The organism is Cytobacillus purgationiresistens, assembly GCF_030813235.1.
Classification (GTDB): Bacteria; Bacillota; Bacilli; order Bacillales; family Cytobacillaceae; genus Cytobacillus; species Cytobacillus purgationiresistens.
This window is the reverse complement of sequence record NZ_JAUSUB010000025.1, coordinates 1-57,671: the sequence shown is the minus strand read 5'-3', so window position 1 is coordinate 57,671 and position 57,671 is coordinate 1. Positions and strand designations below refer to the sequence as shown.

The window sequence follows — 57,671 nt, the reverse complement described above, 5'->3', positions numbered from 1 at the left end:
GTCCAAGTTTCATAATACGAGTGTATCCACCTTGGCGTTCTTCATAACGAGAAGCGATATCGCTGAACAACTTTTGAACTGCGTCTTGGTTTGTTTCAGCATTAGCAACCTCATTACGGATGAAAGCAGCAGCTTGACGGCGAGCATGTAGATCTCCGCGTTTGCCAAGTGTAATCATTTTTTCAACTACTGAACGAAGTTCTTTTGCACGAGCTTCAGTTGTTTCAATACGCTCACTGATAATTAAATCTGTTGCTAAATCACGCAACATAGCTTTACGCTGAGCGCTAGTGCGTCCTAACTTTCTGTATCCCATGAAAGTTTCCCTCCTTTGTTGAAGTTATCTCAAGCTTGATTATCCTTTACAAAGACATCAGTCGTCTTTACGTAAACCTAATCCAAGCTCTTCTAATTTATGCTTTACTTCCTCAAGAGACTTTCTACCTAAGTTACGTACTTTCATCATGTCCTCTTCAGTTTTGTTAGCCAATTCCTGAACAGTGTTAATACCAGCACGTTTTAAGCAGTTATATGAACGAACAGATAAATCTAGTTCTTCAATTGTCATCTCAAGTACTTTTTCTTTTTGATCTTCTTCTTTTTCAACCATAATTTCAGCATTTTGTGCTTCGTCAGTTAAACCAACAAAGATATTCAAATGCTCGGTTAAGATTTTCGCTCCAAGTGCAACAGCATCTTGAGGACCTGTACTTCCATCAGTCCAAACATCAAAAGTCAACTTATCAAAGTTGCTTAATTGACCTACACGTGTATTCTCCACTTGATAAGAAACGCGAGATACTGGTGTAAAGATAGAATCAATTGGAATCACACCAATCGGCTGATCCTCTCTTTTGTTTTGGACAGCTCGTGTATAACCACGTCCACGTCTAGCAGTTAGGCGCATGTGTAAATGACCGTTAGAGCCAAGCGTAGCAATATGAAGATCTGGATTCAGAATTTCAACATCACTGTCGTGGGTAACATCCGCTGCTTTAACAACGCCTTCACCTTGTACATCAATTTCTAAAGTCTTTTCTTCATCAGAGTAGATCTTAAGTGCGAGTTTCTTAATGTTTAAAATGATAGATGTTACATCTTCTACGACGCCTTCAATTGTTGAGAACTCATGAAGTACCCCATCAATTTGGATCGAAGTGACAGCGGCACCTGGGAGTGAGGATAATAGGATACGACGTAAGGAGTTACCCAAAGTTGTACCAAAACCACGCTCAAGTGGTTCTACGACGAACTTGCCATATTTAGCATCATCGCTGATCTCAACCGTTTCGATTTTTGGTTTTTCTATTTCGATCATCAAAATATACCCTCCTTCAAAACGTCGAAACCCCGGTTAATGGTTATAACCGAAATTCCCCCATGTATACGTTCCCGTTTTGTGCACAACAACTGGAATAATTAAATCTGTATAAAAACCATAACTTGTATCATAACCCATTATAGACAACGATACAAAAGTCTATACAGAAAAATTATACACGGCGGCGTTTTGGTGGACGACATCCGTTATGTGGTACTGGAGTAACGTCTCTGATAGCAGTAACTTCTAGACCAGCAGCTTGTAGGGCACGAATAGCAGCTTCACGACCTGCACCAGGTCCTTTAACTGTAACTTCTAAAGTTTTCATTCCGTGTTCGATAGAAGTCTTCGCAGCTGTTTCAGCAGCCATTTGCGCAGCGAAAGGAGTAGATTTACGAGAACCTCTAAATCCTAAAGCACCGGCACTTGACCAAGAAAGAGCATTTCCATGAGCATCAGTGATTGTTACAATTGTATTGTTGAATGTTGAACGAATGTGTGCAATACCTGTTTCAATATTCTTTTTCACACGACGTTTACGTGTATTAGTTTTACGAGCCATTTTAAAAACCCTCCTTTACCGATTATTTCTTCTTGTTCGCTACAGTCTTACGAGGACCTTTACGTGTACGAGCATTGTTTTTAGTATTTTGTCCGCGAACTGGTAAACCACGACGATGACGTAGACCGCGATAACTTCCAATTTCCATTAGACGTTTGATGTTAAGTGAAACTTCACGACGAAGGTCACCTTCAACTTTTAGCTTGTCAATTGATTCACGAATTTTGTTTAGTTCGTCTTCTGTAAGATCGCGAACACGTGTGTTTTCAGACACACCAGCTTCTGCTAGAACTTTCTCAGCAGTTGCTTTACCGATACCAAAGATATAAGTTAATGAGATAACTACACGTTTCTCACGTGGAACATCTACACCTGCAATACGTGCCACTATATGCGCACCTCCTTAGATTTAACCTTGTTTTTGTTTATGTTTAGGGTTTTCACAGATAACCATTACTTTTCCACGTCTGCGGATAACTTTGCACTTTTCGCAGATTGGTTTAACTGATGGTCTTACTTTCATTATCCTAACCTCCTTAATAGTACGGAGTGCAATGATTATTTAAAACGATAAGTGATTCTTCCGCGAGTTAAATCATATGGAGATAGCTCAACCGTTACTTTATCTCCAGGTAAAATACGGATGAAGTGCATGCGGATCTTACCAGAAACATGAGCCAGCACTGTATGACCATTTTCTAATTCTACCTTAAACATTGCATTCGGCAAAGTATCTATTACCGTGCCTTCAATTTCAATTACATCATCTTTCGCCATTAAACATTACTCCCTTCTATCTATCATATACGAATCCAATAAAATGCTTTTAAAAGCATGACCATTTCGATAAAGTTTACGGTTGGTTACTCCGAACATGCCAGAACCTACCGATATACATAATCTAATCATTGTTAAGTTACTTACAGAATGATGCCTTTGATAGACATTGATCAAACTGCAAACTCAACAACCTTATAATTATAACACACTGAGGAGTATTTCGTCCTCCTATAATCAAAAGAAATTGATTAAGATACGGAGCTAGATACGAATGGACTCATCTAAAACACTAAATTTTAGTGAGTATTTCATAACCTGTTTCTGTAATCGCTACTGTATGCTCGAAGTGCGCACACATTTTCCCGTCAACTGTTACAACAGTCCAGTTGTCGGTTAACGTATTTACATAGCGGCTCCCTGCATTCACCATCGGTTCAATAGCAAGCACCATACCTGGCTTTAATCGTGGTCCTTTATTCGGGGGACCATAATGTGGAATTTGAGGTTCCTCATGTAAGTCTTGCCCTACCCCATGTCCATCATACTCGCGTACAATGGAAAAGCCATTTGTTTCCGCATATGTTTGTATAGCATGAGAGATGTTCGATAAGCGTTCACCTGGTTTTGCTTCTTTAAGACCAATATATAATGATTGCTCCGTTACATCAAGAAGACGCTTCGTTTCCTCATCAATATCGCCCACTGCATATGTCCAGGCAGAATCACCATGATAACCGTTATATTTAGCGCCAATATCTATACTGATAATATCGCCATCATTTAACACTCTATCACCGGGAATACCATGAACAAGTTCATTATTCACAGAAGCACATATACTTCCAGAAAATCCATTATAACCTTTAAAGGATGGAAATGCATCATGTTTAGCAATAAACTTTTCAGCAATTAAATCCAATTCCTTTGTTGTTATCCCAGGAACAATATGTTTTTCTAGTTCCTGATGAGTCAGTGCAACAATTTTACCAGCCTCACGCATAATATCGATTTCACGCTGAGTTTTGCTTATGATCATTATTGCAAACCTCTAAGCAAGCTATCTAAATCAGTAAAAACTTTACCGATTTCTTGTTGGCCATTAATATTGCGTAAATAGCCTTTCCCTTCATAAAAATCAAGCAACGGTTTCGTTTGCTTAATATTTACATCCAGTCTATTCTTAACTGTTCCTTCGTTATCATCCGCACGTTGGTATAATTCACCGCCGCAGCGATCGCATTCTCCCTCTTTTGCAGGAGGATTGAATACTAGATGATACGTTGCACCACAGTTTTTACAAATCCTGCGGCCAGTCAAACGCTCCATTAATATATCTTGATCCACATCGATGTTGATAACGAAATTGATACTTTTTTCTAAATCAGAAAGAATATTTTCAAGCGCATCAGCCTGAGCAACTGTTCGAGGAAATCCATCAAGCAAGAAACCTTTCTCACAATCCGGTTTACCTAAACGATCACGAACGATGCCTATCGTTACTTCATCTGGAACAAGTTCACCTTTGTCCATAAAGGATTTAGCTTGTAATCCTAGCTCCGTTTCACCTTTGATGGCAGCACGGAACATATCCCCAGTAGAGATATGAGGGATGCCGTATTTTTCAACAATTTGTTCTGCTTGTGTACCTTTGCCGGCACCAGGGAGCCCCATTAATACTAAGTTCAAGTGAATTCCCCCTAATAATGTCAAACGGTTTGAGGGAACATAAGTCCCCTTAAACCCTTCTATTTTATGAAGCCTTTATAATGACGTTTAACAAGTTGTGACTCAAGCTGCTTCATTGTGTCAAGTGCAACACCGACAACAATCAATAAGCTTGTTCCTCCGATTTGAGCGGATTCAGGCAACCCTGCAACGTTTATAAAGAACATCGGCACGATGGCAATCGCTGTAAGGAAGAGTGCACCAACAAATGTTAAACGGTATAGAACACGTGTCAAATATTCCTGAGTGTTTTTCCCTGGTCTAATACCTGGGACATAGCCACCCTGCTTCTTCAGATTCTCAGATAATTGCTCTGGATTCACCTGAATGAAAGCATAGAAATAAGTAAATGCAATAATCAATGCACTATAAATGACCATACCCATTGGCGTTGTATAGTCAAATATTCTTTGGATCATACTCGTTACATCATTTTGCTCAAAGAATCCAGCGATGGTTCTCGGCGTAATGATGAACGAAATGGCAAAAATAACTGGTATAACACCAGCTGCATTTACTTTTAACGGTAAATGCGTATTTTGTACGCCAACTGGAGTTTTACCTGCTGATACACGTTTTGCATATTGAACAGGAATCTTTCTTAACGCCTGTTGGATAAAGATAGTGCCTACAATAATTGCAATGACTGCAATTACGATAAGAACTAAAGTCACAATACGAAGGAATAGTTGATCTCCAGCACCTTCAATTTGCTGCGCATAAATCTGGTTTGCAATGGAAGGAATACCGGCAACGATTCCAGCGAAGATAATGATTGAAATACCATTACCAACACCTTTTTCTGTAATCTGTTCCCCTAGCCACATTAAGAATGCAGTTCCTGCAGTTAAGACTGTAGCGATTAATAGATAAGAGCCGATACCCGGATTTTCAATTAACATGCCACCAGCAAGATTATTAAACCCATAAGACATACCAAGAGCCTGGATAAATCCAAGCACGATAGTAAAGTAGCGCGTAAACTGAGCTAGTTTACGGCGACCTGCCTCACCTTGCTTAGACCATTCCGTAAATTTCGGCACCACATCCATCTGTAATAGCTGGACGATAATGGATGCTGTAATATACGGCATGATACCCATCGCAAGGATTGAGAAGTTAAGAAGCGCACCGCCGCCAAATGTATTTAGAACCCCAAATACACTCATTTCGTCTTGAGCCTGTAACAGCTCTGCATTTACCCCAGGGACTGGAATAAATGTACCGATGCGGAAAATCACTAACATTAAAAGGGTGAAAATAATCTTTTTTCTTATGTCACCCACGCGCATAAAATTGGAGATTGTCTGGAGCATTAGATCACCTCGGCTTTACCGCCGGCAGCTTCGATAGCTTCCTTAGCAGCGGCAGAGAATTTGTGAGCTTTTACTGTAAGCTTTTTCTCTACGTTGCCTTTTGCAAGAATTTTGATTCCTGCTTTTTCGTTACTTACAACACCCGTTTCAATAAGAAGCTCTGGAGAGATTTCCGCTCCATCTTCAAAACGATTAAGTGCATCAAGGTTTACTACCGCAAATTCTTTACGGTGAATATTTGTGAATCCGCGTTTAGGTAAACGTTGGAATAAAGGTGTTTGACCACCTTCAAAACCAAGGCGTACTCCACCGCCTGAACGAGCATTTTGACCTTTATGCCCTTTTCCAGCAGTTTTACCATTACCAGAACCAATACCGCGTCCTTTACGTTTACGTTCTTGACGGGAACCTTCTGCAGGTTTTAATTCATGAAGTTTCATTTTGGCACCTCCTTATTTTGTAGAAGAGTAGGAATTATATTTCTTTTACCGTAACAAGGTGAGCAACTTTAGTGATCATTCCGCGAATAGCGGCATTGTCCTGATGCTCAACTGTTTGGTGCATTTTACGTAATCCAAGAGCTTTAACTGTTTGGCGTTGGTCGTCAGGGCGACCAATCACACTGCGAGTGAGGGTAACTTCTAGTTTATTCGCCATTTGATTTCCCTCCTTATCCTAACAGTTCTTCTACTGATTTACCACGTAGCTTAGCTACGTCCTCAGCACGTTTTAATTGTTGTAGACCGTCCAAAGTAGCACGGACCATGTTAATTGGTGTGTTTGTACCCAATGATTTAGAAAGGATATCGCCAACACCAGCCAACTCTAGAACCGCACGAACAGGTCCACCAGCGATAACTCCAGTACCTTCATATGCAGGTTTCATGAAAATTTCGCCAGCTCCGAAGTTACCGATTACTTGGTGAGGAATTGTAGTTCCAACCATTGGTACTTCGATTAAGTTTTTCTTCGCATCTTCAATTGCTTTGCGGATAGCTTCTGGTACCTCTTGAGCTTTACCTGTTCCAAAGCCAACGTGACCGTTTTTATCTCCAACTACTACAAGAGCAGTGAATCTGAAACGACGTCCACCTTTAACAACTTTAGCTACACGATTTACCGTTACTACGCGCTCTTCAAGTTCAAGTTTGTTTGGATCAATACGACGCATGTTTGTATGTCCCTCCTTTGACTATTAAAATTCTAACCCGTTTTCGCGAGCAGCATCTGCTAATGCTTTTACGCGACCATGATAGAGGTATCCTCCACGGTCAAATACAATTGTTGATAATCCTTTTTCTACGCCACGTTTTGCAATTAATTCACCAATCTTAACTGCTGCATCAGTGTTTCCAGTAGAATCAAGACTAGCATCTTTTTCCATTGTAGAAGCGCTTGCTAGCGTTACTCCATTAACATCGTCAATTAATTGTGCATAAATGTGTTTGTTTGAACGATACACATTTAAACGAGGACGAGCCGCAGTGCCAGAAAGTTTAGATCTTACACGAGCATGTCTTTTCTTACGCACTGCATTTTTGTCAGCCTTCGTAATCATTTCGGTCACTCCTTTCGTTTAGCGATTGCGGCATTACTTACCTGTTTTACCTTCTTTACGACGAACGAATTCTCCTTCATACCTTATACCTTTTCCTTTATAAGGTTCTGGAGGACGAACGTCACGAATGTTAGCAGCTAAAGCTCCTACACGTTCTTTGTTAGTACCTTTTACTATAATTTTAGTATTAGTTGGTACTTCGACTTCGACGCCTTCTTCAGGTTCGATTTCAACAGGATGAGAATAACCAACGTTCAAAACAAGCTTTTTGCCTTGTTTTTGAGCACGGTAACCGACACCGATCAATTCAAGACCTCTTTCGAAGCCTTTAGATACACCCTCAACCATATTAGAAAGCAAAGCGCGAGTTGTTCCGTGTAAAGCACGGTGCTCTTTGCTATCAGTTGGACGAGAAACGTTGATTACGTTATCTTCAACTTTAATTTCCATATCTTTGTTAAATGAACGAGAAAGTTCACCTTTAGGTCCCTTTACTGTCACTACATTGCTATCCATAGTAATTGTAATACCAGCTGGGATTTCAATTGGTTTTTTACCTATACGAGACATTTATTGCACCTCCATTCATTGAGAAACTCTATTACCAAACGTATGCTAATACTTCTCCGCCAACTTGTTTAGCGCGAGCTTCTTTATCTGTAAGAACTCCTTGAGAAGTAGAAACTAGTGCGATTCCAAGGCCGTTAAGTACACGTGGCACCTCATCAGCTTTTGCGTATACACGAAGACCAGGTTTACTAATGCGTTTAAGACCTGTGATTACACGCTCATTGTTTGCACCGTATTTTAAGAAAATGCGAATGATGCCTTGTTTATTATCTTCGATAAACTCAACATCACGTACGAATCCTTCACGTTTAAGGATTTCAGCAACCTCTTTTTTGATATTAGAAGCAGGAACTTCTAATTTTTCGTGACGAACCATGTTCGCATTACGGATGCGAGTAAGCAAATCTGCAATTGGATCTGTCATGACCATTGTTTTTACCTCCTTCCCTAACTATAGGTTTACCAGCTAGCTTTCTTAACGCCAGGAATTTGTCCTTTATATGCTAATTCACGGAAACAAATACGGCATAGCTTAAATTTACGGTATACAGAATGTGGACGGCCGCAACGTTCGCAGCGAGTGTATTCTTGTACTTTGTATTTAGGCGTGCGTTTTTGTTTCGCAATCATTGACTTTTTAGCCACGTTTTCGCCTCCCTTTATTTAACGATTACTTTTGGAATGGCATTCCAAATTGAGTTAAAAGTTCACGAGCTTCTTCATCAGTATTGGCAGTGGTTACGATAACGATATCCATACCACGAACTTTGCTTACTTTATCGTAATCAATTTCAGGGAAGATTAGTTGTTCTTTCACACCAAGTGTATAATTGCCGCGACCATCAAAAGACTTTTTAGAAATACCGCGGAAATCACGCACACGTGGAAGAGATACAGATACTAATTTATCAAAGAATTCGTACATACGCTCTCCACGAAGTGTTACCTTCGCACCGATTGGCATACCTTCACGAAGACGGAAGCCAGCAATTGATTTTTTCGCACGAGTGATCACTGGTTTTTGACCTGTGATTTGTGTTAATTCCTCAACTGCATTATCTAATACTTTTGAGTTTTGAACAGCATCACCGATACCCATGTTAATTACGATTTTATCAAGCTTAGGAACTTGCATTACTGATTTATAGTTAAACTTGCTCACAAGAGCAGGAGTAATTTCTTTTACTTGTTTTTCTTTTAGGCGGTTCATCGATTGTACCTCCCTTCTTCTATGAACTATTTATCTAGAACTTCACCGGATTTTGTTGCTACACGTACTTTCTTGCCATCAACCGTTTGATAGCCTACACGAGTTGGTTCACCTGACTTAGGGTCAACCGGCATAACGTTTGATACATGAACAGGTGCCTCTTGGCTCATGATTCCGCCTTGCGGATTCATTTGGGAAGGCTTAGCGTGTTTCTTAACAATGTTCACGCCTTCAACAAGTACTCTGTCTTGTTTTGGGAACGCAGCAAGAATAACGCCAGTTTTGCCTTTATCCTTACCAGAGATGACCATTACTTTATCACCTTTTTTTACATGCATCTGTGTGCACCTCCTTAAAGGCATATTGTTGTTTTGTTTTATAATACTTCTGGAGCTAATGATACAATTTTCATGAAGTTGTTTTCACGAAGTTCACGTGCAACTGGTCCGAAGATACGTGTTCCACGTGGACCTTTATCATCACGAATAATTACACATGCGTTTTCATCAAAACGGATGTACGTACCGTCTTTACGGCGAACGCCGCTTTTTGTACGTACAACTACTGCTTTTACTACTTCACCTTTTTTAACAACGCCACCTGGTGTTGCTTGTTTCACTGTACATACGATAACATCACCGATGTTAGCAGTTTTGCGGCCTGAACCACCAAGAACTTTAATTGTAAGTACTTCACGAGCACCAGAATTGTCAGCAACTTTTAAACGTGATTCTTGTTGAATCATGTGTGTAACCTCCCTTCGGGATCAAGCATTATTCCGTTCAATTAGATTATAACTGCTTTCTCAACTACTTCTACTAGACGGAAGCGTTTAGTCGCAGATAGTGGACGAGTTTCCATAATACGAACGATATCGCCGATTTTTGCTTCGTTTTGCTCATCATGAGCCTTAAACTTTTTAGAGTACTTAACGCGTTTACCGTATAACGGATGCTTTTTGTAAGTTTCGACTAAAACAGTTACTGTTTTATCCATTTTGTCGGAAACAACGCGCCCTGTGTAAACTTTGCGTTGGTTACGTTCACTCATTGTGCGAACCTCCTCTCAATATCACTTGCTAAAACCAATTTCTCTTTCACGGATTACAGTTTTCATACGAGCAATTGCTTTGCGCACTTCACGGATACGAGCTGTGTTTTCAAGTTGTCCAGTCGCCAATTGAAAGCGAAGGTTGAAAAGCTCTTCCTTTAATGATTTAACTTTTTGTTCAATTTCGGCAGTGGTAAGGTCACGAATTTCATTAGCTTTCATTTGATTCACCACCAATTTCTTGTCGTTTTACAAACTTACATTTTAGTGGAAGTTTGTGTGATGCAAGACGCAATGCTTCACGAGCTGTTTCTTCAGAAACACCTGCGATTTCAAACATGATTTTACCAGGCTTAACAACTGCAACCCATCCTTCAGGAGCACCTTTACCAGAACCCATTCGGACTTCTAGAGGCTTAGCAGTGTAAGGTTTGTGCGGGAATATTTTAATCCAAACTTTACCGCCACGTTTCATGTAACGAGTCATTGCAATACGGGCAGATTCAATTTGACGGTTTGTAATCCAAGAAGCTTCAGTAGCTTGCAGGCCATATTCACCGAATGAAACCTCAGTGCCGCCTTTTGCTTGACCGCGCATTTTCCCACGGTGTACACGACGATATTTAACGCGTTTTGGCATTAACATATTATTTGCCTCCTTCCCCAGTGTTCTTCTTTGTAGGAAGCACCTCTCCACGATAGATCCATACTTTTACGCCTAATTTTCCGTAAGTAGTATCTGCTTCTGCTGTAGCATAATCGATATCAGCACGAAGTGTATGAAGTGGAACTGTTCCTTCGCTATAAGACTCAGAACGAGCAATATCAGCACCGCCAAGACGTCCAGATACCATTGTTTTGATACCTTTCGCACCAGCGCGCATTGCACGTTGAAGTGTTTGTTTTTGAGCACGACGGAATGATACGCGGTTTTCTAATTGACGAGCAATATTTTCCGCAACCAATTTCGCATCGATGTCAGCTTTTTTAATTTCAAGAATATTGATGTGAACACGTTTGCTTGTAAGTGCATTAAGTGACTTACGAAGAGCTTCAACTTCAGTACCACCCTTACCGATAACCATACCTGGTTTAGCAGTGTGGATTGTGATGTTTAGGCGGTTTGCAGCACGCTCGATTTCAACTTTAGAAACAGAAGCATCGCTCAAACGCTTCGCAATGTACTCACGAACTTTAAGGTCTTCGTGTAAAAGATCAGCATAGTCTTTGCCCGCGTACCATTTTGACTCCCAATCACGGATGACTCCGATACGCAAACCGACTGGATTTACTTTTTGACCCACAGCTTATCCCTCCTTCTTTTCTGATAGTACGATTGTAATATGACATGTACGTTTGTTGATTTGGCTTGCACGGCCTTGTGCACGAGGACGGAAACGTTTTAAAGTTGGTCCTTCGTCAACAAATGCTTGAGAAACTACTAAATTATTTACGTCCATTTCGTAGTTATGCTCAGCGTTTGCTAGTGCAGATTTTAAAACCTTATCTACGACTGGAGAAGCAGCTTTTGGAGTTAGATTTAAAATCGCTACCGCTTCACCAACTTGCTTACCTCGAATTAAATCTACGACTAAACGAACTTTACGAGGAGCAATACGAACTGTTCTTGCAACAGCTTTAGCTTGCATTAGAATGCCCTCCTCTCATTAACGTCTTGTTTTCTTATCATCATTGCCATGGCCTTTGTATGCACGAGTTGGAGCAAATTCTCCAAGCTTGTGGCCTACCATGTCTTCGGTAACATATACAGGCACATGTTTACGACCATCGTAAACTGCAACAGTATGTCCGATGAATTGTGGGAAGATCGTAGAACGGCGAGACCAAGTTTTTACCACTTGTTTGCCTTCAGTTTCATTTAACTTTTCGATCTTTGTCATTAAATGTTCGTCAACAAAAGGTCCTTTTTTTAAGCTGCGACCCATGATTGAACCTCCCTTCGTGATCGTTCTACGGCCCGTTTTTGGTACCGTAGCTCAATCCCGTTATTTTTTACGACGACGTACGATAAATTTATCTGAATTGTTGTTTTTCTTACGAGTTTTGAATCCAAGAGTTGGTTTACCCCATGGAGACATTGGAGACTTACGTCCGATTGGAGCTTTACCTTCACCACCACCGTGTGGGTGATCGTTAGGGTTCATTACAGAACCACGAACTGTTGGGCGTTTGCCTAACCAACGTGAACGTCCTGCTTTACCAATGTTAATAAGTTCATGTTGCTCGTTACCAACTTGACCGATAGTAGCGCGGCATGTTGATAGAATCATACGAACTTCACCAGAGTTTAAGCGAACTAATACGTATTTGCCTTCTTTACCAAGCACTTGTGCTGATGTTCCGGCAGAACGTACTAATTGACCACCTTTACCAGGCTTCAATTCGATGTTGTGGATAACTGAACCCACAGGGATGTTGATAAGTGGAAGAGCGTTCCCCACTTTAATATCAGCTTCAGGACCAGACATTACTTCCATGCCCACTTGAATGTTCTTAGGAGCTAGGATGTAACGCTTTTCTCCATCCACATAGTTAATTAATGCAATGTTTGCAGAACGGTTAGGATCATACTCAACTGTAGCAACGCGTCCTGGAATGCCATCTTTGTTACGTTTAAAATCGATGATACGATATTGACGTTTATGACCGCCGCCTTGATGACGAACTGTCAACTTACCTTGGTTGTTACGGCCACCTTTTCTCTTGACAGGAGCAAGTAAGGATTTTTCAGGTTTGCTTGTTGTGATTTCAGCGAAATCAGAAACCGTCATACCGCGACGACCGTTGGAGGTAGGTTTATACTTTTTAATCGCCATTTCGTTTCCCTCCTCTTCTTGTTAAAATATTAAGCTTCAAAAATTTCGATTTCTTGGCTGTCAGCAGTTAATTTAACAATCGCTTTACGACGTTTGTTTGTATAACCACCGAATTTACCCATGCGCTTGAATTTACCTTTATAGTTCATGATGTTAACTTTTTCAACTTTAACACCAAAGATTGCTTCAACAGCGTCTTTGACTTGAGTTTTATTAGCTCTTACATCCACTTCGAACGTATATTTTTTTTCAGCCATGATGTCAGTAGAACGTTCAGTGATAACGGGGCGCTTAATGATATCGCGTGCATCCATTATGCAAGCACCTCCTCTACTTTTTCGACCGCTTGCTTCGTCATGATTAATTTATCATGATTTAAAACGTCCAATACGCTGATTCCATTAGCTGTTACAACTGTTACTCCTGGGATGTTACGAGCAGATAATGCTACGTTTTCATCAAGATTAGCAGTTACGATTAACGCTTTTTTATCAACAGAAAGACCTTTAAGTACACCTTTAAAGTCTTTAGTTTTTGGAGTTTCGAAAGCCAAGTTTTCTAATACTAGAACGTTTTCCTCTAATACTTTAGATGATAACGCAGATTTGATCGCTAAGCGACGAACTTTTTTAGGTAATTTATAACTATAGCTGCGTGGAACAGGACCGAATACAGTTCCGCCTCCGCGCCATTGTGGTGAACGGATAGATCCTTGACGTGCACGGCCTGTGCCTTTTTGGCGCCATGGTTTACGTCCTCCGCCAGCTACTTCAGAACGAATTTTAGTTTTATGAGTTCCTTGACGTAAAGATGCTCTTTGCATAACAACAGCTTCGAACATTACGTGGTTGTTAGGCTCAATACCAAAGATTGTATCATTAAGTTCGATATCCCCAACTTTTGACCCGCTTTGGTTTAACAATGCTACTTTAGGCATTCTTACTTCCTCCTTTCCGACTTAATTAGTTCGCTTTTACCGCACTTTTTACTTTTAAAAGTGCTTTTCTAGAACCAGGTACATTTCCTTTGATCAATAATAGGTTACGCTCTGCGTCAACTTTTACGATTTCAAGGTTTTGTACTGTAATTTGTTCTCCACCCATACGTCCAGGTAATAATTTACCTTTGAATACGCGGTTAGGAGCAACAGGGCCCATTGAACCAGGACGACGGTGGTAACGTGAACCGTGTGCCATTGGTCCGCGAGATTGTCCGTGGCGCTTAATTGCACCTTGGAAACCTTTACCCTTTGAAATTCCTGTTACATCAACAATTTCACCTGCAGCGAAAATATCAACTTTGACTTCTTGACCAACTTTATACTCTGCTAAGTCTGCCCCGCGTAATTCGCGAACGAAGCGCTTAGGAGTAGTATCTGCTTTTGCAGTATGGCCTTTTTCCGGTTTGTTTGAAAGCTTTTCACGTTTGTCTTCAAATCCAAGTTGGATGGATTCGTAGCCATCAGTTTCAACTGACTTCACTTGAAGTACAACGTTCGGAGCCGCCTCAACAACTGTTACCGGGATAAGATCACCGTTTTCAGCAAATACTTGAGTCATACCAATCTTTCTACCTAAGATTCCTTTGGTCATATCAGTCACACCTCCTAGATTGTTTATAATTTATTAATTAAAGTTTAATTTCAATGTCAACACCAGACGGTAAGTCTAAACGCATTAATGAATCGACTGTTTGTGGTGTTGGATTAATAATGTCGATTAAACGTTTATGTGTACGCATTTCGAATTGCTCACGAGAATCTTTATATTTATGCACCGCACGAAGAATTGTGTAAATTGACTTCTCAGTCGGCAATGGAATCGGACCAGATACAGCCGCCCCAGAACGCTTTGCAGTTTCAACAATCTTTTCAGCAGATTGATCAAGGATTCTATGATCATAAGCTTTTAAACGAATACGAATTTTTTGTTTTGCCATTATTTTCCCTCCTTTTCGCCTATTTTATGATAGACATTCTCCGTGAAAATTTCCCACACACTCGCCATGGCAAAGCGGCCGGGTGTGTCAGCAACCTTTCACATCATCGCAAGTCAAAGACCAACATTGTCTATTATACAAAAACCTAGAATGAAATGCAAGTTAATATTGCAAACCTCTCTGTTCTGCACACTTTTACTATTATAACGGCTCAATATCCTCTTTTCAAGTAGTTATATTTCTTTACAGCATTTTCTATTTTTGAAATCAATTCAACGGGTTTGATATGATTTTATTTCGACTTCCTTCTATAATTAATAATATCTATATATCTAAAACAGCTATAATCTCCTTAAATAAAAATTAGAATTTTTAAAATATATATTGACATTAAAGTCATGTTGATGTAAATTTTAGTCAATTAAATATTCTTTCTTATCAAGAGAGGTCGAGGGTATGGCCCTATGACACCTCAGCAACCATCAATGTTCTACATTGAAAAGGTGCTAATTCCTGCAAGTTTATATTTTTAAACTTGAAAGATGAGAAGCGGACAATAATGATTAAGTCTTCTTCTCGAAGGCTTTTTTTGTGTTTTACTGCCATGAAGGTAAATACGTTGTCAGGAGGAAATAACATGTTGAAACATAGTAAGGTATCATTCTATTTTGACCCAGCTCATTTAAACTCCTTGTATAATAGCCATTTATTTGATGGACTGTTCTCCAACAGCTTTGCTCCGTCAGTAAAATTATCTTGGTGTAATATTTATCCAAGCTGTTGTTATGTGGCGGAAATACAATCATCCCCTCAATTGAACACCCTCTATAATGAAACTCCTACTATACCCCTAATGGAGCATTCACATTCGCTATTTAGCATTTTACCTTTCATTCTCCAAAAGCTATCCAATATGAAGAAAACTTGCCTTTCACCATTTGAATATCCGCTTTCTTTTCCAAATAATTCATTTTTTGAAATGGAGGCGGCAAGATGACTCACTTTTATAGCTTTGAAACACGGCTCCTGCATAATAAACATAAATTTGATCCATCAACAGGTGCGGTAAGTGTTCCTATTCAACACGCTACCACCTTTCATCAATCTAATAGCCAGAGGTACGGTAAATACGATTATAGCCGAAGCCTGAATCCTACAAGAGAAACAGTTGAACAAGCCATTGCAGACCTTGAAGAAGGATGCCGCGGATTTGCTTTTTCCTCGGGGATGGCTGCCATTTCTACTGCTTTTCTTCTATTATCTGCAGGCGATCATGTAGTTCTCTCCCAAGATGTCTATGGCGGCACCTATCGCCTTGTGACCGAGGTGTTATCTAGACTGGGGATTGAATACTCATTTGCTGATATGACTAATTTGGAGGCGGTGATTATAGCTACTAAGCATAATACAAGAGTTTTCTATATTGAAACACCGTCTAACCCGCTTCTAAAAGTAACAGATATTAAGGCGATTTCTCATCTTGCAAAAAAGTTAGGGGCATTAACATTTGTGGATAATACGTTTTTAACTCCTGCCAGACAAAAACCGTTATTGCTTGGAGCAGATCTAGTTATCCACAGTGCCACTAAATTTTTATCAGGTCACAGTGATGTCCTTGCTGGATTAGCTGTCGTAAAAAACGAAGAATTAGCAGAAAAACTATATTTTTTACAAAATACGATTGGAGCGGTGCTCGGAGTTCAGGATGCCTGGCTCGTGCTTAGAGGGCTAAAAACTTTATCAGTAAGGATGAAGCAATCAGAGGCTTCTGCAAAAAACATTGCTGCTAGCCTTCAGTCGCATCCACTCATAAAGAAAGTACATTATCCAGGGCTGTCAAATCATCCTCAGTATCATTTGCAAAGACGGCAAGCAAGTGGTCCCGGAGCTGTTCTCTCCTTTGAATTAAAGGATGAAGAGGCTATTCATGCATTCATTTCAAAAGTGAAAATTCCCGTATTTGCTGTTAGCTTAGGTGCTGTAGAATCGATTTTATCCTATCCTGCAAACATGTCCCATGCTTCTCTCCCAGAGAAGGAAAGAGAAAAGCTAGGCATTAATAGACGCCTGCTGCGCCTTTCTGTTGGTCTTGAGGATGTGGATGACCTGATGAATGACTTTTCTTTTGCCTTAGAGAATCGTCATTATCAAATCAACCGACGAGGAGAAGAGCAATGACCTTTTTAAAGAAAATGGAGAACGAGGTATTAATTGCAGATGGCGCTATGGGGACATTGCTTTACTCTTATGGTACAGATAGTTGTTTCGAAGAATTAAACCTATCTGCACCCTCGCAAATTCAAAATATACACCAAGCCTATGTTACAGCAGGTGCAGATCTTATTCAGACAAACACCTATGCTGCAAACTACTTAAAGTTAAAAAGATACGGACTTGAGGAAACAGTCAAAGAAATAAATACAGCCGGTGTAAGAATAGCGAAAGCTGCTGCACAAGCAGACACATACGTACTCGGAACAATTGGCGGCAATCGCGGGATTAATCCTCTCTCCATTCCTATAGAAGAAATTAAGCGCAGCTTTAGAGAGCAGCTCTATTGTCTGCTTTTGGAAGGAGTAGATGGCCTGCTTTTAGAAACCTATTATGACTTAGAAGAACTTGAAGCTGTCTTATCTATCGCTCGTAAAGAAACTGAAATACCTATTATTGCTCAAGTTTCACTCCAGGAATCGGGCATTCTGCAAGATCAGACCTCCGTAAAGGATGCATTCGAGAGATTGGAGAATCATGGAGCAGATATCGTAGGGCTAAACTGCCGGCTGGGACCGCATCATATGCTGGAAACACTTGAACAGGTTCCACTTCCTCAGCATACCTACCTTTCCGCCTATCCAAACGCCAGCTTACCGGCTTATATAGACGGACGAATTCAATATGAGGAAGATGTGGACTATTTTAGAAAGTCCGCCCGCCCTTTTCTACAGCAAGGGATAAGATTACTTGGAGGCTGCTGCGGTACTACCCCTAACCATATTCGTGCATTTGCAGAAGAATTAAAACAAGCAGTGCCTATCGTTTCAAAAACAGTTCGTCACCCAGCCATCAAAGTAAAAGATCATCCGATTATCGTTAATCGCACAGACAAACCACTACAGGAACTTGCAAAACATCAGCGCTCAATTATCGTTGAGCTCGATCCGCCAAGGAAATTAAATACTGCCAAGTTTTTTGAAGGAGCAAAAGCGCTTAAAGAAGCAGGCATTGATGCGCTCACACTCGCAGATAATTCATTGGCTACCCCACGAGTTGCAAATGAGGCTCTTGCGCATCTAGTAAAAACAGATCTAAACTTGCGCCCGCTTGTACATATCGCTTGCCGTGACCGTAATATTATCGGACTGCAATCTCACCTGATGGGTCTTCATACACTAGGGATCCATGATATTCTTGCCGTCACAGGAGATCCAGCAAGAGTCGGGAACTTTCCTGGCGCTTCCTCTGTATTTGACGTGTCATCTTTTGAATTAATAGAAATGATTCAGCAATTTAATAAAGGGCTCTCTCCTACAGGTAATGATTTGGGCCAGAAAACGATCTTTTCCGTTGGAGCTGCTTTTAACCCTCATGTTAAAGCCTTGGAGAAATCAGTCCATCGATTAGAGAAAAAAATAAGATATGGAGCAGACTACTTTATCTCCCAGCCGATATTTTCCGAGGAGCAGCTCTTGAAGATACATGAGGCTACAAAACATTTATCCGCTCCCATTTATATAGGCATCATGCCATTAACAAGCAGCAAAAATGCCGAATACCTGCATCATGAAGTGCCTGGTATTAAAATCGATCAAGTGATAAGGACGCGTATGGCTTCCTATAGTGACAATCCGCAGGCGGCAGAGATTGAAGGGATCGCTATCGCAAAATCCTTAATTGATACAGCGATGGAGTTATTTAACGGCATTTATTTAATCACACCTTTTTTACGCTATCAATTAACAGTCGAGTTAGCATCTTATGTGCACAGCAAAGATCAACAATCCAGGAGGGAAAACCATGTCCAAACCAACACTCACTAAGATTTTAAAGGAAAAAATCCTCATTATGGATGGAGCAATGGGAACGATGCTGCAACAAGCGAATTTAACAGCAGCTGATTTTGGCGGAGAACAATATGAAGGCTGCAATGAGTTCTTAAATATCACAATCCCGGCAACCATCCAATCCATTCACGAGCAATACTTAATAGCCGGCGCAGATATTATAGAAACAAATACATTTGGCGCAACAAAAATCGTACTTGATGAATATGGACTCGGTGAAAAAAGTTATGAAATCAATAAAATAGCAGCAGAAATCGCTAAAAAAGCTGCTGGGAGATTTTCCACAGTCTCCTCCCCTCGATTTGTCGCAGGATCGATGGGGCCAACGACGAAAACACTGAGCGTAACAGGCGGAACATCCTTCAAGGAATTGGCCGACCATTATAAAGAACAAGCAACCGGTTTGATAGACGGCGGCGCTGACTTGCTTCTATTAGAAACCAGTCAAGACCTGCTAAACGTAAAAGCAGGATATGTCGGCATCGAAAGAGCTTTTGACAAGACCGGAATAAAATTACCGTTAATCGTGTCCGGTACCATTGAGCCTATGGGAACCACGCTTGCAGGTCAAAACATTGAATCCTTCTATATATCAGTTGAACATATGAACCCCATTGCCGTAGGTCTTAATTGTGCAACCGGACCGGAATTTATGCAGGAACATATACGTTCGCTTTCTCATATTGCCTCGACTGCCATTAGCTGTTATCCAAATGCAGGTTTACCGGATGAGGAAGGGCATTATCATGAAACGCCACAAACATTAGCTGCAAAGCTGGCTGGTTTTGCCGAACAAGGATGGCTCAATATCGTAGGGGGCTGCTGCGGTACTACACCTGAACATATCTCAGCTATAGCTGAAGCACTTAAAGGGTTTTCACCAAGAATCATATCCAAGCAAGCTCAACATCAAATTTCCGGCATAGAACCGTTAATATACGAACCTTCCCTCAGGCCTATCATGGTCGGGGAACGGACAAATGTGATTGGCTCCCGTAAATTCAAACGGCTCATCAATGAAGGAAAATATGAGGAAGCAGCAGAGGTGGCAAGAGCTCAAGTAAAAGGAGGTGCACATGTCATCGATATTTGCTTAGCGGATCCAGACAGAGATGAGCTGGCAGATATGGAACACTTCCTGATTGAAGCAACTAAAAAAATAAAGGTCCCTCTTGTGATCGATTCAACTGATGATGAGGTCATCGCAAAAGCACTGACCTACTCTCAAGGCAAGGCGATCATTAATTCCATTAATCTAGAGGATGGAGAAGAGAGATTCGCCAATATCGCGCCCCTTATTCATACTTTCGGGGCGGCTGTTGTTGTAGGCACGATAGATGAAGAAGGTATGGGAGTCACCGCTGATCGGAAACTGGAAATCGCTAAACGATCCTACCATTTACTCGTTCATCAATATGGCATGAACCCGCAGGATATTATCTTTGATCCGCTTGTATTTCCTGTCGGCACCGGAGATGAACAATATATTGGTTCAGCAAAAGCCACGGTTGAAGGCATCAAATTAATCAAACAGCACTTCCCTGAAACAAAGACGATATTAGGTATCAGTAATGTGTCATTCGGTCTTCCACCAGTAGGCAGAGAGATACTCAATTCAGTATTTCTATATCATTGCACACAGGCAGGATTAGACTATGCCTTAGTAAATACAGAGAAACTTGAACGATTCCCTTCTATACCTAACAATGAAGTACAACAGGCCGAACGTTTATTATTTGAAACAACTGATAAAGCACTTACTGATTTCACAGCATTTTATCGCGATAAAAAAAAGGAAGCTAAAGTCCCTCGTTCTCACCTCACACTGGAAGAGCGTCTTGCAAGCTATATAATAGAAGGAACAAAGGAAGGCCTCATTGCTGATTTAGAAAATGCACGGATGAAATTCGAGACGCCTTTAGAAATAATTAATGGCCCTTTAATGGATGGCATGAAGGAAGTAGGAAGATTATTTAACGATAATCAGCTCATTGTTGCTGAGGTTTTACAAAGCGCAGAAGTAATGAAGGCAGCTGTAGCCCATTTAGAACCCTTTATGGAAAAAGGAGCTGCAGCAGTAAATAAAGGAAGAGTTCTATTAGCCACGGTTAAAGGAGATGTCCATGATATTGGGAAAAACCTTGTGGATATCATATTATCAAATAATGGCTACCAGATTATTGACTTGGGGATAAAAGTTACATCAGCAGAATTAATTAAAGCCGTGCATTTAGAAAAACCCGATATTATTGGGCTCTCAGGTTTACTTGTAAAGTCTGCACAGCAAATGATGTTAACCGCCCAAGATATGAAACAGGCTGGGATATCTACCCCTATCCTAGTTGGAGGAGCAGCTCTATCTCGTAAATTCACGAATACAAAGATTGCCCAAAATTATGACGGACTAGTCTTGTATGCCAAAGACGCCATGACCGGATTAAGCTTAGCCAATGAAATCCGTATTCCAGACAGCTTTAATCAGCTAGTGCATGAACAATTAGAAAGGAAGCAGCAGGCAGCAGTACTTCAAGAAATAAAGGAGACAGCTGTATTAGTAAAAGAGAAACCGGCTTTAAAAAGTACGATAAAACAGACAGATGTGTTTATTCCACAGGATTTGCAAAGGTATAAGCTGCAAGAAGTTTCTTTTACTCATGTCTACCCTTACATTAACGAACAAATGCTTATGAATCATCTCGGTGTTAAAGGGAGAATTGCACAACTATTAAAAGATGGGAATGAAAAAGCGACTAAAATCAAGAAAGTCATTGATCAATTAATTACACAATGCATACAGAATGACTGGATAAAGCCGTCTGCTGTCTATCAATTTTTTCCGGCCACATCAGTAGAAAATAATATCCATATTTTTAATCCATTACAACAGGACAGATTAATTGCCACTTTCGATTTTCCAAGACAGCAGCAAGAGCCTGGTCTTTGTTTAGCTGATTATTTACGAACAGATGAGAAGGATTATGTAGGATTCTTTGCCGTAACAGCTGGAAAGGGAATAAGAGAAGCAGCAAAAAAACTGAAAGATGAGGGTCGTTTTTTAGAAAGCCATGCCCTGCAGGCCTTGGCATTAGAAACAGCAGAAGGACTAGCTGAATTTATTCACAGACAAATGCGCGATCGTTGGGGTTTTCCAGACTTACCTACAATGACTATGAAGGAACGGTTCTCAGCTAAGTATCAGGGACAAAGATTTTCCTTTGGATATCCGGCCTGTCCCAATCTCGAAGATCAAGCGAAGTTATTTACAATATTAAACCCAGAAGATATCGGTATTCAATTAACAGAAGGCTTCATGATGGAACCGGAAGCGTCAGTCACTGCAATGGTATTTGCTCACCCGGAAGCCAGATATTTTAATGCATAATAAAAAGAAAGGCCTCCATGAACAATGTTCGATGGAGGTTCTTCTTTTTATAAAGGCCCTTTTCTAAAAGATAGTTGTTTTTTCATAGGTTTTGATAAGACAAACCATTGATAAAACAGTTGATGGAGCGGAAGGTGCGGGACAGGTGAGACCCCGCAAGAGCATAGCGACGAGGAGGATCACCGCCCACCCCGCGGAAAGCGAGCACCTAGAGAGGAAATCAACCACTACCTGCGAAAAGCAATAAAGTATACAAAACAGCCATATTAAAACAAAAAAAGCAGACGGCGTCCCGTCTGCTTTTTTTTGAAAGGCGTCCCCTTCAGGTTATTAAAAGTTAATTATTCAACGATAGTAGCAACTACGCCAGCGCCTACAGTACGTCCACCCTCACGGATAGAGAATTTAGTACCTTCTTCGATAGCGATTGGAGCGATAAGCTCAACGTTCATTTCGATGTTGTCTCCAGGCATAACCATTTCAACACCATCAGGAAGATTACAAATACCAGTTACATCAGTTGTACGGAAGTAGAACTGTGGACGGTAGTTTGTGAAGAATGGAGTATGACGTCCACCCTCTTCTTTTGAAAGAACATATACTTCAGCTTTAAATTTTGTATGAGGGTTGATAGTACCTGGCTTAGCAAGTACTTGCCCACGTTGGATATCTTCACGAGCAACACCACGAAGTAGTGCACCGATGTTATCTCCAGCTTCTGCATAATCAAGAAGCTTACGGAACATTTCAACACCTGTTACAGTTGTAGGTTTTGGCTCTTCAGTGAAACCAGTGATGTCAACAACGTCACCGACTTTAACTTGTCCACGCTCTACACGACCTGTAGCAACAGTACCACGACCAGTGATTGAGAATACATCCTCAATTGGCATCATGAATGGTTTTTCAGTATCACGAGTTGGTGTTGGGATATACTCATCAACAGCAGCCATAAGCTCGTTGATTTTTTCTTCCCAAGCAGCATCTCCTTCAAGAGCTCTTAGAGCTGAACCTTTGATTACAGGAATGTCATCACCAGGGAACTCATATTCAGTAAGAAGGTCGCGAACTTCCATTTCTACTAATTCAAGAAGCTCTTCATCGTCTACCATGTCACATTTGTTCATGAATACAACAAGGTAAGGTACACCTACTTGACGAGAAAGAAGGATGTGCTCACGAGTTTGTGGCATTGGGCCATCAGCTGCAGATACAACTAGGATCCCACCATCCATTTGAGCAGCACCAGTGATCATGTTTTTAACATAGTCAGCATGTCCTGGGCAGTCAACGTGTGCATAGTGACGGTTTGTTGTTTCGTACTCAACGTGTGCAGTTGAGATAGTGATTCCACGCTCACGCTCTTCTGGAGCTGCGTCGATTTGGTCATATCCGCGAGCTTCACCGCCGCCTGCTTTCGCAAGTACAGTTGTGATTGCTGCTGTTAAAGTAGTTTTACCATGGTCAACGTGTCCGATAGTTCCGATGTTAACATGGGGTTTTGAACGGTCAAATTTTTCTTTAGCCATTTGAAAAATCCTCCTTTAATTTTAAAAGATTAAGTATTTGATTGGCTTCGGATCGTTAATACTTTCCGAAGCCTTGTTACTTACAATAGTAGTTATACTCGAATAAAAAGGTAAAATCAATTATTCACCTTTATTTTTTTTGATGATTTCTTCTGAAATCGATTTAGGTACTTCTTCATAGTGATCGAAATGCATTGAGAACACTCCGCGTCCTTGTGTGCTAGAACGAAGTGAAGTTGCATATCCGAACATTTCAGAAAGTGGTACCATAGCACGAACAACTTGCGCATTTCCGCGAGCTTCCATACCTTCTACACGACCACGACGTGATGTAATATTACCCATGATATCTCCAAGGTATTCTTCAGGCATGATTACTTCAATTTTCATCACCGGCTCAAGAATGACTGGGCTACATTTAGAAGCAGCGTTTTTAAGTGCCATTGAAGCGGCAATTTTGAACGCCATTTCAGATGAGTCAACATCATGATAAGATCCGTCAAATAGTCTAGCTTTGATATCAACTAACGGATAGCCAGCAAGAACACCTCTATCAAGGGCATCTACTAAACCAGCTTGTACAGCAGGGATGTATTCACGTGGAACAACACCACCAACGATACCGTTAATAAATTCAAAACCTTTTCCTTCTTCGTTTGGAGAGAATTCAATCCAAACGTGTCCGAATTGTCCACGTCCACCAGATTGACGTGCAAATTTACCTTCAACATTTGCTGAAGCACGGAAAGTTTCACGATAGGCAACTTGAGGAGCACCAACGTTAGCTTCCACTTTAAATTCACGACGCATACGGTCAACTAGGATATCAAGGTGAAGCTCACCCATACCTGCGATAATTACCTGGCCAGTTTCTTGGTCAGTATGCGCACGGAAGGTAGGATCTTCTTCTTGGAGTTTTTGAAGAGCAGTTGTCATTTTATCTTGGTCAGCCTTAGATTTAGGCTCGATAGACAATTGAATAACCGGCTCTGGGAATTCCATAGACTCAAGGATAACCAGGTCTTTTTCATCACAAAGTGTATCACCAGTAGTAGTGTCTTTAAGACCTACCGCTGCAGCGATATCTCCAGCGTGAACAACAGAAATCTCTTCACGAGAGTTAGCATGCATTTGAAGGATACGTCCTACGCGCTCACGCTTACCTTTAGTAGAGTTTTGTACATAAGATCCTGAGTTTAATGTACCAGAGTACACACGGAAGAAAGTCAGCTTACCAACATAAGGGTCAGTCATTACTTTAAATGCAAGTGCAGAGAATGGCGCGTCGTCACTTGAAGGACGAGTTACTTCATCTTCTGTATCCGGAATTGTACCTTTAATTGAAGGTACATCTAACGGAGATGGAAGATATGCAATTACTGCATCAAGCATTTTTTGTACACCTTTGTTTTTGAAGGCAGAACCACAGATTACAGGATAGAATTCAACGTTTACAGTACCTTTACGGATTGCAGCTTTAAGCTCATCATTAGAGATCTCTTCTCCGCCAAGGTATTTCTCCATTAAATCTTCATCAAGTTCAGCAACCGCTTCAATTAGTTTTTCACGGTATTCTTCAGCCTGATCCATGTATTCAGCAGGGATTTCACGTTCTTCGATATCAGTACCTAAGTCATTACCGTAGAACGTAGCTTTCATTTCAATAAGATCAATGATGCCTTCGAATTCATCTTCAGCACCGATTGGCAATTGAATAGCAGCTGCATTTGCTTGTAAACGATCATGAATTGTCTTCAATGAATACAAGAAATCCGCACCTAGTTTATCCATTTTGTTTACAAATACCACGCGTGGTACACCGTAAGTTGTTGCTTGACGCCAAACTGTTTCAGTTTGAGGCTCAACACCAGATTGAGCATCCAATACTGCAACAGCTCCATCAAGAACACGAAGTGAACGTTCAACTTCAACCGTGAAGTCTACGTGTCCAGGTGTGTCAATGATGTTGACGCGATGGCCTTTCCATTGAGCAGTGGTAGCAGCGGAAGTGATTGTAATTCCACGCTCTTGCTCTTGTTCCATCCAGTCCATTTGAGAAGCACCTTCGTGAGTTTCTCCAATTTTATGGATACGGCCTGTGTAATAGAGTACACGCTCTGTTGTAGTTGTCTTACCAGCATCAATATGAGCCATGATACCGATATTACGAGTATTATCTAAGGAGAACTCTCTTGCCATTGGGTCTTTCTCCTTCCTAGTATGGGAATGATTTTTATTAGTAAACCGCTAATCTTACCAGCGGTAGTGAGCAAACGCTTTGTTTGCTTCTGCCATTTTGTGCGTATCTTCACGTTTCTTAACTGATGCACCAGTGTTATTAGCTGCATCAAGAATTTCGTTAGCTAAACGCTCTTCCATCGTTTTCTCACCACGAAGACGAGAATAGTTAACTAACCAACGAAGACCTAATGTCGTACGACGATCAGGGCGCACCTCAACTGGTACTTGATAGTTAGCTCCACCTACACGGCGTGCTCTTACTTCAAGTACAGGCATGATGTTTTTAAGCGCTTGATCGAAAACTTCCATTGGCTCTTTTCCAGAACGCTCATTAATGATGTCAAATGCTGAATAAAGGATCGCTTGTGATTTACCTCTCTTACCATCAGTCATCATTTTGTTGATTAGACGGCTAACTAGCTTTGAGTTATAAATCGGATCCGGTAATACGTCTCTTTTTGCTACAGGACCTTTACGTGGCATGTAATATTTCCTCCTTTCAAAAAAGGTTATTTTTTAGTGTTAAATTATTTTTTCGCTGGTTTAGGGCGTTTCGCACCGTATTTAGAACGGCTTTGCATACGATTGTTCACACCAGCAGTATCAAGCGCACCACGAACGATGTGGTAACGTACCCCTGGTAAATCCTTTACACGTCCGCCGCGGATTAATACTACACTGTGTTCTTGCAGGTTATGTCCAATACCAGGAATATAAGCATTGACTTCGATTCCGTTAGTTAAACGAACACGTGCATATTTACGTAATGCTGAGTTCGGTTTCTTTGGAGTCATTGTACCTACACGAGTACATACACCGCGTTTTTGTGGTGATGATACATCAGTTTGTACTTTCTTGAAGCTGTTATAGCCTTTATTTAAAGCTGGAGATTTTGACTTCTCCTCTTTAGTTTTACGAGGCTTGCGCACTAATTGGTTAATAGTTGGCATTTGATTTTTCCTCCCTTCATCTCTTCATGTAAGCCCACACATCCAGGTGGTTCATCTTAAAGCAAAAAACAACGTCCTTGCAGATCTGCATCTACAAAAACAGTTTTTAATTAATTATAGCAACAGCTGCAGCACCAACTTCAATCCCGCAAGCTTTTCCGAGTTTTTTCATCGAATCAACGTACGTAATGGGAACTTCACATTCATCAGCAGCACTTTCAATCATTCTTTTAACCTTAAGGTCGGAATCATTTGCAATGACTACTTCATGTACAATTCCTTGTTTTAGAGCTTTCACTGATTGCTTTGTTCCTACTATAATATCTTTAGCCTGCAATACTTTTTCATAAGACATCGTTACATCCTCCAAAGTATCCAGTTAATAGGAGCACCTTTGCTATAGTAACATCATTCATATTAAGATGTCAACAGACAAAATGTATTTAATATTAAAATCATGAAACACGGCACTTCCTGAAGTCATTCAGCAAGTGCCGCATCACTATTGATTATTCTACAGTAACAGATTCTTCTACTGTTTCATCTTTTGTAAATGGCTCTGCTCTGCGATAACGCTGCATTCCTGTTCCAGCTGGAATAAGCTTACCAATGATAACATTCTCTTTCAAGCCTAGAAGCTCATCACGTTTTCCTTTAATCGCTGCATCTGTAAGAACTCTTGTTGTTTCTTGGAATGATGCTGCAGATAAGAAGGAATCTGTTTCAAGAGATGCTTTAGTAATACCAAGCAAGACTGGACGGCCTGTTGCAGGTAGTTTTCCTGCCAGGAGCGCTTTTTCGTTGGCGTCAGTGAATTGATGGATGTCAAGCAGTGTACCTGGAAGTACATCTGTCTCAGCAGCATCAATGACACGTACTTTACGAAGCATTTGGCGTACCATTACTTCTACGTGCTTATCACCAATTTCAACCCCTTGCATACGGTAAACTTTTTGTACTTCACGTAACAGATATTCTTGAACAGCTGTTACATCTTTTACTTTAATTAATTCTTTCGGGTCAATAGAACCTTCTGTAAGCTCTTGACCACGTTCCACTTCATCATTTATCGCTACCTTCATACGGCCCGTATATGGCGCAGTGTAAGTACGTGACTCCACTTCACCTTGAATAACGATTTCATGCTGGCGGTCGCGTCCTTCGTTAATACCAACGACTGTTCCGGCAATCTCAGAGATAACCGCTTGACCTTTCGGATTACGCGCTTCGAAAATCTCTTGGATACGCGGAAGACCTTGTGTAATATCGTCTCCGGCAACCCCACCTGTATGGAATGTACGCATCGTCAACTGTGTTCCTGGCTCACCAATTGATTGGGCAGCTATGATACCAACTGCTTCACCAACTTCAACTTCTTGACCAGTTGCTAAGTTGCGACCATAACATTTCTTACATACTCCGTGGCGTGTGTTACATGTAAATGCAGAACGAATCCATACTTCTTCAATACCTGAAGCAATAACCTCAGCAGATAAATCTTCAGTAATTAAATCGTTCTCAGCTACAATCACTTCTTTTGTTTCTGGATGTTTAATTAATCTTCTTGCATAGCGCCCAATTAGACGTTCTTCCAGACTTTCAATGATTTCTGTGCCATCCTTCAAGGAAGAAATCAACAATCCGCGGTCTGTTCCACAATCATCATCACGAATAATTACATCTTGTGCAACATCAACAAGTCTACGAGTTAAGTAACCTGAGTCAGCTGTTTTAAGAGCGGTATCGGCAAGACCTTTACGCGCACCATGTGTCGAGATGAAGTATTCGAGTACTGTAAGACCTTCACGGAAACTTGATTTAATCGGTAATTCAATAATACGTCCAGCCGGGTTGGCCATCAGACCACGCATACCAGCTAACTGTGTAAAGTTAGATGCGTTACCACGGGCACCGGAATCACTCATCATGAAGATTGGGTTGGATTTATCTAATGACTTCATCAGCTTGGATTGGATAATATCTTTGGCTGCACTCCAGATAGAGATGACTCTTTCATAGCGCTCATCCTCAGTAATAAGACCACGTCTGAATTGTTTCATGACATTATCCACTTTTTGCTGTGCTTCATGGATGATTTCTTCTTTTTCACCTAATACGACGATGTCAGCTACACCAACTGTAATACCCGCTTTTGTAGAATGTTTGAATCCAAGGTTTTTCATACGGTCAAGCATTTTTGATGTTTCAGTAATTTTGAAACGTTTAAATACTTCCGCAATGATGTTACCAAGAATCTTTTTCTTAAACGGATCAATTAATGGCATTTCACCAATGGTAGCTGGAATATTCGTTCCTTTTTCAACGAAGTATTTCTTAGGTGTCTCTTCTTCAAGATTTTCTTTTGTAGGCTCATTGATGTACGGGAATGTTTCAGGCAAGATTTCATTGAAGACAAGCTTACCAACAGTAGTAATCAATAGTTGTTTGTTTTGCTCTTCTGTAAATGTTTCATTATTTAATGATCCAGCATGTACGGCTACTCTCGTATGCAAATGAACATATCCGTTTTGGTATGCAAGCAATGCTTCGCTTGTGTCGTTGAAGATCATACCTTCGCCTACAGCATTTTCTCTTTCCATCGTTAGGTAATAGTTACCTAAAACCATATCCTGTGATGGTGTAACAACTGGTTTACCATCTTTCGGGTTCAAGATGTTCTGAGCTGCTAACATCAATAGACGCGCTTCAGCTTGTGCTTCAGATGATAGCGGTACATGGACAGCCATTTGGTCACCATCAAAGTCCGCGTTATATGCTGTACATACTAGCGGGTGAAGGCGAATCGCACGACCCTCTACCAATGTAGGCTCGAACGCCTGAATTCCTAATCTATGGAGAGTAGGGGCACGGTTAAGTAAAACTGGATGTTCTTTAATTACACTTTCTAAAACATCCCATACTTCCGGCTGCACTCTTTCAATTTTACGTTTAGCAGATTTGATATTATGAGCCAAACCTTTTTCAACAAGTTCCTTCATAACGAAAGGCTTGAATAACTCAAGTGCCATTTCTTTAGGAAGACCACATTGATACATTTTCAAATTCGGACCAACGACGATAACGGAACGACCTGAATAGTCAACACGCTTACCTAGTAAGTTTTGACGGAAACGTCCTTGTTTACCTTTTAGCATGTGTGACAATGATTTCAATGGACGGTTACCTGGTCCAGTTACAGGGCGACCACGACGGCCATTATCGATTAAAGCATCCACTGCTTCTTGAAGCATACGCTTTTCATTTTGAACGATGATGCTTGGCGCACCAAGATCCAAAAGTCGTTTTAAACGATTGTTACGGTTGATGACACGACGGTAAAGGTCATTCAAATCCGATGTCGCAAAGCGACCACCATCAAGCTGTACCATCGGGCGAAGCTCAGGTGGGATAACCGGTAATACATCAAGAATCATCCAATCAGGCTCATTGCCTGATCCACGGAAAGCTTCTAGAACTTCAAGTCGTTTAATCGCACGCGTACGACGTTGCCCTTGAGCTGTTTTTAATTCTTCTTTTAAAATGTCTACTTCTTTATTTAAATCGATATCAGATAAAAGTTTTTTAATAGATTCCGCACCCATAGATGCTTGGAATTTATTACCGTACTTTTCGCGATATGCACGATATTCTTTTTCAGATAACAGCTGTTTCTTTTCTAACGCTGTATCACCAGATTCTGTTACCACGTAAGAAGCGAAATAAATGACTTCTTCTAAAGCACGAGGTGACATATCCAGAACAAGACCCATACGGCTAGGAATACCTTTGAAATACCAAATATGAGATACAGGTGCAGCTAGCTCAATATGACCCATTCTTTCACGACGTACTTTTGCACGCGTTACTTCAACTCCACATCGGTCACAGACAACACCTTTATAACGTACTCGTTTATACTTCCCACAATGACATTCCCAGTCTTTTGTAGGTCCAAAAATACGTTCACAGAACAAACCGTCTTTTTCTGGCTTTAATGTACGATAGTTAATCGTTTCTGGTTTTTTTACCTCACCATGTGACCATGAGCGAATTTTATCCGGTGAAGCAAGACCTATTTTCATATACTCAAAATTGTTTACATCTAACAAGGGGCCTACCTCCCTTTTGATCTAAAGGTTTCACCCGTTGCTCTCTTGTTCAGCAGTTTGGGTGCCAGTCACATTTATCCAAATCATTGATTTGGAAGGGAGGGCATCACTGCCCTCCTACTTTATATGTTATTCCTTTGTAGCTACTTTTTCTGATTCTGCTTCTTTTGCTTCTGGAGCAATGGTTAAAGACTCCGCTTGTTGAAGATCTTCCTCATCATCCATATCGCGCATTTCTATCTCTTTTTCATCGCCTGATAGAATTTTTACATCCATACCTAAGCTTTGAAGTTCTTTGATCAATACTTTGAATGATTCTGGAACGCCTGGTTCTGGAACATTCTCGCCTTTGACGATTGATTCGTATGTTTTCACACGTCCAACAACATCATCTGATTTAACAGTTAAGATTTCTTGAAGTGTGTATGCTGCACCATAGGCTTCGAGTGCCCAAACCTCCATCTCACCGAAACGTTGTCCACCAAATTGAGCTTTACCGCCCAATGGCTGTTGCGTAACTAGAGAGTATGGTCCTGTAGAACGAGCATGTAACTTATCGTCAACCATGTGAGCAAGTTTGATCATATACATGACTCCAACTGATACACGGTTGTCAAACGGCTCTCCTGAGCGACCATCATAAAGAACAGTCTTAGCATCACGAGCCATGCCAGCTTCTTCAATTGTTTCCCAAACGTCTTCTTCATTTGCTCCATCAAATACTGGTGAAGCGACATGTATGCCCAACGCTCTCGCAGCCATTCCAAGATGCAGTTCAAGCACCTGTCCAATGTTCATACGAGACGGTACGCCCAACGGGTTTAACATGATATCAACTGGTGTGCCATCCGGTAAATAAGGCATATCTTCTTCAGGAAGAATACGAGAAATTACACCTTTGTTACCATGACGTCCAGCCATTTTATCTCCTTCAGAGATTTTACGTTTCTGTACAATGTACACACGTACAAGCTGATTTACACCAGGTGGCAGTTCGTCTCCATCTTCGCGATTGAAGACTTTAACATCAAGAACGATTCCGCCTCCGCCATGAGGAACACGAAGTGAAGTATCACGAACCTCACGCGCCTTCTCACCGAAGATCGCATGAAGAAGTCTTTCTTCAGCTGTTAATTCAGTTACTCCCTTAGGTGTTACTTTACCTACAAGCAAGTCACCATCTTTTACTTCAGCACCTGTGCGGATAATGCCGCGCTCATCTAAATTGCGAAGCGCATCCTCACCAACATTCGGAATATCACGTGTGATTTCCTCAGGTCCTAATTTTGTATCACGGGATTCTGATTCATATTCTTCGATGTGGATGGATGTATATACATCATCTTTAACGAGGCGCTCACTCATGATGATCGCATCCTCGTAGTTATATCCGTCCCATGTCATGAAGGCTACTAGTACGTTACGACCCAATGCCAATTCTCCAAGTTCCATTGAAGGACCGTCAGCCAGGATTTCACCTTTGGTTACACGGTTTCCAACAGCAACGATTGGACGTTGGTTATAGCAAGTACCTTGGTTAGAACGAATAAATTTAAGCATTCTATATTTATCTAGGTCACCTTTTACTTCTTGACCATCTACTTCTTTCACTCTGCGAACCCATACTTCTCTCGCCTCAACATGTTCAACGATACCTTCATGTTTACAAATTACAGCGGCACCTGAGTCTTTACCTGATACATATTCCATACCAGTTCCAACTCTTGGTGCTTCCGGTTGCATTAAAGGAACAGCTTGACGTTGCATGTTCGCTCCCATAAGGGCACGGTTGGAGTCATCATTTTCTAAGAATGGAATACATGCAGTCGCAGCAGATACAACCTGCTTCGGTGATACATCCATGTAATCGACGCGATCACGCATTACAACAGTATTTTCCCCTTTGAAACGAGCAACAACTTCTTCTTCAAGGAATGATCCATCATCATCAAGAAGGACATTCGCTTGTGCGACAACATAGTTATCCTCTTCATCGGCTGTTAAATAGTCGATGCGCGAAGTCACTTTTCCAGTTTCAGGATCAATTCGACGGTATGGCGTTTCAATAAAGCCAAAACGGTTGACCTTCGCAAATGATGAAAGTGAGTTAATCAGCCCGATGTTTGGACCCTCTGGTGTTTCAATCGGACACATACGGCCATAGTGGGAATAGTGAACGTCACGCACTTCAAATCCAGCACGTTCACGTGTTAATCCACCGGGTCCTAATGCAGAAAGACGACGTTTATGAGTCAATTCAGCTAATGGATTTGTTTGATCCATGAACTGTGATAATTGGGAGCTTCCGAAGAACTCTTTAATTGACGCGATAACCGGTCGAATATTAATTAACTGCTGAGGTGTAATGGTGTTTGTATCTTGAATAGACATTCTTTCACGAACAACACGTTCCATTCTTGAAAGTCCGATACGGAATTGGTTTTGCAACAGCTCACCAACAGAACGCAGACGTCTATTACCAAGATGGTCGATATCATCTGTATCGCCCACTCCATGAAGAAGGTCAAAGAAATAACTGATTGAAGCAATGATATCTGAAGGTGCAATGTTTTTCACTGATTCTTCTACATAAGCATTACCGATTACATTGATTTCTTTTTCTCCATCTTCATTCGGCGCATAGATTTTAATAGATTGAAGTTCTACGTCATCATTTACAACCCCACCGATAAGGCTTACGTTTTTAAAACCAACGTTTTTCTCTAGGTTAGGGATGATTCGGTCTAAAGTACGGCGATCAAGCAAAGTGCCTTTTTCAACAATAATTTCTCCAGTTTCAGGATCAACTAAGTTTTCCGCAATTCTTTGACCAAATAGTCTATTTTTAATATGAAGCTTTTTGTTAATCTTATAGCGTCCTACATTAGCTAAATCATAACGTTTCGGGTCAAAGAACCTTGAAACTAATAAACTTTTAGCATTTTCAACTGTAGGAGGCTCGCCCGGACGCAATCGCTCATAAATCTCAAGTAAAGCTTTATCAGTACCTTCAGTATTATCTTTTTCAAGCGTATTCCGAATGTACTCATTATCTCCAATCAAATCGATGATCTCTTGATCAGAGCCGAACCCAAGTGCACGCAAAAGAACCGTAACGGGCAGTTTCCGAGTACGATCTATTCTAACGTATACGACGTCTTTGGCATCTGTTTCATATTCCAGCCAAGCGCCGCGGTTCGGAATGACGGTAGCGGTGAAGCCTTTTTTGCCGTTTTTATCAAGTTTGCCGCTATAGTATACGCTCGGAGAACGCACTAGCTGCGAAACAATAACACGCTCCGCTCCGTTAATCACGAAGGTACCTGTTTCTGTCATAAGCGGGAAGTCACCCATAAAGACATCCTGGTCTTTGACTTCGCCTGTCTCTTTGTTTACAAGACGCACTTTCACACGCAACGGTGCAGAATATGTAACATCTCGTTCTTTTGTTTCCTCAACTGAATATTTTGGCTCGCCAAGGCTGTAATCAATAAATTCAAGCGACAAATTACCAGTAAAGTCTTCAATCGGAGAAATATCATGAAACATTTCTCTTAAACCCTCATCAAGAAACCATTGATAAGAAGAGGTTTGGATTTCGATTAGATTTGGTAATTCTAAAACTTCACTGATTCGTGCGTAACTTCTACGTTGGCGGTGTCGTCCATACTGAACTAGTTGACCTGTCAACTGATTCACCCCTCAAATCAAGCGTTATTATTTTGAAAAGCTGAAAACGTTCCTTCTCAAGTTATCTAAATAGACCGTCCATTACACTGCGGATTCCCGCCCGCAACTAAGTGAAGCCCTTACGAGAGAGGATTGACGTTAGAGCTAGACATATCGTAAATTCAAGCTGTGCTTCATTCACCCCATACATATAAAAAGCCTTTTTCTTGGGATTAGCCACGGCGTCAGAGTAAATCTAACCCTCGGAATTTCACACACTCAATCAGACAAAAAGAAAAAGGGTTTTTACGTCAAAAACCACATTTCCGCATTACGACTATTCTTTTATTATTTTTCCCAACACATCCAATTTTATACAAATGGAATAAAATTAGTTTATATTGGGAGTATAATATGTTGGCATTTTACAATACTAACATAGCGAAAAAGTCAAGTCAATCTTTTTTTCCTTTTAAAATAAAATACCCTTTTTTCTTCACAACTGTCTCTACTTCACTGAATAATTGCTCTAGTTTTTCTATGGCAGATGGTGCTCCTTGCTTCTTTTGAATCACAACCCACAGCTCTCCGCCTTTAATTAAACAATCATAGCTTTGTTCAAAAATTTCGTGTACTGTTTTCTTTCCTGCCCTAATAGGCGGGTTCGTTAGAATAGCTGCAAATTTATTCCCTTTTACACCTTCAAGCTTGTCACTTTCATAGATCCGCACATTTTTTATCGCATTTAATTCTGCATTTTCTTTTGCAAGTCCTAAGGCACGCGTGTTCACATCCACCATATGAATAGTCCGATCCTCCATTATAGAGGCCATCGAAAGGCCAATAGGTCCGTATCCACAGCCCACATCCAGAAGATCACCTTGAGATTCAGGAATTTCAAATGTTTCAATTAAAAGCTTTGAGCCATAATCTACATCGCCTTTTGAAAATACACCATTATCGGTTTTAAAACGAAATGAACGGTTTCTGAGCGTAAAGCTCCAAGTCTTTGGGTTGCTTTCAACTTTTTGTGTTTGGGAGTAATAGTGTTCAGACATGTTTTTCACCTCCGTTTAGGAAAGATTGATAATGAAGAATGTACGAGGGCTTTCTTTTAAGCATAGCCAAAACAATTGCATATTAGTAAGAAAAGCGCGGGGCGCCTTGGTCATCTCCTCACAAACGTAGAAGGGCTTGTTCTTTCGATAAAGGATACACGGTGTGCGTGAGCGAACCGATGTTGACTTATCTTAGTGAGGATGCCTGAAGTTTGATAGGCGATAAAACGCTTGCGCTAGACATTATTCTAATTGAAGAATTTATACTTTCTTATCTTTCAAAAAAAAGCCCGCTTTAAAAAGCGGGCTTTTTTTATCATATATTACTTAACTTCTACGCCAGCTCCAACTTCTTCAAGTTTAGCTTTAAGTTCTTCAGCTTCGTCTTTAGAGATGCCTTCTTTAATAGCTTTTGGAGTGTTATCAACAACTTCTTTCGCTTCTTTAAGTCCAAGACCTGTGATTTCACGAACAGCTTTGATAACTTTGATTTTTTGATCTCCTGCAGAAGTAAGGATTACATCAAATTCAGTTTTTTCAGCTGCAGCGTCTCCACCAGCAGCTCCACCCATAACAGCTACAGGAGCTGCAGCAGTTACTCCGAATTCTTCTTCGATTGCTTTTACTAAGTCGTTAAGTTCTAAAACAGTCATACTTTTAACTGCTTCAATGATTTGTTCTTTAGTCATGATAATATTTCCTCCTTAAATTTTGTTAGGTTCTATTAGTTTGACGCTAAAGTTAACTTACGCGCCTTGTTCTTCTTTTTGATCTGCAACAGCTTTTGTTGCAAGAGCAAGATTGCGAATTGGTGCTTGAAGTACGCTGAGTAGCATAGAAAGAAGACCTTCGCGAGATGGAAGTTCAGCAAGAGCTTTCACTTCTTCTACAGTTGCGATGTTTCCTTCGATGACACCTGCTTTAATTTCAAGTGCTTCGTGCTTTTTAGCAAAATCGTTAAGGATTTTAGCTGGAGCTACGACGTCCTCTGTGCTGAATGCAATTGCATTTGGACCAGTTAGGAATTCACTTAAACCTGCAAGTTCAGCAGATTCAGCTGCACGGCGAGTCATAGAGTTTTTATATACTTTGAATTCAATACCTGCTTCACGTAATTGTTTACGAAGTTCTGTAACTTCAGAAACAGTTAGTCCACGGTAATCAACAACTACTGTTGATAGACTCGCTTTGAATTTGCCAGTAATTTCTTCTACGATTTGCTGCTTTTGTTCGATAACGCTGCTCATCTTTACACCTCCTATAGATTTCTGCATTCATACCGCTTTAGGCCAGATAAGTGCAAAAATGACACTTCTCAACAAAAAACCTCCACGTCTGTCATAGACATGGAGGAAGTATACAATAGCTTGTAAAAGCATATAAATCTATCGTATGACCTCGGCAGGGAATTAAGCTAAGTTAGCACCTGCTGTCTACGGTACAAATGGTTATTTTATTTTCACAACAAAATACATTTTACTTAATGTATTTTGTATTGTCAATGTTTTTCAAAATGCTTACTCATCCAATTAATGGATATGAGAGCGATTATTTTGTAGCTGCTGATGATGAGTCGACTTTTACGCCAGGTCCCATTGTAGTTGTTACAGAAACATTCTTCATGTAAGTTCCTTTTGCAGCTGCAGGTTTTGCTTTCATCATTGTATCGAAAATAGTGTTGAAGTTTTCAACAAGTTTTTCGTCTTCAAATGATACTTTACCGATTGGAACGTGGATGTTACCAGCTTTTTCAACACGGTATTCAACTTTACCTGCTTTAATTTCATTCACAGCTTTTTCAACATCGAAAGTAACTGTTCCTGTTTTAGGGTTTGGCATTAAACCTTTAGGTCCTAAAACGCGACCAAGTTTACCAACTTCACCCATCATGTCAGGTGTAGCAACGATTACATCGAAATCGAACCAGCCTTGAGTGATTTTAGTGATGTATTCTGAATCACCTACGAAGTCAGCTCCAGCAGCTTCAGCTTCTTTTGCTTTTTCGCCTTTAGCGAATACAAGAACACGTTGAGTTTTACCAGTACCATTCGGTAGTACAACTGCACCACGAATTTGTTGGTCTGCTTTCTTAGGATCTACGCCTAAACGGAATGCTACTTCAACAGTTGCATCAAATTTAGCAAAGTTTGTTTTCTTTGCAAGAGCAATTGCTTCTGCAACTGGGTAAGCTTTTGTGCTGTCTACAAGTTTAGCAGCCTCTATATACTTCTTACCTTTTTTAGCCATTTTAATTTCCTCCTTGAATGTGGTTTTAGCGGAATAACCTCCCACGCTGAAAGGCCGACGTCTAATACACAACCCCGACAGAGAGCAGATTAGCCTAAAGCTAATCGATGACCTCGTGCCGCTAAGACGTCGGAGCCGAACAGCATAAAGGTTGCGAGTGAACCAAATTCAGCATCGCAACCCCCATGAAACAACATAACTCTCTGCATAGCATTAGTCTTCGATAACAATACCCATGCTGCGTGCAGTACCTTCAACCATACGCATAGCAGCTTCGACGCTTGCTGCGTTTAGATCAGGCATTTTTGTTTCAGCAATCTCGCGTACCTTGTCACGCTTGACTGTTGCTACTTTATTACGGTTTGGTTCACCAGAACCAGACTCAATTCCAGCTGCTTTTTTAAGTAAAACTGCAGCGGGTGGAGTTTTCGTAATAAATGTAAATGAACGGTCTTCAAAAACCGTAATTTCAACAGGAATGATTAAGCCAGCTTGTTCAGCTGTGCGCGCATTAAATTCCTTACAGAATCCCATGATATTAACACCGGCTTGACCTAGTGCAGGACCAACTGGTGGTGCTGGGTTCGCTTTACCTGCAGGGATTTGCAATTTAACAAGTTTGATTACTTTTTTAGCCACGAGACACACCTCCTTAAAGTCCGTGATGTGGTAATAGGGAAATATCCCTCCCACTCAACTTATATTCTTTATATAAAGATAAAGAACGATATCAAATGTCCGGTCTCTTGTCTGAGACATACTGACCTATGAAATATTATCACTTTTCAAAGATGATTTCAAGTTTTTTTCAAAAATATAGGAGGGACACCCATCATCTATACGTTTCTTCCAACCTTACATCTTATAAAGTAGTGAAAATCGTTATATTTTTTCTATTTGAGAAAAATCAAGTTCAACAGGCGTATCTCTTCCAAACATATTGACTAGCACTTTGATTTTCGCTTTATCTTTGTCAATTTCTTCAATCGATCCAGTAAAGTTCGCAAATGGTCCTTCGTTTACCTGTACTGTCTCACCGATTTCAAAATCAACATCCATGCGCCTTTCTTCCACACCCATGCGCTTAAGGATTACATCGACTTCCTCAGGTAATAATGGGGTTGGCTTAGAGCCTGAACCAGCTGAACCTACGAAACCTGTCACACCTGGCGTATTTCGTACAACATACCACGAGTCATCTGTCATCACAATTTCCACTAACACATAACCAGGGAATACTTTACGCTTTACGATTTTCTTTTTACCATTTTTAATATCTGTTTCTTCCTCTTCAGGTACAATCACTCGAAAGATCTTATCCTGCATCGCCATAGATTCAACACGCTTCTCTAGGTTTGCCTTAACTTTATTTTCATAACCAGAGTACGTATGAACAACATACCAATTTTTTTCCATTCAAAGGGGACTTATTCGTCCTTCCCTCCCTGTAATCATTTATTATTTAATAAGACTTTAAAAAGTCTAGCTTCATCATTAGGGGCTCAATGTTTTAAGCTTCTCACTCCTAATTACGCGGCTTCCACTTTTTTTACCAAATGAAAAAACCCGTTTCCGGGCTTCGCAAATGTTTCCTGTGTTATTCTCCATTATACCATGGAAACTCAGGGGTTATTCAAGAATAAAACGAATCAATTCAGAAATACCTAGATCAATGACCATGAAGAACAGCGTAAAGAAGAGTACAACAACTAAAACAGTAATTGTATACTTCGTTAACTCTTTACGAGTCGGCCAGCTGACCTTTTTCATTTCTCGTCCAACTTCACGGAAAAAATTCACGATGCGTCGCATTTCGTAACCCCCAACTTCAAGAGATATATCCTTCAACAGAAAGCACCTTTAAACTAGAACTCATCCCCCCGAATGATATCCTCAAGGACTTTTCTGAGATCAGAAAAAATAAATCTATATAAATATTATTTTGTTTCACGATGGATCGTATGTGCACTGCATGTGCTGCAAAACTTTTTCAATTCTAGTCTTTCAGATTCTTTATTACTTGTAGTTGAGTAGTTTCTAGAACCGCATTCAACACAAGCTAAAGCTATTTTCTTCGGCATTTATCTACACCTACCATGTCTACTTTTATGCCATTAAAACTCTAACATGGACAATTGTCGATGTCAATAACTGCAAAAAACAACAACACTTCACTATAAAAGTGAAACGTTCATGATGCGTGGAAGCTGGGACGAAAAAATAATATAAATAGAATGGCGTTTAACCATTCGTACATTATAAAGAAAATTCCCGCACTTCCAAATATCTTTCTAGCTTTCTCTTTACTCTCTGCAGTGCATTATCGATTGACTTCACATGACGGTTTAACTCTTCTGAAATTTCTTGATAGGACTGACCGTCTAAATAAAGAGCCAACACTTTTCTTTCGAGATCACTTAAAAGCTCTGACATCTTCACTTCAATGTGATCAAATTCTTCCTGATTGATAATAAGCTCTTCAGGATCCATAACCTTCGCACCGGAAATGATATCCATTAATGTCCGATCCGATTCTTCATCATAGATGGGCTTGTCCAATGAAACATAGGAGTTCAACGGAATATGCTTTTGCCTTGTTGCTGTTTTGATTGCAGTGATAATTTGTCTTGTAATACACAGCTCAGCAAATGCCTTAAAAGAGGATAGCTTGTCCTCCTTGTAATCACGAATGGCTTTATACAAACCAATCATGCCTTCCTGTACAATATCTTCCTTATCAGCACCAATTAGAAAATATGATCTTGCCTTGGCTCGCACAAAATTTCGATACTTATGAATCAAATAATCTAGCGCTTCACTTTCGCCTTTATGGACTAATTCAATCAATTCCTCATCTTCTAGCTGAAAGAATATTGCGTGATTTTCAGCCGTTGTCTTGAAGTCAGTACTCACTAGGATCCCCCCGACCGTACAAGCATGGATAGCAATATTATACAGTAGTCGTTTTTCCAGCGTCAACTGCCCGATTACTTCTCACGACGCCATTTTTCGAAAATTTCCGCTACTTCTGCACTTAATGGGATTTTTGACACTGGTTTATTTTCCTGTGTTTTTTTTACCTTTTTGCCTATTTGATTGTCAACATGGTTCATTTCAATTAATAATTCCCGTGCTGATTTTCTTAATGCACCCTGTCCAAATATAACACGCTGTTCAGTAAAATCAGAGGTTGCCACATGAATTTGCGTCCTAATATCGCTTAAATCAATCGCCAGCTTTTCAATCCGCTCATCCGCTGTTTCATTTGTACGGGTAAAAATAACCTCAACATTGTAATTCTTAATTTTTCGTTCAGTTCCTTTTACAAAGTGTGCATCAAAAACAACAATGACTCGATAGCCGGAATACCCTTGGTATTCCGCCATCTTTTCTATGAGTCGATCTCTTGCAGCTTCTAAGTCTGTATTTTTCAATTCCCGTAGTTCCGGCCAGGCACCGATAATGTTATATCCATCGACAAGAAGGATATCCATTTCTATCCCTCAATCGGAGAACGTTTTCGGTAAACCTCGTACATAAGAAGAGCTGCCGCAACAGATGCATTGAGAGAGGTTACTTTGCCTGCCATTGGCAAGCTAATGAGGAAATCACACTTATCTCTAATAAGACGCCCCATGCCTTTTCCCTCACTTCCAATGACTAGCCCAATCGGCATTGTACCATCAAGCTGGCGGAAGTCTTGCTTACCACTGGCATCTGTACCTGCAATCCAGACACCTCTCTCTTTTAATTCATCAATTGTTCTAGCCATATTCGTTACGCGCGCTACTGGAATATACTCAATTGCCCCTGTAGATGCCTTTGCAACGGTTGCAGTCAGCCCTACCGCACGACGTTTAGGAATAATAATGCCATGTGCACCTGATGCATCCGCTGTTCGCATGATTGAACCTAGATTATGCGGGTCTTCAATTTCATCCAGCAGCAAAAAGAAAGGCGCTTCATTTCTCTTTTCTGCAAGGGCGAATAAATCATCCACCTCCGCATATTGATAGGCAGCTACTTGTGCTGCAACACCTTGATGATTACCGATCTCCATCTGGTCCAGCTTTTTCTTAGGTACAAACTGTACAAGAACGCCTGCGCTTTTTGCGAGTCCAATCACCTGTTGCATTTGCCCTCCTTGCGAGCCCTCAGCAATCAGGATTTTATTAATATCCCTCTCCGATTTCAACGCTTCAATCACCGGGTTTTTGCCAATAATAAAGTCATGACTCATTTTTCATTTCCCCCTTTCTTCCTTCGATCCATTCAAATGCTTGTACAACGATTTCTTCCAGTCTTTCCAGTCTGTCTGATAAGTATAGATAACCGATTAAAGCTTCGAAGGCAGTGCTATAACGATATGTTTGCACATCGGTGTTTTTTGGGACCGTTCCAGATTTTGCATTTCTGCCTCTTCTGACTACAGCCCTTTCTTCTTCAGATAAATTGTCTCCATCCAGCATGGCATGTATGACCTTTGCCTGCGCTTTGGCAGAAACATAGCGAGTCGCCTCTTTATGGAGCAAATTCGGACGCACACTGCCCTTTTGTATCAATTCATGCCGAACATAATTTTCAAAAACAGCATCGCCCATATAGGCAAGGGCGAGACTGTTTAATTGTTTGGGATCAATTTTTTTATTATAGTGAAGCATTCCATTAGCCTCTTTTCCATCTCGTGCCTTGTGCTGTATCTTCCAAGATGATATCCATCTCTTTCAGCCTATCACGAATTTGGTCAGCCAGTTGGAAATTCCGGTCTTTACGGGCTTGAATTCTTTGCTCTAGAAGCGCTTCAATTTCTTCATCCAATAACTCGCCATCCGCTCCATCAAGCGTTAAGCCAAGGATATCAAAGAAGCTTTCAAATTGCTTAATAAAGGCATCAATTACAACAACAGCTGTATTCTTTTCCATTAAATAATAATTGGCTACTTTAGAGAGCTCAAATAGTACAGAAATGGCATTCGCTGTATTAAAATCATCATCCATTTCATCGATGAACTGTTGCTCAAGCTTAATGATTTTGTCTAGCCATTCTTGATTATTATCTGTTAAATTTGCACTTGCCTCTTTACGGTGCTGCAAGTTTTCATAGGATGCTTTAATCCTTTCCAAGCCAGCACGTGTATTTTCAAGCAATTCTTCGCTATAGTTTATCGGGTTACGATAGTGTACAGAAAGCATAAAGAATCTCAATACTTTAGGGTCATGATTCTTAATAATGTCATGAACAAGCACAAAGTTTCCGAGCGATTTGGACATCTTCTCATTATCAATATTGATATAGCCATTATGCATCCAATAGCGAGCAAAGGTTTTTCCTGTTAAAGCTTCAGATTGAGCAATCTCATTTTCATGATGCGGGAAGGAAAGGTCCTGTCCGCCTGCGTGAATATCAATCGTTTCGCCTAAATACTTCTTCGCCATTGCTGAGCACTCGATATGCCATCCAGGTCGTCCTTCTCCCCATGGGCTATCCCACTTAATTTCGCCTTCTTTTGCTGTTTTCCACAATACAAAATCAAGCGCATCCTGCTTCTTCTCGCCGATAGCGATACGCGTCCCGATTTTTAATTCATCAATCGATTGATGTGAAAGCTTGCCATATCCTTCAAATTTACGTGTATGATAATACACATCACCTTCAGATTCATAGGCATATCCTTTATCAATCAATGTCTGGATAAACTCAATAATAATATCCATATTACCTGTTACTCTTGGGTGGACATCCGCTCGTTTGCAGCCAAGTGCAGACACATCTTCAAAATAGGCATCAATAAATCTTTCCGCTATTTCCGGTACTTCTTCACCTAGTTCTTTAGCCGTGCGTATTAATTTATCATCCACATCTGTGAAATTTGACACGTAATTCACATCGTAGCCGCGATACTCAAGATATCTTCTCACTGTGTCAAATACGATAGGAGGACGAGCATTCCCTATATGAATATAGTTATAAACAGTCGGTCCACACACATACATTTTTACTTTCCCTTCTTCAAGGGGAATAAACGGTTCTTTCTTTCTCGAAAGCGTATTATATAACTGAATCGCCATTAAATTTGGCCCCTTTCATTCCTCATCTGTTCTACTTCAACCTTCATTGCTTTCAGCTCTTTTTCAAGCTCCTTGAATCGATCGGCTATTGGATCAGGCAAGTCTGTATGGTTTAAATCCTTCGCTACCTTTACCCCATCCCTGATTTTCACTTTCCCAGGAATGCCAACTACTGTTGAGTTAGGTGGTACATCATGAAGGACAACTGATCCTGCTCCTACTTTAGAGTTTTCCCCAATTGTAATCGAACCAAGCACCTTAGCCCCAGTTGCAATCAAGGCATTATCCTTAATCGTTGGATGCCGCTTTCCTTTTTCTTTACCCGTTCCGCCTAATGTCACACCCTGGTACACAGTGACATTATCGCCGATCTCGCAAGTCTCTCCAATCACCACGCCCATTCCATGATCAATGAAAAAGCGCCGTCCGATTTTTGCACCGGGATGGATTTCAATACCTGTAAAGAATCGGCTGATTTGAGAAGTAGCCCGCGCCAGGAAAAAGAACTTATTTTTATATAATGCATGCGCGATTCGATGTGCCCAAATCGAGTGCAATCCCGAGTAGGTTAAAACGACTTCGAACATGCTTCTAGCTGCAGGATCTTGTTCGAATACAACATCAATATCTTCCTTCATTCTCTTAAACATACCAATCTCCCCTCCTTTATTGCTGCTTTTCATTTTCCCCCTATAATATTTTCTGGGAAATGGAATGACAGTACCTCACTGACAGCAGGACTATCTACTTAAGGATAATTAGAATAAATCAGTGAGAATCACATACACTTTTCGTTATTTCCGACAAAAATACTCCCCTTTAAAAACCAAAAAGCGCCTCTGTCATTTACGACAGAGACGCTGAAATAAGCGCGGTTCCACTCTGTTTAGACTTTTTTCATAAAAAGCCTCAACTTTAACCTTATAACGGAAGGACAACCGCCTGATTTCTACTTCTACCTGCGCTCTAGTTCATGCACAGATTGGTTCGAAACAGGGCTCAGAGGGGCATTTCAGATGACGAGAGGCTTAAACCACTTTCAGCCGGTGATGGTTTTCTCTAAGAAGCTTCATACATCCTACTTTTCCTCATCAACACTTTAACTATAAAGCGAGGTGGATTAACTATAAAGCGGAAGGGCCTTGTTCAGCCCCGACAAACTTAAGATGAATCAGACTGGAGGTTGTTCTTTAACCTCTAGACTGATTTAGCTTATGACCTCGAGGGGCTAGGCACTGCAGCTGGATTAACTATAAAGCGAAGGTGGCTCGCTCATTGGCCTTGAGCCGCTGATATCCAGACCTTTTTTAAACTTGAAGATATTATACTTTTTAAATTTATAAAAAGATACTATTTACTATATTATATTTTCCCCAATATGTTAACCTAAAATACTTAATAACCTGCTTTTCACTTTCTCTTGACCTAAAAGCTCAATCGCTTGCGGAAGATCTGGGCCATGTGTTTGCCCTGTTGTCGCAGAGCGGATTGGCATAAATAATTTTTTCCCTTTATGTCCAGTGGCTTTTTGCACAGATTTCATTGCCGCTTTGATTGCATCGGCTTTAAACTCCTCTAGTTGCTCAAGCTCTTTTAGGAAGGCTGCTAGCACTTCAGGCACTTGTTCTTCAGCAAGGACTTCCTTTGCTTCTTCTTCCAAAGTCAATTCCTCTGTGAAGAAAAGCTCTGATAAGCCGACAATTTCCGCACCGAAGCTCATTTTCTCTTGGAGTAAAGCAACTAATTTTTTCACCCATTCCACTTTTTCTGCAGATAAGTTTTCCTCAACCTTCCCCGCCTTCACGAGATGAGGAAGTGACACTTCTGCAAGCTTATCTACATCAAGCTTCTTCATATATTGATTATTCATATAAGCGAGCTTTTGTTTGTCAAATAATGCTGGAGATTTTGAAAGACGAGAAGCGTCAAAAATCTCAATAATTTCTTCTTTAGAGAAGATTTCTTCTTCACCACTCGGAGACCATCCCAGCAATGTAATGAAGTTAAATAATGCTTCAGGTAAGTACCCAAGTTCCTCATATTGTTCAATAAATTGAATGATGGATTCATCACGTTTGCTTAATTTTTTTCGGCTTTCGTTTACAATTAATGTCATATGGCCAAACTGTGGCGCTTCCCAGCCTAACGCTTCATAGATCATTAGCTGCTTAGGAGTATTGGAGATATGGTCATCCCCTCTTAACACATGAGAAATCTTCATTAAATAATCATCAACTGCAACCGCAAAGTTATAAGTCGGTGTACCATCCTTCTTAACAATTACATGATCACCTATGCCGTCGGATTCAAAAGAAACTTCCCCTTTGACGATGTCATTGAATGAATAAACCTTTCCTGTCGGCACAAGAAAACGAATGCTTGGCTCTCTGCCTTCTGCTTCAAGAGCAGCGCGCTCATCTGCTGACAAGCGGCGGCATTTCCCAGAATAAGCTGGTGTTTCCCCTTTTGCCATTTGCTCCTCGCGCTCTGCTTCAAGCTCTTCTTCAGTGCAATAGCATTTATAAGCTTTTCCATTATCGAGCAGTTCTTGATAGTAAGTTTGGTAAATTTCATTGCGCTCTGATTGACGGTATGGCCCGTAGTTGCCTTCTTTATCAACGCTCTCATCCCAATCAATTCCAAGCCATTGCAAATAACGAAGCTGACTTTCTTCTCCACCTTCAATATTACGTTTTTTATCCGTATCCTCGATTCGAATAATAAACTTTCCGCCTTGGCTGCGAGCAAATAAATAATTAAATAAAGCCGTTCGGGCATTCCCGATATGTAAATGTCCTGTTGGGCTTGGTGCATAACGCACACGAACATCGTTTGACATGTTTTTTGCCTCCTCCAAACCGGTTTTCAATATATTAATCACGTATAATTAAAAATCATTTCGTACGATCGCAACTGCAATCAGTCGCAACCTTTATTTTATCACTCAGCATGTTGTTGTCAAAGCGGATTTATAATCAGCTGTCTTTTCTTTTTAAGAGCAAGGTCACTTGAGAAGCAATACCTTCTCCCCTGCCTGTGAATCCAAGCATCTCTGTAGTTGTCGCTTTCACGTTGATATTCTCTGCGTCCGTTTCAAGAAGCGATGCAATCCTCGCTCTCATTGGTTCAATATGCGGAGCCATTTTTGGTTTTTGCGCAATTATTGTGCAATCTGCATTAACAAGCTCATAGCCTTTATCCTTCACTAACTGCCATACATGTGTTAACAGCTTAGCGGAGTCAGCATCTTTAAATTCAGCATCCGTGTCAGGGAAGTGCTTGCCTATATCTCCTTCACCAATTGCACCTAAACATGCATCCGCAACTGTATGTAATAGCACATCGGCATCTGAATGCCCTAGCAGCCCCTTTTCATACGGAATATGAATGCCGCCAATAATAAGGGGGCGACCTTCTGTTAATTGATGAACATCAAATCCTTGCCCAATACGAAACATACCATCTTCTCCTTTTTATCTAAATAAGGCAATAGCCATATATTATTTACATTCTACCATCATAGCTGATTTTTGCGTTTTTTGATAATCGCTTCAGCAAAGTATAAATCCTCTGGTGTTGTCAGTTTAATATTGTCGTAATGGCCTTCAACTATGGTCACATCAGCTTGAAGACGTTCAACAAGACTTGCATCATCCGTTCCTATAAAAGCATCCTCTTCTGCCCTGCGGTGCGCCTCACGCAGAAGCGGCAAGCGAAATGCTTGTGGCGTTTGCACCGCCCACAAGCTGGAGCGTTCAATCGTTTCGGTGACGATTCCATCTCTTGCTTTTTTAACTGTATCCTTTACAGGCACAGCAAGAATTGCACTAGCACCGTTCTCAGCTGCTGCAACAAGAGCTCCTATTTGATCTCTGTCCAAAAACGGACGCGCACCATCGTGGACAAGAACAACACCCTCGCCTGAGAGCTGCTTTACGGCATTGTATACACTTTGCTGTCTTTCCTTGCCGCCATGGATCAATCCAGCGACTTTTGTCAGACGATGTTCCTTCATAAGATCTGTTAATCCAGCCTCATCAAGAGGGTTGATCGCCAGATAAATACCTCCACAACTTGGATCGTTTTCAAAAACCTGCAAGGTATGAACAAGAACCGGAATTCCTTTAAGCGGCAGCAGCAGCTTGTTCTTCCCCGCTCCCATTCTTTTCCCCTGGCCAGCTGCAGGAATAATGACTCTATATGGATTATGCATCAATATTCTCCCTTAATCAGAATAAAAAGCGGAAAGAAAGAGGCTTATCCTGTAAGCTCTTTCCCTCTGCTCTTGTATTTTGTATCTTATAAAGCTTTCTCTAATAGTTTGGGTTTAGCAAATATCATCCGTCCAGCAGAAGTTTGCAGCACACTGGTAACAATCACATCAATATGCTTGCCAATATAGTTGCGGCCTTCTTCTACAACGATCATCGTCCCGTCATCTAAATAAGCAATGCCTTGATTCTGTTCCTTACCATCTTTAATCACTTGAACCTTCATTTCTTCCCCAGGAAGCACAACAGGCTTCACCGCATTCGCCAAGTCATTAATATTAAGAACAGCCACCTTTTGCAGCTCACATACTTTATTTAGATTGAAGTCGTTTGTGACTACGACCCCATTTGTAATCTTAGCCAATTTAACTAATTTGCTGTCAACCTCTTGAATCTCTTCAAAGTTTCCTTCATAAATCTCCACTTTCATTGAAAGCTCTTTTTGAATGCGATTCAATATATCTAAACCTCTTCGACCTCTATTCCGCTTTAAAACATCGGATGAATCAGCAATATGCTGAAGTTCCTCTAAAACGAAACGAGGAATGACAATGGTTCCTTCTAAAAATCCGGTTTGACATATATCTGCGACTCGTCCATCAATAATGACACTTGTATCTAATATTTTTAACGTGTGTGCCTCTGGCTCAGTCTCTTCCTCAGTGGTCTTTTTCTTTTTACTAGTAAATAGGGTTAATAATTCATCACGCTTCTTAAATCCTATTTGGAATCCTAAATAACCAAATAAGAGAGTTAATACGATCGGTGCAACCGTATTCAAAAACTCTATTGTGTTTAGGGCGTATCCCAATAAAAACGCTACAACAAGACCAAATATCAGCCCTAGACTACCAAAAATAATATCGGTAATCGGCACTTTTACGATAGACTCCTCTGTCCATTTTATAAAATTGACTACGTGATCTACCGCCCAAAACGCTAAAAGATAAAAAATAATGGCACCTAGAATGGCGGATATATAAGGATTATTTACCAGAGGAATGCTGTCCAATTTCATCAATAATAATAATTCTGGAATTAAAAAAATCCCGATCGTTACTCCTGTAATAAGGAAGCATGCCTGCACAATTCGTTTTAACATTCCTTCACCTCCTTCTACTCATTATTAACAAATTCTCAAAATTGAAACGTCAATGTTAAGAGAATTTTATCTTTATGCTAAAAGTTATACTAATAAACTAAATAAAGAGGGATTTTTTCTATAAATGTTAACTTAAGCCTAGCATCGTTTACGATAGGATGTCAAATAATAAACTAACCATTTTAGCATATTGAATCCATTAGTTCAATGGGTATTACAAATGTCTATCTGCAAAAAACTGCTCCTGGATAAGCCTCAAGCCCTCATTAATTTTTCTTGCTCTCACTTCTCCTATTCCTTCAACTTCATCTAATTCCTCAATTGACGCCACTGCGATATATCTTAGCTCTTGGAATCGCTCCACTAAATTCTCAATAATAATCGGTGGAAGCCTCGGTACTTTATGCAGCACTCGATAACCTCTTGGGAAGATAAATTCCTCCGTATGAATATAGCCATGATACCCAAGCAGCTTCATAATGAATGAATCCTCCAGCATCTCACCTTTAGACAGCTCTTCCAGCCTTACTAGTGCCGCCTTTGAAGAAAGCTCTTTAGAATGGGAATAGTCCATGATAATGAGTTCCGCTTCTCGTTCCATTTCTACCAGCAGCTCATTCATTTGCAACCTGATAAGCCTTCCTTCCGTCCCAAGTTCACTCAAATAAGTCAATAATTCATTTTTAATCTTCAAGACCATTTCAATGTTATGCATCACATTGAGCACATCATTATAGGTCACTTGCTCTTCAAACTCCAGAATGCCTAAGTTTGAAATACCTTGCTCTAATACAACTTTATATTTTTCTAACGTTTGAACGGCCACATTCGCCTTTGTTAAAATGACTCCAATATCCTTTAAAGCATATCGAGAAGAGCCCTTATAGAGTGTAATAACATTTCTTCGTTGTGAGACAGCAATTACCAGGGCTCCTGTTTGTTTCGCAACACGCTCAGCTGTCCTGTGACGCATGCCTGTTTCTGATGAAGGGATGCCGGAGTCTGGCGCAAGCTGGCCATTTGCGATTAAAATCTTATTTCCCTCTTGATTTAAAATGATTGCTCCGTCCATTTTTGCAAGTTCATATAAATAGCTTGGAGAAAATGGACAATTAATTTGAAAGCCGCCATCCACAATGCTCGCAATCTGTTCTTTTGAACAAAGGACAATTAAGCCGCCTGTATTCGCACGCAGAACATTATCTATCCCTGCACGCAAAGGAGTCCCAGGAGCCATAAACCTTAAAATTTCACTTATTGTAATATCACTTTGCTTCTTAGATTCCATCATTTACCTCCTATTGCAGCTTTCAAGGCTTCACTAACTGAATGAACACCTAATAATTCTACTCCATCCGGACCTTTCCATCCGCTAAGATTATTAGCTGGGAGTATAATTCGCTCAAACCCAAGCTTTGCAGCCTCCTGTACACGCTGTTCAACCCTAGAGACGCGCCTCACCTCGCCAGTCAAGCCCACTTCACCAATAATACAATCCGTCGCACGCGTCGGTTTATCACGGAAGCTTGAAGCGATACTTACAGCAATGGCTAAATCAATCGCAGGCTCGTCCAATTTCACACCGCCGGCAACTTTTAGATAAGCATCCTGGTTTTGCAAAAGCATTCCAACCCGTTTTTCAAGTACAGCCATCAGCAAGGGTACTCGGTTATGGTCAATACCCGTCGCCATTCTTCGCGGATTGCCAAAACTGGTTGGAGAGATTAAAGCTTGTATTTCTACAAGTACCGGCCTTGTTCCTTCCATCGAAGCAACAACCGTTGAACCTGCTGCCCCTTGGGATCTTTCCTCAAGGAAGATCTCAGAAGGATTGGCCACCTCTTCAAGCCCCAGCTCTTTCATTTCAAAAATACCCATTTCATTGGTTGAGCCAAAACGGTTTTTCACTGCTCTTAGAATTCGATAAGTATGATGACGCTCTCCTTCAAAATATAAAACCGTATCAACCATATGCTCCAATATCCGAGGACCCGCAATAGAGCCTTCCTTGGTCACATGTCCAACAATAAAAATCGCGATTCCTTTTGTCTTACCAATTCTCATGAGCTCAGCAGTACACTCACGGACTTGAGAAACACTTCCTGGCGCTGAAGTGACATCAGGATGAAAGATGGTTTGAATCGAATCCACGATGACAAAGCTTGGATTGAGACTATCAATCGTGCGGCTTATTTCCTCAAGGCTTGTCTCTGAATAAACAAGCAGCTGATCAGAAGAAATCGAAAGCCGATCAGCTCGCATCTTTGTCTGTTTAATAGATTCCTCCCCGGAAATATAAAGGACGGAGTGATTTTGATTCGCTAACTGTGAAGAAACCTGTAGCAGCAAGGTTGACTTCCCAATTCCCGGATCTCCCCCAATCAAAACGAGCGACCCTCTCACTACTCCGCCACCTAGCACGCGATTAAGTTCTTTCATTTCTGTATAAATTCTTGGCTCGCTTACGGTCTCAATGGCATTAATAGCCGTTGCTTTTGACATCACTGCCGTTCCTTGCGAATGTGCAAATGCACCTCGTCTTGTATTTGCAGGCTTCTCTACTTCCTCTACCATTTTGTTCCATATTCCACAACCTGGACATTTACCCATCCATTTTGCAGACTCATACCCGCATTCTTGACATATAAATTTCGTTTTTCTTTTTGCCATCATTATCTCCTTTACCAAACAAACGATTCTTGCATAATCTATTTATTCCAACTATAACAAGGGATTGACTCTGATTCAAAGATTAACTAATAAATGGGAAGAATAGTTATATTTAACGACCCTTATAAAAAAGCATGTGGCGCCTTGTTCATCTCCGTACAAACGCAGAAGGGCTTCGACCGAGATAAAAGAAACAAGGTGAGCGAGTGATTGATTCGATGTTGACTTATCACAGGGAGGAGGCCTGAAGTTTGATAGGCGCCGGAGCTAGACGTTTTTCTAGCTTAAAAAATTTTAACTTTCTTATTTAAAGGCAAAGAAGGTACACGCCATTCTTAAAAGCGTGTACCTTCTTTGTTGAAAATTTATATTCTTTCCTTATTTTTGTAATGGTGCAGCTTCATTTTCTTCTACCTTTTTAACAACGAATTCTCCATCTTCAACATCGATTACGACACTTTGACCTGTTAACACGGTTCCTCTTAACAGCTCTTCTGATAATCGATCCTCGATGTGTTTTTGGATGGCTCTGCGCAATGGTCTTGCCCCATATTCAGGATCATAACCTTCTTCAGAAATTTTAATTTTAGCCGCATCCGTTAATTCCAGCGCAATATCTTGTTCCTTCAAACGCTTTGTTAAAGAATCAGACATTAAAGTAACAATCTCCTGAAGTTGTTTTCTTTCAAGTGCATGGAACACAATCGTTTCATCGATTCTGTTAAGGAATTCAGGACGGAAAGCTTTCTTAAGCTCTTCCATCACCTTACCCTTCATATCTTTGTAATTATGTTCATCGTCTTGAACGTTAAATCCAACATATTTATCCCGCTTAAGTGCCTCAGCACCTACATTGGATGTCATAATTAATACAGTATTGCGGAAATCTACCGTTCTTCCTTTAGAATCAGTGAGACGCCCATCTTCTAACACTTGAAGAAGAATATTAAACACATCTGGATGTGCTTTCTCGATTTCATCTAATAATACAACTGAATATGGCTTTCTTCGTACCTTTTCAGTCAATTGTCCACCTTCATCATAACCTACGTATCCTGGAGGTGAGCCAACAAGGCGAGAAGTTGAATGCTTCTCCATATACTCAGACATATCTATCCGAATCATCGCATCCTCATCACCGAACATCGCTTCAGCAAGCGCCCTCGCCAATTCGGTTTTACCTACCCCTGTAGGCCCAAGGAAGACGAATGAACCGATTGGGCGTTTGGGATCCTTCAAGCCTGCACGAGCTCGACGTACTGCTTTAGAAATTGCTTTAACCGCTTCTTCCTGACCTATGACTCTAGAGTGAAGGATTTCTTCAAGGTTTAACAGCTTTTCTGTTTCTGTTTGCGCCAATTTAGATACTGGAATACCAGTCCAGCTCGATACTACATTCGCAATATCTTCAACTGTCACTTCACTGTTTTCTTTTCCTTGTTTTTCTTTCCAAGTCTTTTTCGTTTCTTCAAGCTGCTCACGCAACCGCTGCTCTGTATCTCTCAATGAAGCTGCCTTTTCAAACTCCTGGCTTTGGACAGCTGCATCCTTTTCTTTGCGGACATCTTCAAGCTTTACTTCAAGCTCTTTTAAATTCGGCGGTGTTGTATAGGAACGAAGCCTTACTTTTGAACCAGCCTCATCAATTAAATCAATCGCTTTATCCGGCAGGAAACGATCAGAAATATAACGATCTGATAATTTAACTGCTGCTTCAATGGATGCATCAGTTATTGTTACACGATGATGCGCTTCATATCTATCTCTTAATCCTTTAAGAATTTGCACAGATTCATCTGCTGTTGGCTCATCAACAGTAATAGGCTGGAAACGTCTCTCTAACGCCGCATCCTTTTCAATATATTTGCGATACTCATCTAAAGTTGTCGCACCAATACATTGAAGCTCGCCGCGGGCAAGAGATGGCTTAAGAATATTAGATGCATCAATTGCGCCTTCTGCACCACCTGCACCTATTAAGGTATGAAGCTCATCAATGAATAGAATAATATTTCCTGCTTGGCGAATTTCGTCCATCACCTTTTTCAAACGATCTTCAAATTCACCGCGATATTTCGTACCTGCAACAACCGTACCCATATCGAGTGTCATAACTCTCTTATCTCTTAGCGTTTCAGGTACTTCATTATTGATAATTTGTTGGGCTAATCCCTCTGCAATTGCTGTTTTACCAACACCAGGCTCACCAATAAGCACTGGATTGTTTTTTGTTCTGCGGCTCAGCACCTCTATTACACGTTGGATTTCCTTGCTTCGCCCAATCACCGGATCTAAGCTGCCTTCACGGGCAATTGCCGTTAAATCACGTGCTAGCCCATCTAAGGTAGGTGTATTGGCATTTGCAGATGATCCGCCTTGGTGTCCACTGGATTCATTGCTTCCTAATAGCTGCAATACCTGTTGACGTGCTTTATTTAAACTTACTCCCAGATTATTTAATACTCTTGCTGCAACGCCTTCACCTTCGCGGATAAGCCCCAGCAAGATGTGTTCAGTACCAACATAAGAATGACCGAGTTTTCTTGCTTCATCCATTGAAAGCTCAATGACTTTCTTTGCTCTTGGTGTATAATTAGGCGTTTGAGAAGCTTCTTGCCCTCTGCCAATTAAGTTTTCCACTTCAGTTTGAATTTTTTCAGAGCCTAGACCCAGAGCATAGAGTGCTTTGGCAGCGATGCCTTCCCCTTCGCTTACTAAACCTAATAAAATATGTTCTGTTCCTATATTACTATGGCCTAATCGAATCGCTTCCTCTTGGGCTAATGCTAACACCTTTTGTGCTCTCTCAGTAAATCGTCCGAACATCATATTTCATCATCCTCCCAACTCTTTATCTTCCATTTTTAATCTTTCCCTTATTAATGAAGCCCTGCGGATATCACGTTCAAATGGACGCAACGGACCTCCTGCATATTGCTGTAAAAAGCCAGGCTGTGTTAAAACCATTAATTCATTTAATATATTTTTAGAAATGCCCTGTATATAGTTCATATCAATACCAAGGCGAACATCTGACAAGCATCGTGCCGCTTCCTTTGTTTCAATCACTCGGCTATTGGAAAGGGTGCCGTAAGAGCGAAAGACTCTATCTTCTAATTGTATGTTTGAAGTCTTCTCTAATGCTTCTCTGGCTGATCTTTCCTGTGAAATTAATTGACTGACCACGCTCTTTAAATCCTCTGCAATATCCTCTTCTGATTTTCCAAGTGTGATTTGGTTAGAAACTTGAAAGATGTTACCTAATGCTTCGCTGCCTTCACCGAAAATCCCTCTAACGACTAAGCCTAGTTGATTAATAGCTGGAATGATTCGATTCATTTGCTGTGTCATGATCAAAGCAGGTAAATGCATCATAACAGATGCACGAAGACCAGTGCCAACATTCGTCGGACAGCTTGTTAAATATCCAATTTTCTCATCAAATGCATAATCGATTTCCTCTTCTAACCAATCATCTATTTCATATGCAACATCGAGCGCTTCTGATAATTGAAAACCAGGAAATAGGCATTGTATCCTAATATGATCTTCTTCATTTATCATAATACTCACTTCTTCATTTTCCGTAAGCAGACAAGCTCCATAATTTGCATTTTCAACTAGATGTGGGCTGATTAAATGCTTTTCCATCAGCACCCTTTTTTGCAAAGGCTGAAGTTCATCCATTAATAAAAGCTCTAAATCGCCAAACTTATCAAATGAGGACTTGCTCATTCGGTCTTCGATATTTTGAATGACTGATTTTGCTTCCTCATTTGAAAAGATTGTTGGGAAATTCACTTGTTTAATATTGCGAGCAAGCCTTATCCTTGAACTCAAAACAATGTCTGAGTCAGGCCCTTCTGAACTCATCCAGGAGCTTACCGCTTGATTCATAAACTTCTCCAATGACAAGCTTACTCCCCTCCCTCATCATGACCATTCATTTCTTTTTCAAGCTTTCTTATCTCATCTCTTGTCTCAGCTGCTTTTTCAAATTCTTCTTTTAAAATGAGTTCTTTTAATTCATTCTTCAATTCGTCTATTTTCTTGCGCAAATGAATACTTCCCCCGATTCTGGCAGGAACTTTCCCATTATGCGTCCAGTTACCGCTATGAAGTCTTTTGACAATCGGTTTTAACTGATCGCTAAAAGCATCATAACAGTGGGCACAACCAAATTTGCCGACTTTCGCAAATTGCTGAAAGGTCATTGAACACTGTTCACATTGCAATACTTTTTCCTGTTCCAAAGGCGCTTTGCTTGCTCCTTGAAAGGCGGGTTCCATATTAAACAGCCCTGTTAATAAATTGTTTATGGAAAAACCAGATCCGCTGCTCAACATAAACATATCGCCATGTTCCTGTGCACATTTTTCACACAAGTGAAACTCAGCCTTCTCGCCATTCATAATTTTTGTAAAATGGAGTGTAGCAGGTCTCTGATTACACTCTTGGCATATCATGTCATTCACCTCTCCAGGTTTGCTTTCTTTATTTATATTTTAATGTCGTTAGCATTGCCTTGAGCATTCTGGCACGAAGTTCATCTCTATATGGCAGTTCTATATAGAGGACAGAGCGATCAATCACACTAAGCATGATTTTTGCTTCTCTTTTTGTGATAATTTCTTCTTCAACTAAGCGAATAATGACGTTCCCTGCACTATTTTGAGAGATACGGCTTTGTATAATCGTGATTAACTGATTAATAAGATCCGCATGATCATAGGCTTGCACCTTCATAATGCGAATATATCCGCCCCCGCCTCGCTTACTTTCAACTACATATCCTTTTTCAATCGTGAACCGAGTATTGATTACATAATTAATTTGGGAAGGAACACATTGAAATTTGTCAGCAATTTCACTTCTCTTAATTTCAACGATTTCCCGATCACTCATCTCTAATACCTGTTTAAGATAATTTTCAATGATATCTGTTATGTTTTTCACCCGGCCTCCCCCTATCTGACTTTGACTATATTTGACGTAAATTATACAGTAATTATGTATCAAGTTGCAACGAAGTAGCTTTATAATTTTTCCCTTATAATTCACATCTCAAACGTATGATTTTGAAGTCTTCGTATTTTATTTGCCGATGTTTAATTGATTTTCTAGAGGGTTGCTTGAATTCATATATACTATGATTGTGTTTATAATAAGTTCATTAATTGAATGAACCCGGAGATGAAAGAAGTTAATGGAAGAGTTGGCAACAGATTTTATAAGAGATATTTGCTTTATATATACAGGGTTGTTTTTCCACACTCCTCTTATCATTATCATCCTTCGAATTCTTATTCAAAACAAAAAGAGTACCTATACAGGTACTCTCATGATCATTTGCCCGGCAACGTCCTACTCTCACAAGGGGACAGCCCCTAACTACCATCGGCGCTGAGAAGCTTAACTTCCGTGTTCGGTATGGGAACGGGTGTGA

General features: G+C 40.5%; 64 protein-coding genes, 1 rRNA gene, 1 riboswitch and 2 other annotated features (1 of these 68 running past the window's edge). Of the genes, 3 read left to right on the top strand and 62 right to left on the bottom strand.

Annotation, left to right across the window (positions count from 1 at the left end; all coding sequences use genetic code 11):
* From rplQ to rpsJ, 30 genes are all read right to left on the bottom strand, one after another.
* A protein-coding gene (gene rplQ, locus J2S17_RS21730) for a 50S ribosomal protein L17 (RefSeq protein WP_307478004.1) crosses the window boundary here: on the bottom strand, window positions 1-316 show its 5' portion. Its footprint begins 47 nt before the window's first position; the window shows 316 of its 363 coding nt (coding positions 1-316); its start codon is at window positions 314-316; the stop codon falls past the left edge of the window.
* A gap of 57 nt (window positions 317-373) precedes the next feature.
* Window positions 374-1,318 (bottom strand): DNA-directed RNA polymerase subunit alpha, encoded by a 945-nt coding sequence (locus J2S17_RS21725; RefSeq protein WP_307478034.1) that lies wholly within the window; start codon window positions 1,316-1,318, stop codon window positions 374-376.
* A 175-nt stretch (window positions 1,319-1,493) separates the two neighbouring features.
* The gene (gene rpsK, locus J2S17_RS21720; protein ID WP_307478002.1) at window positions 1,494-1,883 is read right to left on the bottom strand and encodes a 30S ribosomal protein S11; all 390 of its coding nucleotides are present in this window, start codon (window positions 1,881-1,883) and stop codon (window positions 1,494-1,496) included.
* Window positions 1,884-1,905: 22 nt separating this feature from the next.
* Window positions 1,906-2,271 (bottom strand): 30S ribosomal protein S13, encoded by a 366-nt coding sequence (gene rpsM / locus J2S17_RS21715; protein ID WP_307478001.1) that lies wholly within the window; start codon window positions 2,269-2,271, stop codon window positions 1,906-1,908.
* Between the two features lie 21 nt (window positions 2,272-2,292).
* Window positions 2,293-2,406, bottom strand: a complete 114-nt coding sequence (rpmJ, locus tag J2S17_RS21710) for a 50S ribosomal protein L36 (RefSeq protein WP_000868344.1) — start codon at window positions 2,404-2,406, stop codon at window positions 2,293-2,295.
* Window positions 2,407-2,441: 35 nt separating this feature from the next.
* The gene (gene infA / locus J2S17_RS21705; protein ID WP_066192222.1) at window positions 2,442-2,660 is read right to left on the bottom strand and encodes a translation initiation factor IF-1; all 219 of its coding nucleotides are present in this window, start codon (window positions 2,658-2,660) and stop codon (window positions 2,442-2,444) included.
* A gap of 292 nt (window positions 2,661-2,952) precedes the next feature.
* The gene (gene map, locus J2S17_RS21700) at window positions 2,953-3,699 is read right to left on the bottom strand and encodes a type I methionyl aminopeptidase (RefSeq protein WP_307477999.1); all 747 of its coding nucleotides are present in this window, start codon (window positions 3,697-3,699) and stop codon (window positions 2,953-2,955) included.
* On the bottom strand, window positions 3,699-4,349 hold the full coding sequence (locus tag J2S17_RS21695) for an adenylate kinase (RefSeq protein ID WP_307477998.1): 651 nt from the start codon (window positions 4,347-4,349) through the stop codon (window positions 3,699-3,701). The genes map and J2S17_RS21695 overlap by 1 nt, the downstream gene beginning before the upstream one ends.
* Before the next feature lie 59 nt (window positions 4,350-4,408).
* A complete protein-coding gene (gene secY / locus J2S17_RS21690; protein WP_307477996.1) occupies window positions 4,409-5,704 on the bottom strand; it encodes a preprotein translocase subunit SecY in 1,296 nt (431 codons plus the stop codon).
* The gene (gene rplO, locus J2S17_RS21685) at window positions 5,704-6,144 is read right to left on the bottom strand and encodes a 50S ribosomal protein L15 (protein ID WP_307477994.1); all 441 of its coding nucleotides are present in this window, start codon (window positions 6,142-6,144) and stop codon (window positions 5,704-5,706) included. The genes secY and rplO overlap by 1 nt, the downstream gene beginning before the upstream one ends.
* Window positions 6,145-6,178: 34 nt before the next feature.
* Entirely contained in the window at window positions 6,179-6,361 is a 183-nt protein-coding gene (gene rpmD / locus J2S17_RS21680) for a 50S ribosomal protein L30 (protein WP_307477993.1), read from the bottom strand.
* 13 nt (window positions 6,362-6,374) lie between these two features.
* Window positions 6,375-6,875: a 30S ribosomal protein S5 gene (gene rpsE, locus J2S17_RS21675; protein ID WP_307477992.1), complete on the bottom strand. Its 501-nt coding sequence runs from the start codon at window positions 6,873-6,875 to the stop codon at window positions 6,375-6,377.
* Between the two features lie 24 nt (window positions 6,876-6,899).
* Window positions 6,900-7,262 carry a 50S ribosomal protein L18 gene (rplR, locus tag J2S17_RS21670; RefSeq protein ID WP_307477991.1) on the bottom strand — a complete coding sequence of 121 codons (363 nt, stop codon included), beginning with the start codon at window positions 7,260-7,262 and terminating at the stop codon, window positions 6,900-6,902.
* Between the two features lie 33 nt (window positions 7,263-7,295).
* Window positions 7,296-7,832 (bottom strand): 50S ribosomal protein L6, encoded by a 537-nt coding sequence (gene rplF / locus J2S17_RS21665; protein ID WP_307477989.1) that lies wholly within the window; start codon window positions 7,830-7,832, stop codon window positions 7,296-7,298.
* Window positions 7,833-7,863: 31 nt separating this feature from the next.
* Complete coding sequence (gene rpsH / locus J2S17_RS21660) at window positions 7,864-8,262, bottom strand: 30S ribosomal protein S8 (RefSeq protein WP_066441538.1); 399 nt, start codon at window positions 8,260-8,262, stop codon at window positions 7,864-7,866.
* Between the two features lie 29 nt (window positions 8,263-8,291).
* The gene (gene rpsN / locus J2S17_RS21655; protein ID WP_009499044.1) at window positions 8,292-8,477 is read right to left on the bottom strand and encodes a 30S ribosomal protein S14; all 186 of its coding nucleotides are present in this window, start codon (window positions 8,475-8,477) and stop codon (window positions 8,292-8,294) included.
* Between the two features lie 25 nt (window positions 8,478-8,502).
* Entirely contained in the window at window positions 8,503-9,042 is a 540-nt protein-coding gene (gene rplE / locus J2S17_RS21650) for a 50S ribosomal protein L5 (protein ID WP_307477986.1), read from the bottom strand.
* 26 nt (window positions 9,043-9,068) lie between these two features.
* On the bottom strand, window positions 9,069-9,380 hold the full coding sequence (gene rplX / locus J2S17_RS21645; RefSeq protein ID WP_307477985.1) for a 50S ribosomal protein L24: 312 nt from the start codon (window positions 9,378-9,380) through the stop codon (window positions 9,069-9,071).
* 38 nt (window positions 9,381-9,418) lie between these two features.
* Window positions 9,419-9,787: a 50S ribosomal protein L14 gene (gene rplN / locus J2S17_RS21640; RefSeq protein ID WP_066192201.1), complete on the bottom strand. Its 369-nt coding sequence runs from the start codon at window positions 9,785-9,787 to the stop codon at window positions 9,419-9,421.
* A gap of 41 nt (window positions 9,788-9,828) precedes the next feature.
* On the bottom strand, window positions 9,829-10,092 hold the full coding sequence (gene rpsQ / locus J2S17_RS21635; RefSeq protein ID WP_110067551.1) for a 30S ribosomal protein S17: 264 nt from the start codon (window positions 10,090-10,092) through the stop codon (window positions 9,829-9,831).
* A 21-nt stretch (window positions 10,093-10,113) separates the two neighbouring features.
* Window positions 10,114-10,314, bottom strand: coding sequence for a 50S ribosomal protein L29 (gene rpmC, locus J2S17_RS21630; protein ID WP_009336588.1), 201 nt, complete (start codon window positions 10,312-10,314; stop codon window positions 10,114-10,116).
* The gene (gene rplP, locus J2S17_RS21625; protein WP_307477983.1) at window positions 10,304-10,738 is read right to left on the bottom strand and encodes a 50S ribosomal protein L16; all 435 of its coding nucleotides are present in this window, start codon (window positions 10,736-10,738) and stop codon (window positions 10,304-10,306) included. The genes rpmC and rplP overlap by 11 nt, the downstream gene beginning before the upstream one ends.
* 1 nt (window position 10,739) lies before the next feature.
* A complete protein-coding gene (gene rpsC / locus J2S17_RS21620) occupies window positions 10,740-11,396 on the bottom strand; it encodes a 30S ribosomal protein S3 (protein WP_307477982.1) in 657 nt (218 codons plus the stop codon).
* A 3-nt stretch (window positions 11,397-11,399) separates the two neighbouring features.
* Window positions 11,400-11,741 (bottom strand): 50S ribosomal protein L22, encoded by a 342-nt coding sequence (rplV, locus tag J2S17_RS21615; protein ID WP_307477980.1) that lies wholly within the window; start codon window positions 11,739-11,741, stop codon window positions 11,400-11,402.
* Between the two features lie 18 nt (window positions 11,742-11,759).
* Complete coding sequence (gene rpsS / locus J2S17_RS21610) at window positions 11,760-12,038, bottom strand: 30S ribosomal protein S19 (RefSeq protein WP_307477978.1); 279 nt, start codon at window positions 12,036-12,038, stop codon at window positions 11,760-11,762.
* A 60-nt stretch (window positions 12,039-12,098) separates the two neighbouring features.
* The gene (rplB, locus tag J2S17_RS21605) at window positions 12,099-12,929 is read right to left on the bottom strand and encodes a 50S ribosomal protein L2 (protein ID WP_307477976.1); all 831 of its coding nucleotides are present in this window, start codon (window positions 12,927-12,929) and stop codon (window positions 12,099-12,101) included.
* A 29-nt stretch (window positions 12,930-12,958) separates the two neighbouring features.
* A complete protein-coding gene (gene rplW / locus J2S17_RS21600; protein ID WP_307477974.1) occupies window positions 12,959-13,243 on the bottom strand; it encodes a 50S ribosomal protein L23 in 285 nt (94 codons plus the stop codon).
* Window positions 13,243-13,866: a 50S ribosomal protein L4 gene (rplD, locus tag J2S17_RS21595; RefSeq protein ID WP_307477972.1), complete on the bottom strand. Its 624-nt coding sequence runs from the start codon at window positions 13,864-13,866 to the stop codon at window positions 13,243-13,245. Before rplD ends, rplW begins: the two co-directional genes overlap by 1 nt.
* Before the next feature lie 25 nt (window positions 13,867-13,891).
* On the bottom strand, window positions 13,892-14,521 hold the full coding sequence (gene rplC, locus J2S17_RS21590) for a 50S ribosomal protein L3 (protein WP_307477971.1): 630 nt from the start codon (window positions 14,519-14,521) through the stop codon (window positions 13,892-13,894).
* 37 nt (window positions 14,522-14,558) lie between these two features.
* Window positions 14,559-14,867, bottom strand: coding sequence for a 30S ribosomal protein S10 (rpsJ, locus tag J2S17_RS21585; RefSeq protein WP_009791329.1), 309 nt, complete (start codon window positions 14,865-14,867; stop codon window positions 14,559-14,561).
* Between the two features lie 432 nt (window positions 14,868-15,299).
* Window positions 15,300-15,416: riboswitch (SAM riboswitch) on the top strand.
* A gap of 444 nt (window positions 15,417-15,860) precedes the next feature.
* Here rpsJ and metC point away from each other — a divergent pair.
* Genes metC through metH form a run of 3 tightly spaced genes read left to right on the top strand, consistent with a single transcriptional unit; the run spans window position 15,861 to window position 22,310 of the window.
* Window positions 15,861-17,045 (top strand): cystathionine beta-lyase, encoded by a 1,185-nt coding sequence (gene metC, locus J2S17_RS21580; RefSeq protein WP_307477967.1) that lies wholly within the window; start codon window positions 15,861-15,863, stop codon window positions 17,043-17,045.
* Entirely contained in the window at window positions 17,042-18,904 is a 1,863-nt protein-coding gene (locus tag J2S17_RS21575; protein WP_307477965.1) for a bifunctional homocysteine S-methyltransferase/methylenetetrahydrofolate reductase, read from the top strand. Before metC ends, J2S17_RS21575 begins: the two co-directional genes overlap by 4 nt.
* Window positions 18,882-22,310 (top strand): methionine synthase, encoded by a 3,429-nt coding sequence (gene metH / locus J2S17_RS21570; protein WP_307477964.1) that lies wholly within the window; start codon window positions 18,882-18,884, stop codon window positions 22,308-22,310. The genes J2S17_RS21575 and metH overlap by 23 nt, the downstream gene beginning before the upstream one ends.
* A 341-nt stretch (window positions 22,311-22,651) precedes the next feature.
* Here the strand turns inward: metH and tuf are convergent, their stop codons facing one another.
* From tuf to rrf, 32 genes are all read right to left on the bottom strand, one after another.
* Complete coding sequence (tuf, locus tag J2S17_RS21565; RefSeq protein WP_307477963.1) at window positions 22,652-23,839, bottom strand: elongation factor Tu; 1,188 nt, start codon at window positions 23,837-23,839, stop codon at window positions 22,652-22,654.
* Between the two features lie 120 nt (window positions 23,840-23,959).
* Window positions 23,960-26,038 (bottom strand): elongation factor G, encoded by a 2,079-nt coding sequence (gene fusA, locus J2S17_RS21560; RefSeq protein WP_307477962.1) that lies wholly within the window; start codon window positions 26,036-26,038, stop codon window positions 23,960-23,962.
* A gap of 54 nt (window positions 26,039-26,092) precedes the next feature.
* Complete coding sequence (rpsG, locus tag J2S17_RS21555; protein ID WP_307477960.1) at window positions 26,093-26,563, bottom strand: 30S ribosomal protein S7; 471 nt, start codon at window positions 26,561-26,563, stop codon at window positions 26,093-26,095.
* Window positions 26,564-26,607: 44 nt separating this feature from the next.
* A complete protein-coding gene (gene rpsL / locus J2S17_RS21550) occupies window positions 26,608-27,030 on the bottom strand; it encodes a 30S ribosomal protein S12 (protein ID WP_307477958.1) in 423 nt (140 codons plus the stop codon).
* 106 nt (window positions 27,031-27,136) lie between these two features.
* A complete protein-coding gene (locus J2S17_RS21545; protein ID WP_307477956.1) occupies window positions 27,137-27,385 on the bottom strand; it encodes a 50S ribosomal protein L7ae-like protein in 249 nt (82 codons plus the stop codon).
* 154 nt (window positions 27,386-27,539) lie between these two features.
* Entirely contained in the window at window positions 27,540-31,139 is a 3,600-nt protein-coding gene (gene rpoC / locus J2S17_RS21540; RefSeq protein ID WP_307477955.1) for a DNA-directed RNA polymerase subunit beta', read from the bottom strand.
* Between the two features lie 129 nt (window positions 31,140-31,268).
* The gene (rpoB, locus tag J2S17_RS21535; protein WP_307477953.1) at window positions 31,269-34,829 is read right to left on the bottom strand and encodes a DNA-directed RNA polymerase subunit beta; all 3,561 of its coding nucleotides are present in this window, start codon (window positions 34,827-34,829) and stop codon (window positions 31,269-31,271) included.
* A gap of 434 nt (window positions 34,830-35,263) precedes the next feature.
* Complete coding sequence (locus J2S17_RS21530) at window positions 35,264-35,866, bottom strand: class I SAM-dependent methyltransferase (RefSeq protein ID WP_307477952.1); 603 nt, start codon at window positions 35,864-35,866, stop codon at window positions 35,264-35,266.
* Window positions 35,867-36,189: 323 nt separating this feature from the next.
* The gene (gene rplL / locus J2S17_RS21525; RefSeq protein ID WP_307477950.1) at window positions 36,190-36,555 is read right to left on the bottom strand and encodes a 50S ribosomal protein L7/L12; all 366 of its coding nucleotides are present in this window, start codon (window positions 36,553-36,555) and stop codon (window positions 36,190-36,192) included.
* A 57-nt stretch (window positions 36,556-36,612) separates the two neighbouring features.
* Window positions 36,613-37,113 carry a 50S ribosomal protein L10 gene (gene rplJ / locus J2S17_RS21520; protein WP_307477948.1) on the bottom strand — a complete coding sequence of 167 codons (501 nt, stop codon included), beginning with the start codon at window positions 37,111-37,113 and terminating at the stop codon, window positions 36,613-36,615.
* Window positions 37,114-37,177: 64 nt separating this feature from the next.
* Window positions 37,178-37,323 (bottom strand) — a sequence feature (ribosomal protein L10 leader region).
* Between the two features lie 91 nt (window positions 37,324-37,414).
* The gene (gene rplA / locus J2S17_RS21515) at window positions 37,415-38,113 is read right to left on the bottom strand and encodes a 50S ribosomal protein L1 (protein WP_307477947.1); all 699 of its coding nucleotides are present in this window, start codon (window positions 38,111-38,113) and stop codon (window positions 37,415-37,417) included.
* Window positions 38,114-38,326: 213 nt separating this feature from the next.
* Window positions 38,327-38,752, bottom strand: a complete 426-nt coding sequence (gene rplK, locus J2S17_RS21510) for a 50S ribosomal protein L11 (RefSeq protein WP_009336545.1) — start codon at window positions 38,750-38,752, stop codon at window positions 38,327-38,329.
* Window positions 38,753-38,995: 243 nt separating this feature from the next.
* Window positions 38,996-39,529, bottom strand: a complete 534-nt coding sequence (nusG, locus tag J2S17_RS21505; RefSeq protein WP_307477945.1) for a transcription termination/antitermination protein NusG — start codon at window positions 39,527-39,529, stop codon at window positions 38,996-38,998.
* Window positions 39,530-39,742: 213 nt separating this feature from the next.
* Window positions 39,743-39,925, bottom strand: coding sequence for a preprotein translocase subunit SecE (secE, locus tag J2S17_RS21500; protein WP_307477943.1), 183 nt, complete (start codon window positions 39,923-39,925; stop codon window positions 39,743-39,745).
* Between the two features lie 125 nt (window positions 39,926-40,050).
* Window positions 40,051-40,194, bottom strand: a complete 144-nt coding sequence (rpmG, locus tag J2S17_RS21495; protein WP_307477941.1) for a 50S ribosomal protein L33 — start codon at window positions 40,192-40,194, stop codon at window positions 40,051-40,053.
* A 175-nt stretch (window positions 40,195-40,369) separates the two neighbouring features.
* Window positions 40,370-41,092 carry an RNA polymerase sporulation sigma factor SigH gene (gene sigH / locus J2S17_RS21490; protein ID WP_307477940.1) on the bottom strand — a complete coding sequence of 241 codons (723 nt, stop codon included), beginning with the start codon at window positions 41,090-41,092 and terminating at the stop codon, window positions 40,370-40,372.
* 8 nt (window positions 41,093-41,100) lie between these two features.
* A complete protein-coding gene (locus J2S17_RS21485) occupies window positions 41,101-41,607 on the bottom strand; it encodes an NYN domain-containing protein (RefSeq protein ID WP_307477938.1) in 507 nt (168 codons plus the stop codon).
* Window positions 41,608-41,609: 2 nt separating this feature from the next.
* Window positions 41,610-42,353 (bottom strand): 23S rRNA (guanosine(2251)-2'-O)-methyltransferase RlmB, encoded by a 744-nt coding sequence (gene rlmB / locus J2S17_RS21480; protein WP_307477936.1) that lies wholly within the window; start codon window positions 42,351-42,353, stop codon window positions 41,610-41,612.
* Window positions 42,343-42,774, bottom strand: coding sequence for a Mini-ribonuclease 3 (locus tag J2S17_RS21475; protein WP_307477934.1), 432 nt, complete (start codon window positions 42,772-42,774; stop codon window positions 42,343-42,345). Before J2S17_RS21475 ends, rlmB begins: the two co-directional genes overlap by 11 nt.
* Before the next feature lie 4 nt (window positions 42,775-42,778).
* Complete coding sequence (cysS, locus tag J2S17_RS21470; RefSeq protein ID WP_307477933.1) at window positions 42,779-44,182, bottom strand: cysteine--tRNA ligase; 1,404 nt, start codon at window positions 44,180-44,182, stop codon at window positions 42,779-42,781.
* Window positions 44,182-44,832 (bottom strand): serine O-acetyltransferase, encoded by a 651-nt coding sequence (cysE, locus tag J2S17_RS21465; protein ID WP_307477931.1) that lies wholly within the window; start codon window positions 44,830-44,832, stop codon window positions 44,182-44,184. Before cysE ends, cysS begins: the two co-directional genes overlap by 1 nt.
* 200 nt (window positions 44,833-45,032) lie before the next feature.
* Window positions 45,033-45,286 (bottom strand) — a binding site (T-box leader).
* A gap of 277 nt (window positions 45,287-45,563) precedes the next feature.
* Window positions 45,564-47,021 (bottom strand): glutamate--tRNA ligase, encoded by a 1,458-nt coding sequence (gene gltX, locus J2S17_RS21460; protein WP_307477930.1) that lies wholly within the window; start codon window positions 47,019-47,021, stop codon window positions 45,564-45,566.
* A gap of 136 nt (window positions 47,022-47,157) precedes the next feature.
* Window positions 47,158-47,640, bottom strand: coding sequence for a 2-C-methyl-D-erythritol 2,4-cyclodiphosphate synthase (gene ispF / locus J2S17_RS21455; RefSeq protein WP_307477929.1), 483 nt, complete (start codon window positions 47,638-47,640; stop codon window positions 47,158-47,160).
* A gap of 59 nt (window positions 47,641-47,699) precedes the next feature.
* Window positions 47,700-48,395 (bottom strand): 2-C-methyl-D-erythritol 4-phosphate cytidylyltransferase, encoded by a 696-nt coding sequence (ispD, locus tag J2S17_RS21450; RefSeq protein ID WP_307477927.1) that lies wholly within the window; start codon window positions 48,393-48,395, stop codon window positions 47,700-47,702.
* Between the two features lie 86 nt (window positions 48,396-48,481).
* Window positions 48,482-49,555 carry a PIN/TRAM domain-containing protein gene (locus tag J2S17_RS21445; protein WP_307477926.1) on the bottom strand — a complete coding sequence of 358 codons (1,074 nt, stop codon included), beginning with the start codon at window positions 49,553-49,555 and terminating at the stop codon, window positions 48,482-48,484.
* A gap of 214 nt (window positions 49,556-49,769) precedes the next feature.
* Entirely contained in the window at window positions 49,770-50,843 is a 1,074-nt protein-coding gene (gene disA, locus J2S17_RS21440) for a DNA integrity scanning diadenylate cyclase DisA (protein ID WP_307477924.1), read from the bottom strand.
* Window positions 50,843-52,225, bottom strand: a complete 1,383-nt coding sequence (gene radA, locus J2S17_RS21435) for a DNA repair protein RadA (protein ID WP_307477922.1) — start codon at window positions 52,223-52,225, stop codon at window positions 50,843-50,845. Before radA ends, disA begins: the two co-directional genes overlap by 1 nt.
* 378 nt (window positions 52,226-52,603) lie before the next feature.
* Window positions 52,604-55,054, bottom strand: coding sequence for an ATP-dependent protease ATP-binding subunit ClpC (gene clpC, locus J2S17_RS21430; RefSeq protein ID WP_307477920.1), 2,451 nt, complete (start codon window positions 55,052-55,054; stop codon window positions 52,604-52,606).
* A gap of 6 nt (window positions 55,055-55,060) precedes the next feature.
* Window positions 55,061-56,140, bottom strand: coding sequence for a protein-arginine kinase McsB (gene mcsB / locus J2S17_RS21425; RefSeq protein WP_307477919.1), 1,080 nt, complete (start codon window positions 56,138-56,140; stop codon window positions 55,061-55,063).
* 2 nt (window positions 56,141-56,142) lie between these two features.
* Window positions 56,143-56,691: a protein-arginine kinase activator protein McsA gene (gene mcsA / locus J2S17_RS21420; RefSeq protein ID WP_307477918.1), complete on the bottom strand. Its 549-nt coding sequence runs from the start codon at window positions 56,689-56,691 to the stop codon at window positions 56,143-56,145.
* 28 nt (window positions 56,692-56,719) lie between these two features.
* Entirely contained in the window at window positions 56,720-57,181 is a 462-nt protein-coding gene (locus tag J2S17_RS21415) for a CtsR family transcriptional regulator (protein WP_307477916.1), read from the bottom strand.
* A 395-nt stretch (window positions 57,182-57,576) separates the two neighbouring features.
* Window positions 57,577-57,671: ribosomal RNA gene (rrf, locus tag J2S17_RS21410) — 5S ribosomal RNA — on the bottom strand; the annotation flags it as partial.

Bases quoted from the DNA above. Each gene is read 5' to 3' on its own strand.
- rplW (WP_307477974.1), bottom strand. From the start codon at position 13,243: ATGGATGCACGCGATATCATTAAGCGCCCCGTTATCACTGAACGTTCT.
- tuf (WP_307477963.1), bottom strand. From the start codon at position 23,839: ATGGCTAAAGAAAAATTTGACCGTTCAAAACCCCATGTTAACATCGGA.
- infA (WP_066192222.1), bottom strand. From the start codon at position 2,660: ATGGCGAAAGATGATGTAATTGAAATTGAAGGCACGGTAATAGATACT.
- rplX (WP_307477985.1), bottom strand. From the start codon at position 9,380: ATGCATGTAAAAAAAGGTGATAAAGTAATGGTCATCTCTGGTAAGGAT.
- map (WP_307477999.1), bottom strand. From the start codon at position 3,699: ATGATCATAAGCAAAACTCAGCGTGAAATCGATATTATGCGTGAGGCT.
- J2S17_RS21545 (WP_307477956.1), bottom strand. From the start codon at position 27,385: ATGTCTTATGAAAAAGTATTGCAGGCTAAAGATATTATAGTAGGAACA.
- cysE (WP_307477931.1), bottom strand. From the start codon at position 44,832: ATGTTTAAGAGAATGAAGGAAGATATTGATGTTGTATTCGAACAAGAT.
- disA (WP_307477924.1), bottom strand. From the start codon at position 50,843: ATGGAATCTAAGAAGCAAAGTGATATTACAATAAGTGAAATTTTAAGG.
- metH (WP_307477964.1), top strand. From the start codon at position 18,882: ATGTCCAAACCAACACTCACTAAGATTTTAAAGGAAAAAATCCTCATT.
- rplP (WP_307477983.1), bottom strand. From the start codon at position 10,738: ATGTTAATGCCAAAACGCGTTAAATATCGTCGTGTACACCGTGGGAAA.
- rplO (WP_307477994.1), bottom strand. From the start codon at position 6,144: ATGAAACTTCATGAATTAAAACCTGCAGAAGGTTCCCGTCAAGAACGT.
- J2S17_RS21485 (WP_307477938.1), bottom strand. From the start codon at position 41,607: ATGGATATCCTTCTTGTCGATGGATATAACATTATCGGTGCCTGGCCG.
- J2S17_RS21530 (WP_307477952.1), bottom strand. From the start codon at position 35,866: ATGTCTGAACACTATTACTCCCAAACACAAAAAGTTGAAAGCAACCCA.
- rpsK (WP_307478002.1), bottom strand. From the start codon at position 1,883: ATGGCTCGTAAAACTAATACACGTAAACGTCGTGTGAAAAAGAATATT.
- gltX (WP_307477930.1), bottom strand. From the start codon at position 47,021: ATGTCAAACGATGTTCGTGTGCGTTATGCACCAAGCCCAACAGGACAT.
- mcsA (WP_307477918.1), bottom strand. From the start codon at position 56,691: ATGATATGCCAAGAGTGTAATCAGAGACCTGCTACACTCCATTTTACA.
- ispF (WP_307477929.1), bottom strand. From the start codon at position 47,640: ATGTTTCGTATTGGGCAAGGATTTGATGTTCATCAATTAACAGAAGGT.
- rpsG (WP_307477960.1), bottom strand. From the start codon at position 26,563: ATGCCACGTAAAGGTCCTGTAGCAAAAAGAGACGTATTACCGGATCCG.
- rplJ (WP_307477948.1), bottom strand. From the start codon at position 37,113: ATGAGCAGCGTTATCGAACAAAAGCAGCAAATCGTAGAAGAAATTACT.
- rplN (WP_066192201.1), bottom strand. From the start codon at position 9,787: ATGATTCAACAAGAATCACGTTTAAAAGTTGCTGACAATTCTGGTGCT.
- rpsL (WP_307477958.1), bottom strand. From the start codon at position 27,030: ATGCCAACTATTAACCAATTAGTGCGCAAGCCTCGTAAAACTAAAGAG.
- rplE (WP_307477986.1), bottom strand. From the start codon at position 9,042: ATGAACCGCCTAAAAGAAAAACAAGTAAAAGAAATTACTCCTGCTCTT.
- rplR (WP_307477991.1), bottom strand. From the start codon at position 7,262: ATGATTACGAAGGCTGACAAAAATGCAGTGCGTAAGAAAAGACATGCT.
- clpC (WP_307477920.1), bottom strand. From the start codon at position 55,054: ATGATGTTCGGACGATTTACTGAGAGAGCACAAAAGGTGTTAGCATTA.
- secE (WP_307477943.1), bottom strand. From the start codon at position 39,925: ATGCGACGCATCGTGAATTTTTTCCGTGAAGTTGGACGAGAAATGAAA.
- rplB (WP_307477976.1), bottom strand. From the start codon at position 12,929: ATGGCGATTAAAAAGTATAAACCTACCTCCAACGGTCGTCGCGGTATG.
- metC (WP_307477967.1), top strand. From the start codon at position 15,861: ATGACTCACTTTTATAGCTTTGAAACACGGCTCCTGCATAATAAACAT.
- rplV (WP_307477980.1), bottom strand. From the start codon at position 11,741: ATGCAAGCTAAAGCTGTTGCAAGAACAGTTCGTATTGCTCCTCGTAAA.
- rpsS (WP_307477978.1), bottom strand. From the start codon at position 12,038: ATGGGTCGCAGCTTAAAAAAAGGACCTTTTGTTGACGAACATTTAATG.
- radA (WP_307477922.1), bottom strand. From the start codon at position 52,225: ATGGCAAAAAGAAAAACGAAATTTATATGTCAAGAATGCGGGTATGAG.
- ispD (WP_307477927.1), bottom strand. From the start codon at position 48,395: ATGCATAATCCATATAGAGTCATTATTCCTGCAGCTGGCCAGGGGAAA.
- rlmB (WP_307477936.1), bottom strand. From the start codon at position 42,353: ATGAGTCATGACTTTATTATTGGCAAAAACCCGGTGATTGAAGCGTTG.
- rplD (WP_307477972.1), bottom strand. From the start codon at position 13,866: ATGCCTAAAGTAGCATTGTTAAACCAAAGCGGGTCAAAAGTTGGGGAT.
- rplA (WP_307477947.1), bottom strand. From the start codon at position 38,113: ATGGCTAAAAAAGGTAAGAAGTATATAGAGGCTGCTAAACTTGTAGAC.
- rpmG (WP_307477941.1), bottom strand. From the start codon at position 40,194: ATGCCGAAGAAAATAGCTTTAGCTTGTGTTGAATGCGGTTCTAGAAAC.
- rpsQ (WP_110067551.1), bottom strand. From the start codon at position 10,092: ATGAGTGAACGTAACCAACGCAAAGTTTACACAGGGCGCGTTGTTTCC.
- rplL (WP_307477950.1), bottom strand. From the start codon at position 36,555: ATGACTAAAGAACAAATCATTGAAGCAGTTAAAAGTATGACTGTTTTA.
- rpsJ (WP_009791329.1), bottom strand. From the start codon at position 14,867: ATGGCAAAACAAAAAATTCGTATTCGTTTAAAAGCTTATGATCATAGA.
- rpmC (WP_009336588.1), bottom strand. From the start codon at position 10,314: ATGAAAGCTAATGAAATTCGTGACCTTACCACTGCCGAAATTGAACAA.
- rplF (WP_307477989.1), bottom strand. From the start codon at position 7,832: ATGTCTCGTATAGGTAAAAAACCAATTGAAATCCCAGCTGGTATTACA.
- J2S17_RS21725 (WP_307478034.1), bottom strand. From the start codon at position 1,318: ATGATCGAAATAGAAAAACCAAAAATCGAAACGGTTGAGATCAGCGAT.
- rplC (WP_307477971.1), bottom strand. From the start codon at position 14,521: ATGACCAAAGGAATCTTAGGTAGAAAGATTGGTATGACTCAAGTATTT.
- nusG (WP_307477945.1), bottom strand. From the start codon at position 39,529: ATGGAAAAAAATTGGTATGTTGTTCATACGTACTCTGGTTATGAAAAT.
- rpsE (WP_307477992.1), bottom strand. From the start codon at position 6,875: ATGCGTCGTATTGATCCAAACAAACTTGAACTTGAAGAGCGCGTAGTA.
- rpmD (WP_307477993.1), bottom strand. From the start codon at position 6,361: ATGGCGAATAAACTAGAAGTTACCCTCACTCGCAGTGTGATTGGTCGC.
- rpmJ (WP_000868344.1), bottom strand. From the start codon at position 2,406: ATGAAAGTAAGACCATCAGTTAAACCAATCTGCGAAAAGTGCAAAGTT.
- J2S17_RS21575 (WP_307477965.1), top strand. From the start codon at position 17,042: ATGACCTTTTTAAAGAAAATGGAGAACGAGGTATTAATTGCAGATGGC.
- J2S17_RS21445 (WP_307477926.1), bottom strand. From the start codon at position 49,555: ATGTTAAAACGAATTGTGCAGGCATGCTTCCTTATTACAGGAGTAACG.
- cysS (WP_307477933.1), bottom strand. From the start codon at position 44,182: ATGGCGATTCAGTTATATAATACGCTTTCGAGAAAGAAAGAACCGTTT.
- rpsH (WP_066441538.1), bottom strand. From the start codon at position 8,262: ATGGTCATGACAGATCCAATTGCAGATTTGCTTACTCGCATCCGTAAT.
- J2S17_RS21475 (WP_307477934.1), bottom strand. From the start codon at position 42,774: ATGCTTCACTATAATAAAAAAATTGATCCCAAACAATTAAACAGTCTC.
- secY (WP_307477996.1), bottom strand. From the start codon at position 5,704: ATGCTCCAGACAATCTCCAATTTTATGCGCGTGGGTGACATAAGAAAA.
- fusA (WP_307477962.1), bottom strand. From the start codon at position 26,038: ATGGCAAGAGAGTTCTCCTTAGATAATACTCGTAATATCGGTATCATG.